This window comes from Thermodesulfovibrionales bacterium, from assembly GCA_035686305.1.
Taxonomy (GTDB): domain Bacteria; phylum Nitrospirota; class Thermodesulfovibrionia; order Thermodesulfovibrionales; family UBA9159; genus DASRZP01.
Genome location: DASRZP010000124.1, coordinates 1 through 46,993, shown reverse-complemented (window position 1 = coordinate 46,993; position 46,993 = coordinate 1). Strand labels below are relative to the sequence as shown.

Sequence of the window (46,993 nt, the reverse complement as noted above, 5' to 3'; positions counted from 1 at the left end):
GCAGGTATCCGGGATTTCCGCTTTCACGATCTTAGGCATACCTTTGCCAGTCAATCCGTAATGGCCGGGGTTGACCTAATATCCGTAAGCAGACTGTTAGGTCACAAGGATATCAAAATGACTCTCCGCTATGCTCACCTTGCCCCCAGTCATCAGGTCAAGGCTATCGACATCCTTGACCGGGCACTAAACGGAACCGCCGTTTCTCCCTCCGAGGAAAAGCCCTCCATTCGTCAACTGACACAAAAAGTGCACAATTTCCAAAATCAAGGGGTTGCCGTAAATGCCTAACCCCTTGATTTTTAATGGTAGGCGGAACAGGGATCGAACCTGTGACCCATGCCTTGTAAGGGCATTGCTCTCCCAGCTGAGCTATCCGCCCGGACGAGAAGTCTTATTAAACACCAGGAAAAGCCCTTTTGTCAATTACGTGAGCTGGAAGGGAACCAGTTATAACGAGTATAATAAAGAGAATCCGGCGCGATGCATACAGAACTCATAACAATCAATTACCCCGTAACGCCTTACGTCAGAGCAAACCATGATGCCCTCCAGCTTTCGAGGATCGACCAGGACGGGATTGTCGGTTATAAGAAGGCAGACACTTTCCCTCAAGCCACGGAAAATGAGAGTCCCTTCCGAAGAGGAGTCGCATTTTGGGACGCAGCCTCTGAGCGAAGAACGACGCAGATCCTGATAGAGAGAGTAAGAACCTCCTCAGCAGCGGAGGAGGCGATAAATGCATACCAGCGGGTGCAGGAGAGTGAACTGCGGTTCAAATCGAGGCTTGTTGACCTCTACGCGTGAGCAAGGGAGATAGCAGGGGTGTGTGAATTCTGCACGAAACATGGGGACGGAAAGATCTGGTATAAGAACGCTGCCAATTATGCCGATGACCTTGTCTCCGATCTCAGACGACGGAAGTACATCGAAGAATTTCTTGAGACCACCATCCAGGATGGATTCAATACGCTCGGACGTCTCGAAGCCCTTTACAGGAAAAAAGGCCGTCTGAAGGATTCGCTGAGAGAAGGCATGGTGAGCAGGGCCAAGAGAGAACATTTCGGCCAGGTCCTTCCGATCGAAGATGTCCGCGATCTCGTCATGAAGGCAGAGACAGTAGTCCGCATGCCATGCGCCTGTCGCTGGACTATGGAAAAGAAAGAAGAGAGGTGCTGCTACGGGATCAGTTACGGCCCCAATGCCTGGTACGACAATATCGACATGGGTTATTTCGGCAAGGCGCCGGCAGAGGGTCTTGAATCACTGGACCGGGAAGAGGCTGTGAAGCAGATGGCCGGGCTCGAAGAGAGCGGGACGATCCATACGATCTGGACCATGGTTACGCCCTTTATCGGCGTTGTTTGCAATTGTTCGGCCCAGGATTGCATTGCGCTGAGGACGAGGTCGGGCATTGGCGTGGAGATCATGGCAAGAGGAGAGTATGCGGCGACCGTCAACGAAGGGCTCTGCGAAGGGTGCGGTCTCTGTGAGACGCGCTGTCAGTTCGATGCCATAGGGAGCGTACGGGAAAGCGGCAGGACCGTGGCTCGCATTGATCCGAAAAAATGTTTTGGCTGCGGACTGTGCCGTAACGTCTGTATGCCTTCTGCCATTTCCCTCGTTTCCCGCTGAATGCCAACCTGAGTCAGAAGCAAGCCTCCCGATGCAGGGCACTTAGTTTGGAATCCGCTCCAAAAGCCATTGAGCGACCCGCCGGTAATCATAGGCCCCATTGGAGTTCGGAAAATAGAGCACAACGGGCAGCCCTCTGCCCGGCGCCTCGGCGAGGGAGACGTTCTCGCGGACGGAGGGGCTAATTCCACCCGGAAGAACTTTTTCCATCATCGCAAGGAACTCTTCGTGTATGCGCCGGCGTGCTTGGGCTCTGCACGGTATTATCGCACGGACGGTGAGGACAGGATTATCCGAGCGGAACGAATTTACGGCTTGCATCATCTGGGTCAACCCGAGGTAGGAAAGATGATTTGCCTCCACAGGGATGAGGACATGAGCGCTCGCCTTTAAGGCGTTCATTGTGAAGATGCCTAAACTGGGGGGGCAGTCGGCGATGACAAAGTCCCATTCTCCCTCGGTGTATCTGAGGCACCTCATCAAGAGTTCGCTGGCGGCAGTTCCAACAAATCTCTGTCTCGCTTCCGCAAGCCTATGCCCTGCCGGTACGAGGTCTACGCCCTGCGCCTTGGTTGACACAACGGGCAAGGCTGCTGTCTGCTGCAAGGCATTAAGGAGTGCGGTCCCGTCGTCTGTGATTCCGAAGGATACCGTTGCGCTTCCTTGGGGGTCGAGATCAATGACAAGGACCCTTTTCCCGATCTCACCCCAGCAAGCAGCGATGTTCACCGTCGAGGTAGTCTTCCCAACGCCGCCCTTATGATTTACGATTGCCACAACCTGTTGCATGTCCCCTCCCTGAATGAGTTCTTATGGATTGACGGATATTCTCGAAGCCACATCGCAATGGTGCCATGAGGTCCCCAGACTCACAAATGAGTGAAGGCATTATAGCCGATTCACGGAGACAAATGCTACGTGGAGGACACTGCCCAAATCCGGCGATAGAATTTGGCATATCCTCCATCTGAGGCCTACGAATGCGCTTTTTAAACCGGCGCAATCTTTAAAAAGCGCATTCGGACCCCTTCGTCGATCCCTTTATCACGCAAGGTGTGATTTGCCTCTCGAAAACCCCTTTCCAGGACAAACCTCTCCTCTCAAGAAGCCAAATTCAAGTCTCGCAGTGGGCGGTTACGCAAAGACCATACATCGTTTACGCGTCTGATGATATACATTCAACTTCTCCCACGTTCTGGCAAGCAAAAGTCACAGCCTCCTCCCGTGCCGCACCACCTTTCCCGCGATCCCTATCAATGACCACCTGGCTACCCGCACGAGTACGGCTTCTATTATCGATTCAGGGCACATTAACGAGAACGGTTCGGGCAAGGTCCTGCTGCGAACCTCTTGCCCGAATCATAGCAAGGACTCGAAAAAGACGGCCTAAGCCTTCTTGATCAGACGCAACAGAAACAACAAAATCACGGCGCCGATGGTCGCAACGATCAAACTGCCGAGCAGCCCGCCTCCGGGGAAAATGCCCAGAGTACGAAAAAGAAAACCACCGAGGAGCGCACCGATTACCCCGACAATGATGTCTCCGATGACGCCAAACCCGCCGCCCCTCATCAATTGTCCCGCTAACCATCCGGCAGCCAAACCAATCAGGATAAACCAGAGAAATTCCATATGACCGCTCCTCCTTTCGAACCTTTGGTCAACAGACTGCGAAACCTGATGCAGAGAGGACAACATTCGAGCCTTGCAGCCCCTGTGCATTTTTCGGTCTTCGTCTTTCTCCTTTCGCCTTATGCCGTTGGTCCTGATTTCAGTATCGCAGAAAAAGAACAGCTGTCAATCCCCGGTGGCTTCATAGTCATCCGAAAGGGTGTTTCGGTGGCGGACTCTGCCGCAATGTCCGGATTCCACCAGAGATTTCGCTCGACCTCTTGATGCTCCTCATCTTGCACGATCTCAATTTTCTGCGATAATGAAGAGAGCAATCTTGAGAAACCTCGTGAAAGGTTTAACGGTGAAACAATTATAGAGGGGGCTTGACGAGTATGGGGTATAAAGTGTTAGTTACCGATCAGATTGAAGAGATGGCGGTGACAATTTTACAGGACGTGAGTGAGGTTGACTATAGACCTCTTCTGTCCGCTGAGGAGCTGAAGGCAGTCATCAAAGATTACGATGCTCTCATGATCAGAAGCTCTTCGAAAATCACGAAGGATGTACTTTCTGTTACAGACAGACTGAAGATCATCGGCAGGGCGGGTGTCGGTGTGGATAATGTCGATATCGAAGCTGCCACAGAAAAAGGGATCGTTGTGACCAACTCTCCTGAAGGCAATACAGTAGCAGCCTCGGAACACACCATAGCCTTAATGCTCTCCATGGTGAGACATATCCCCTCTGCCGATAGTTCCATGAAGGAAGGCAAATGGGAAAGGTCGAGGCTGAGAGGCAAGGAGGTATTTAACAAGAATGTAGGCGTTATCGGGTTTGGCAAGGTGGGAAGCAGAGTGGCATCGATCGTGAAGGCGATGGGTATGAAAGTGTTCGTGTATGATCCCTTTGTCGGCAGAGATCGGATAGAAGAACAGGGCGTAAACTATGCTGCGTCACTTGATGAGGTGTGGAAGTTGGCGGATTTCATTACCCTCCATATCCCGAAAAACAAGGACACCCTCAACCTGATTAATAGAGACTCGATTCTGAAAATGAAGAAAGGCGTGAAGATAATCAATTGTGCCAGAGGCGGAATAATAAACGAGGCCGATCTTGCTGAAGCGATACAAAAGGGCTGGGTTGAAATGGCTGCTATAGACGTTTTTGACAAAGAACCTGTCGAGGATTCCCCGCTTTTGAGCCTTGGCAGTAAAGTTGTTCTTACCCCGCACCTGGGGGCAAGCACAGAAGAGGCACAGATCAACGTCGCTGTTGATGTCGCCGAGCAAATTCGCGATTTCTTTCTGGGGGTGCCCGCGAGAAGCGCCGTGAATATCCCGGCGTTCAGACCTGAGACACTCGAGCCCGTGAAGCACTATATGGCCCTCGCTGAAAACCTCGGAGCTCTCGTGAGGCAAATTACGAACGGCACAGCACGGGAAGTGGAAGTTGTTGCGTGCGGCGACCTCGCTCAATTCGACCTCGCTCCCCTGGCAGTGGCGGTCACGAAGGGGATACTCTGTTGCAGCAGTGAGGGAGTGAATTATGTGAACGCCCTCAGGTCAGCGGAGAGAAGGGGGATAGGCATTAAGAAATCGACGTCGACTGATTCAGAAAGCTATGTAAGCCTCTTGAAAGTGGTTCTGACTACTGATAAGGAAGCGAATAAAACTGCAGGGACCATGCTTGAGAAGGACATTCCGAGGATTCTGAGATTGAACGGATATCACACGAGTATCGAGCCTGCAGAGCATATGCTCGTTTTGCCGCATAAAGACAAACCGGGTATGGTTGCGCAGGTTGCAGCGGTACTGAGCAAGGAAAATATTAATATATCTATGATGCAGGTAGGAAGAAAAGATCGTGCGCAGATAGGCGGTGAATCCGTAATGATTCTGAATGTTGATGAACCCGTCAACGATAGTGTTTTGAAGCAACTACAGAAGATAGACGGCATCTATAGCGCAAAGTATGTCAATTTGACGGCCAAATAATGGTACATGCGCTGTTCCGTCGCAAATGCGATCGCAGAATATAATTTGAAGACGTTCCAGTAAGAGAGATCGAAGGGTAATAATTCAGTATATTAAAGACGGTCTCACAGGGGATGGTGTCGACAGCGAAGACAGACGGATGATTTTCGATTGACACATGCGTGTCGTTCAATCGCTGACAGATTGCAGTCTTTGCAAAGTCCTGTCAAGTTTCTTTGGGAAAGCAACGTTTCTTCTTCTGCTATCCGCTGTCGTTAACACCGACAAGTCGACTCTGGCAATCTTTTGACGGGAGCAAGATTTCCGATAATACCCTTCACTTTTCGGAGGCATGCACGTTTGCGGAGTACATGTGGAACTGTGGAGCCAGCCTCTTTCAAGACCTTTGTGGATTTTCCCATATTTTACCCAAACCGCCTTTTGTCCGTAATAACACAAAATACCCAAACTGATTAAACAATACAGCTCGATTTAAACCAACCTTTTTCTTTTTTATGGAAACAAAATGTGCCAATATCAACCCATGATTGGGGAAAACACCTACCGTGTATCACTCTTGGCCAAAATAGATTTATGAGTTGAGCCCTGATTTGGTATAACAGTTCTGGGAAGAACAAAAAACCAAAGGAGGGCTCAACATGAGTGTATTTTGTAGCATATTCAGCCAATTGTTGCAATGGTTTCCGCGGAAGGAGTTTCAGTTGGTGGCAAAGAAGCATCAGGCGGAGCGGCATGCGAAGGGATTCAGCAGTTGGGGGCAGTTTGTGAGTATGCTGTTTTGTCAGTTGGGGAAGGCTCAATCGCTGAGGGAGATCGTTAACGGCCTGATGAGCTGTGAAGGAAAGCTGAAGCATTTGGGCATCGAAGCTCCGAAACGGACAACGCTTGCGTATGCCAATGCGCACCGTCCGTGGGAAATGTACCAGGATCTGTTCTTGGCCCTCCTCGGTCGGTGCAAAGGAGCCGTGACGGGGAAGAAGAAGTTTCGGTTCAAAAACAAGCTGATGAGTCTTGATTCCTCCCCCATTGACTTGTGCTTGAGTCTCTATGATTGGGCGAAGTTTCGCAGGAGAAAAGGAGCGGTGAAGCTTCATCTTGTGCTCGATCACGATGGTTACTTACCCTCTTTTGCCGTAATTACCGAAGGGAAGATTTCCGATGTAAGGGTTGCTCATACGATTCAATTCGATCCCGGAACCATAGTGGTGGATGACCGGGGATATAACGATTACGTCCTCTTCGGCAAATGGACGGCCCAGGGAATATACTTTGTAACCAGAATGAAAGACAACGCCGTGTATGACGTCGTCGAGACCAGAGAAGTTCCTCAAAACCGTCATATTCTTAAAGATGAGATTATCCGTCTGACAGGAGTAAAGGCAGAGGAAAAGTGTCCGTATCTTTTGCGTCGAGTGGATGTGTATGATCCTGAAGCTGACAGGGTGTTTGCGTTTCTGACGAATCATCTGCAGCTTGGTGCCTCTACGGTCAGCGCAGTATATAAAGACCGGTGGCAGGTGGAGTTGTTTTTCAAGGCACTGAAACAAAACCTCAAGATCAAGACGTTTGTGGGAACAAGCGCCAATGCGGTGAAGATACAGATTTGGACAGCACTGATAGCAATGCTCATCTTGAAATATCTTCAATTGAAATCACAATACAACTGGTCGTTATCGAACTTGGTCTCTCCGGTGCGGATGAATCTCTTCACCCATCGGAATTTGTGGGCTTGGCTGGACAGTCCCTTTGAAACATTACCAGTGACTTACGATCCCGACCAGATGAGGTTCTTTTTCGCGTGATTTGGACAGCACAGATGAGAGAACCTCATTTTCAGATCGTCAAAATCCGTCTAAAAAGTCGTATGTTTCAAAGAGGTCTTATATAGGCCACAGTTATCTTGGACAGCAATGTCTTGATATATTAAAATAGATCATAAAGGAGACATGATGCCAAGTCGGAAGCGGTAATTACTCGCTGCGGGATTGTTCATATTGTTGATGGGATTCATATCATGGAGATGAATAATGGCAAGAATTATACTTAAACTTTACATTTCGGGGAGGACTCCGCGAACTGAGCGTGCAGTTGCCAATCTAAGCCGCATACTTGACGCCCTTCCGGCTGCTGATTATGAGTTCAGTGTCTGCGACGTGGTGGATCAACCCCAGGCGGCCGAAGAAGATAAAATTCTTGCGACTCCTACACTTATCCTTATTTCTCCTCCCCCGGCCAGACGTATAGTCGGCGATTTCTCCGAAACTGAAAAAGTTTTCTCTTACCTCGGGTTGCCACTTCAGCCTCCATTAAAGCGAGAGGAGCCGGCATGATCAGATCTACGCCGGTGTAACAGACGCATGGAAAAATCTGATTCCATATTGCGCATACTTCTGCAGTCTGCGGCAGAGTGCATCATTATCGTGAACAGACAGGGACGGATTGTCTTTGCAAATAATAGGACATTGGATCTCTTCGGCTATCGGTCAGAAGAGTTGATCGGTAAGGTAGTGGAAGTCCTGGTGCCGGACCGGGTGCGCGAGATCCATGTAGCTCGCAGAAACGGGTATCTGACCAATCCCCGTAACCGTCCTATAGGGCTGGGGCTCGATCTTTCAGCGAGGAAAAAGGACGGCAGCGAATTTCCAGTCGAAATTTCTCTAAGCCACGCAGGAGAAGGGGCTGACCTGATGGTTATGGCATCTATAAGCGACATTACCGAACGCAAACTGTTGGAGGAAGCGAGGGCCCAGCTTATGGAACGAAGGATCGCTGAACTTGAGACGACGCTCCGTGCTTTCGAAGAGATTTCGCAGCCTCCGGCAGCCTCGGTGACGGCGCGCATGATGGGAGTGATGCCTCTTAGAGACTCCGCCCCTGCCGTTTTTGAGGACATGGTCGAAGGGTATGGCAGGATTATGGAGGAATCTATTGAGCGACGGATTTTCAAAATCGAAGGGAATCTTTCAAATGCGATCGATGATCTTGGAAACCGACTGGGTTTTCTTAAGGCGACCGCGCGCGATGTGGTAGATCTTCATAGTGCGGTATTGAAGAATAAAGGCAGGAACGCTTCCCCGGCTCGGATGAGAGGCTATATTGAAGAGGGACACTTCCTCCTAATTGAACTTCTCGGTCGTGTAACGACTTATTACCGAAATCGGGCATTCGGAGGCGGGGAGGTGAAGACTCAAAATAAGATCGGGCTGCCTAAAGGAGAAGAAAATGCCACATAGATATCATCTTAAGCTCTATATTGCTGGCAGGACTCAAAGGTCGGAGCAGTGCATCGTCAACCTGCATTCTATTTGTGAAATGGAACTGCGTGGCGAATACGAGTTGAGTGTCATCGATGTCCTTGAGAACCCGCAACTGGCTGAAGATGACAAGATTCTGGCAACGCCGACCCTGATCAAAAAATTGCCTCCTCCTATGAGGAGACTCATCGGTGATCTTTCAGAAAAGGAAAAGGTACTTATCGGGATGGACCTGAAGGACCTATAAACATATGCCTACAACAGGAGGATAAATAGATGGAAGGACATCAGGACATCGAGAAGCTTGCAACACATATCCCGGGTTTTGACCTGATAGCCGCCGGGGGCCTTCCAAAAGGGAGGACAACCCTGCTTGCTGGGTCATCCGGCAGCGCAAAGACGGTATTCGCGGCCCAGTTTTTGGCGGCTGGGATCCGTATTGATGAAAATGGCGTTTTCGTCACCTTCGAGGAACCTAAAGAGGATATCCGGAGCAATGTGAAAGGATTCGGCTGGGACATCAAATCATGGGAAAAGGAAGGCAAGTGGGCCTTTGTCGACGCCTCGCCCGAACCGAACCAGGAGGCGACGGTTGTTGGCGAATACGACTTCGGAGCGCTGCTGGCCCGTGTCGAGTATGCTGTAAAAAAAACAGGGGCGACGAGATTGTCCATGGACTCTGTAGGCGCCATTTTTACACGTTTCAGCAATCAGGGCGTTGTCCGGCGCGAGCTCTTCCGGATTGTCGCTGCCCTAAAGGAAATGGGGGTGACGGCACTCCTTACGGTGGAGAGGATCGAGGAGTATGGAGAAATCTCTCGCATCGGTGTTGAAGAGTTCGTGGCGGATAACGTTATTATCCTGCGAAACGCTCTTGATGAGGAGAAACGGCGGCGGACGATAGAGATCCTTAAGTTCCGCGGGGCATACCACCAAAAAGGTGAATGGCCATTCACAGTTTCTTCCGGTGAGGGCGTTGTGGTATTGCCGCTTTCGGCCATCGAACTCACCCAGAAATCTTCGGATCAGCGAGTCTTCTCCGGAAATGAGGAGCTGGACGGTATGTGCGGCGGCGGTTTTTTCAGGGATTCTGTAATCCTCGTCTCAGGGGCTACCGGAACCGGCAAGACCTTATTAGCCACCAAATTCCTGGCAGGCGGTGCATCACAGGGAGAGAAATGCCTCATGCTTGCCTTTGAGGAAAGCCGCGAGCAGCTTATCCGAAACGCACGCGGATGGAGCGAGGACTTCGTAGGTATGGAGGAGGCTGGTCAACTTAAGATCATCTGTTCTTACCCTGAAATAGCCAGTCTTGAGGAGCACCTTATCGAGATCAAGGATGCTATAGAGGAGTTTCGGCCTAATCGGCTTGCAGTCGACAGCCTATCGGCTCTTGAGCGTGTGGCAACTGTAAAGGGGTACAGGGAATTCATCGTAGGGCTGACTTCCTTTGTTAAACATAGGGAGATCGCAGGTCTCTTCACAGTTACCGCACCCACTCTTCTGGGGGGTACATCGATAACTGAATCTCACATATCGACTATTACCGACACCATAATTCTGCTTCGCTATGTAGAAGTATACGGCGATATCAGGCGCGGAGTGGTAGTGCTGAAGATGAGGGGATCGAAACATGAGAAAGAGATCCGTCAATTTACGATTGACGCCAAGGGCATGCATATCGGCAGACCTTTCAGGGGAATTTCCGGCATACTGTCGGGAAACCCGGTCCAGGCCGGCGCCGACGAAATCGAGCGTTTGAATGAGCTCTTCAAGACTGAGTGAACAGGCGGCAAGCGGAAGAGGAGCCTTATGGCAGAAGATGAGGAAAAATTAAGGGCCCAACTGGAAGAGCTGAGGACTGCGCTCAAGGCCTCTGAAGCGCTCTTTTGTAATGTCATCAACAAAAGCGCCGATGGTATCCTTATTATGGACAAGAAAGGCCGCATTCTTTTTGTGAATCCCACAGCTGAGCAGATGTTCGGACGAAAGGCGGGCGATCTGCTGGGGGAGGAATTCGGATATCCAGTCTTGGCCAATGAGAAGACAGAAATAGAAATTTTGCTCAGAGGGAAACAGCGGGTAGTAGTAGAGATGCGGATAACGGAAACCGAATGGGAAGGTGAAGATGCTTCTCTGGCTGCCCTCCGGGATATCACCGAACGCAAGATGATGGAGGAACATCTGACCCGTTTGACAGGGGAACTGGCCAGTTCTAACAAGGATCTCGAACAGTTTGCTAATATCGTTTCTCACGACATACGGGCTCCCCTTCGATCGATAAAAAGCTTCTCCGAGATCCTGGCGAATGATTATAGGGGCATTATGGACGAAGACGCCGGGAAGATGCTGGACCGCATCATACGCGGCGCGGTGCGGATGGAACAAATGGTGAACGCCATTTTGTCGTTCTGCAAAGTCGGAAAAAGTATTGAGACGGTCGACCTCGATTTTGAGTCGATCCTTGTTCAAGCGATGGAGAACCTTCAGGTTGTCATTGAAGAAAAGAGGGCGATCATAACTCACGATCCCCTCCCCCGGGTCATGGCGGACCAAACACAAATGATTTTGTTGCTCCAGAACCTTCTTGGCAATGCAGTCAAATTTTCTAAAGGCACTCCGCAAGTGCACGTATCTGCCGTTCGTCATGGAAGTGAGTGGATCTTCTCTGTAAAAGACAATGGCATAGGAATAGACCGGAAGCAATTTGACAGGCTATTTGTATTGTTCCAGCGCCTTCATACCGAAGAGGAATATCCCGGCACCGGCCTGGGTCTTGCCATGTGCAAGAAGATAGTTGAGGGTCACGGGGGAAGGATCTGGGTGGAATCAGAGCCCGGAAAGGGGTCGCAGTTCTATTTTACGATTCCCTTTTATTGAACTGGTATGATGCAAAGCTGTCATCATCGGCCCAAAGGGCACTAACTGGTAATGTGATGGAAGAAAAAGAAAAGATAAGAATCCTTCTCATAGAAGACAATCCTGACGATGCGATGCTCGTTGAAATGTTGCTAAAGACGGACCGGGGGATATTTGATGTCGAGCTGGCAGACACTCTTGCAAAGGGGCTGAAACGCATTAAAGAAGGGCAAATCGATGTTATCCTTCTGGACCTAATGCTTCCCGACAGCGTCGGCTTTACTACCTTTTCCAAAATGCAGTCCGAGGCTACATCCATCCCTATAATTATAATGGCAAGTCTGAATAATGAATCAATGGCTACCAGAGCCATTAGGAAAGGAGCCCAGGACTATTTTGTAAAAAGTCAAATTGGTCGCAACAACCTTGAACGAGCAATAATGTATGCGGTGGTACGGCATGCAGGCGAAGGGAGAAAGATCACCGTAGAGCAACTGAAGGGTTTTGACGGGCAGGAAGGCAGGCGCGCATACATCGCATACAAAGGAAAGGTCTTTGACGTATCGGATAGCAAACTTTGGAAGAACGGGCTGCACGGCGCGCTGCACTCTCCTGGCAAAGATCTGACCGAAGAATTCAAGAGCGCTCCTCATGGTGAAGAGGTGCTGTCAAGAGTGACGTCTGTAGGAGAGTTTATCAAAGAAGAATATTTTGCACAAAGATTTCTAACAGTGCTCGAGCGGCTGCATCCACATTCTATAACAGTCCATTTCGCTATCGCTTATTCCATTGCAGTGTCCGCTTTTTCGCTTCTTTATCTCTTCAGCGGAAACAGCTCCTTTGAGAGGGCTTCATTTTATATGCTCGTCGGTGGGTTCTTAGCTGTGATGGTTGCCGGAATTTCGGGGGTTCTCTCCTGGAAGATTGCTTACGAGGGGAAAATGACTCCGATTTTTAGAAGAAAGATAATATTTACCGTAATATTGGCGATTGTCGTCACGGCGGCATTAATGCTTCGGGTAGTAAACCCGGTTATTCTTGTTGAGGAAACGGTGCTTAAATATGCCTATTTGACGATGCTCCTGATTCTGACACCAATCGTTATTGTGCTGGGCCACGCAGGCGGAAAGATTGTTCACCCCTGACGCACGATTAATTTATAATACTATTAGGAGCGCGATATATGGTAACAAAGAAGGTTCTTCTCATAGAGGATAGCCTCGCCGATGCCGAGCTCGTCAGGATAATGTTGAAAAAGGCCGATGGTCAGATTCAACTGAGTAACGCCAATAGTCTTTCAGTTGCCTCTTCTCTTCTGGATGCGGATTCTTTCGATGCCGTACTTGTCGATCTTAACCTTCCCGATAGCGCGGGTCTTGACACCCTTCGGAGTATCCTGGGTAAGACCATACATTCAGCCGTTGTGGTTCTGACCGGCATTGACGACGATATGAGCGGGGAAAGTGCAATCGAGCAGGGGGCGCAGGATTATGTTGTAAAGGGCCATTTCACGGCAGACGTGCTCCGTCGAGTTCTGCATTTCGCGATAAACCGTAAACATGTTCAATTGCGTCTTCAGAAAATAGAGGAACTCAGCGAGGCTCGCAATAGGATTACAGATCTTATTATGTCGACGCGGGACATCGAAGAAATTATGAACCGCTGCGTCAGCGAGGCAGCCAAATCTATTGGCGAGGCGGCCCTGATAGGCCGATATGAAGAAAGAGGTTTTGTCGTCAGATATAGCTACGGACTTCTCGATGAATTAAGGGACTTCGTACTGCCGAGGAAAGAGTTCAGGGCCTTTGGCTCCCTGGAAAAGGACGGAATACCGATCATATCGGTCGACGCCCAGACAGATGACCGTCTTAATCCACAGGCTGCAAAGAGGTTCGGTGTTCATGCAGCGATGTTTTTCCCTCTTTATGTGGACCGTTCCGTCGCGGGGGCGCTCGCATTCTTCAATTTTTCGGACCGCATCTTCGACGACATTGAGATCGATTCAGCACGCAAGATATCTACCTCCATCTCCCTTTCCCTTGAAAATGCGGAGCTCTATGAGGAATGCAGGATAGCTGCGGATAATCTTAGAAGGAAATCATCCGAACTTGAACTGAGCAATAGAGACCTCGAACAATTCGCCTCAGTTGCATCCCATGATCTTCAGGAGCCGCTTGTCTCCCTTGCGAGTGCTATCAAACTCAGCCTTAAGCGATTGAAAACAGGGGTTAACGACGAGGCGATTGAGATTCTCTCTGATGCAATGGGCAACGCTGAGAATCTGCAAAAAATGGTTCAGAGCCTTCTTTCGTATTCCAGAGTAGGCAGGCAGCCGTCTTTTGTGAATTCGGATATAACAAAAATTCTGGAAATTGCCGTTAAGAATCTCAACTCCATGATCGAAAAATCATCAGCTTCTGTCACCCATGGTTCGCTTCCGGAACTCTTCGTTGACCCAGTGCTTATATCTCTTCTCTTGCAGAACCTTATCGGTAATGCGATAAAATACCGCTCAGAAATGCGCCCCGAGATCCATATAGCGGTTGAATTGCAAGCAGACGAACATACCTTTTGTATAAGTGATAACGGGATCGGCATCCCAACGGAATATGCTGGGGCGGTATTTCAGATGTTCAAGAGAATACCGGGGATGAAACGAACGCCCGGCAGCGGAATAGGGCTGGCCACATGCAAAAAAATCGTCGAACTGCATGGCGGAAGGATATGGGTGGAATCGGAGAAGGGAAAGGGTTCACGGTTCTACTTTACGTTGCCTGTGAAGAGGACATAGAGAGCCATGTCTTTTGGACGAATCCTCCTTCATTTTGCCAGGTACAGTTTTTTAACTTACAAAAAATAGGCGTTCTTGGCGGAGGACGGCAGCGAAGATAAGTGGATGAATTATTCGGGGGGCGGGAACGAGAAATATGCAGAGTTTCGCCGAAAGCCTTGCGTCAACGAAAACCTGATTGGTGCGTCTTAGAGGTGTACATCTCACCTTCAAAGAATCTCTTCGACATAAAATTCCAAAAGAATCTCACACCAATGTCGGAAGACTGACAATCTCAGATTCAGGAAGGACAGGAAATCAGTGAGAGTGCACAAACCTATCGAGGTTTCTTTCGGAAGTGGGTAGAATTGGCGAGATCTCCCAGGCGAGAAGTATTCGCACGTAAGAGTTGCGGGATAATCAGCCATTGTCTGTAAGACTAACCCCTAACAACTACATAATCATATCCGGCGTTATCATCCATTGCAGGCGCCAGTGTGATCTTTCGTCTCTTTCGAGACAGAGCACAGAAGACGGCCTGAACGCAACGATATCCTTTTCTCCATCTCCGCAGAGGAGCAGGGATGCAAGCTTCCCGAGATGCGGCATATGTCCGACGAGCATGAGGTCGTCCGTCAGGTACTTCAGACGGTCATCCCACGTTCCAGGATCATCGAGCGGAGATAATCCATCGGTTTCTGTAAATTCTTTGTAACTTGCCGCGGTAAGATGTTCTGCGATTATTTCGGCTGTCTGTTTCGCCCTCAATTTCTTACTGTGGAGAATCTGATTTACCCTTATCTTCATCCGGGACAAGTGGGAGGCAGTTGCCTTCGTGGCAGAGATTCCCTGTTCAGAGAGAGGCCTTGCCGGATCCCCCTTCTCCTCCTCGGCTTCACCGTGGCGAACGAGATAAAGAAGCATTGAGCACCTCTTGTTCAAAGAATCACATGAGTATTACAAGGGTGGTCCGGATCATTAGCCCTCTTGCTTCCCTTCAAGAGAAGTATATCTGACTCCTAACGAATGTCAAGTTCTGACGATAAGGTTGACCCAATCGAAATTCACGCTGCACATGGAAGAGAACAGGGCGCTCTTGCCCTTGCGATTGTCACGCATAAGCAGCAGGGTTATGAAGCTCCTCTCCCTGCTGACTACTCTGAAGGCAATAAATAATGCTTAGGCCTCTATTTGGTCAGGGAAAATGTGATGTCAGAGCGTGACGTCAAACTCCCGCTCCTGCTCGCCGAAGATGAATCGTCTCCTCAGAACTTTGACCTTAATCGTCTCTCCTGTCTTCTTGTAGAAAAGGAATATCTGGATGTCATCGACGCTGGTGATCTTCTTCCCGTCGAGGGAAAGGATGGTATCACCACTCCTCAGCCCTGCCTTTTCAGAAACGCTCTTTTCAGGGAAGGCCGTGATCTTCACCCTTGTGTCTTCCTCCTTCAGGAGTGCCATGAGCTTGGGGGCATGAACAATGTCGAGGCTCTTCGGGAAGAGGACAAAATCAGCGATCCCCGGCTCTCCCGAGGTATCATTGAGAGTTAATGCGTAATCGAGGCCGTTTCTCCTGAAGGTCCTCCTGGGAATGCCGGAGCCGAAGGCAAGATGTCCTCCGCCCGCAATGACCACGATCTGACGGTCAGGGTTCTTCTTTAGATAGTCATCGATGGACTGTGACATGATCTCATCCCAGATCACCTGGGACTGGTAAAAATTGTCAAAGTTCTTGCTTTCTGCGCCCTCATGCCTCTCAAAGATCGCCCTCAGTCTCTCTCTGTATGCCTCATCGGTCATGTCCATGGCATCGGGCAGTTCCTTCTTCTCGTCTTCAGTGAGGGAATCTATCCCGCTCCTCGACACCTTGCTCACGATCTCTTGTCTGATATTCAGGGCTATCACCGGTATCTTCTCGTCCCTCGCAAACCTCAGGATGTTCTTGTAATGGTTGTAATCAAACCCCCACCGCTTGAAATACTCTGAAGACTTCAGGAACTCAGGCTCTTCGATGCTCCCCTCGATATAGTCATCGAGGGCCTTCTGGAAGGGTCTCTGAAACATCTCCATGCCGATGGCGATCCTTGGATTCTTTTTGAAAAGACCCCTGATCAGTTCAAGCTCTGCCATATGATCTTCATACCTGTCGTGCTCTTCTCCGACATAGACGATCCTCTTTCCGGAGACCTTCTCGATAATGTCATTGAGGGTCAACGCCGTTGCGACCTGAAAGCCGGTAACGTTCTCCTTCAGCGGAATACTCCAGCCCCTGTCACTCTCTGCGATCTTCTTTTCACTGTTCCTCCCTTCTCTAAAGAGGAGCAGGCTGTATTTCCCAAAGTGAGTGATCTTCCCCAGCGAGGCCTCGACTTCATCACGGGAATCGGTGTCGACGATCGCGATCACCTTGGAGGTGTTAAGAGGGTTCTTTCGGACAGTGATCGACAGTCCGTTGGAAGGAGCGTCTGTTTTTCCGAACAACCGTTTGAGAAGAGGATTCTCGTGATCGAGGACAACGACGGAAGCTGTCTTTATGTCCTCATCCTTGATCTCCTTCAACCTTTTTGCCGCATAGCCTCTTCCCTTGAAGAATTCCACAGCTCCTCTGTAGAGATCATCCTTTCCCTCAACGGGGAGCGCAAGGAGCCCTTCTTGTTCACTGAGGATCTTTGCGATGACTGGAGGAGTCTCGTCTTTCGAGAGGCTCCTGAAGAGGTCATAATTCTCATCGATTGCCAGTCTCTCGGGATTCCCGTCAACAGAGATTTCAAAACTCTGTCTTGTGTCCCTGACCTTCAGGATCTGTCCCGTCTCTCCCCTCTCTGCCTTGACTGAGACGGGGACGTCAAGGGAGTACTTCTGCCCTTTCTGGATGATGTCGAAGGAGACGAGGGAGTGAAGGCCCTTCGGGCCTCTTGTCGTATCCATGACCTCGAAGAGCGGTGATCCCTTTCCGTCAACCCATTGCTTGAAAAACCAGCCGAGCTCCATGCCGGCGATCTTCTCAAAGGCAGTCTCTATGTCTCCCCAGGAGGCCTCCTGGAATTGTTTCGTCTCGACAAGCTCCCTCAATGACCGGTAAAAGAGATCCTCTCCGACGAGTCCCCTGAGCATGTGGAAGACCATGGCTCCTTTTCCATAGCCGACGGCCCGCGATGCAAAGTCCGTTCTCGTCCTGAAGTCCCTGAGGGTGATCTCCTCTTCCGGACTGACGTAGCTATCGTAATCGGTCATGATCTGTTTTCTGTATTGCCATCCCCTGCCTTCCTGTTCTTCGTAGAGATGGTCGGAGAGATAGGTGGTGAGCCCTTCAGCCCAGTTGCCTTTTTCGTAATCGATATAGACAAGGTTTCCGAACCATTGATGGAGTATTTCGTGGCCGAGGGAAGTCTTGACGATAAACGGAAGTCGAACAACATCCTGTCCGAGGAGTGTGTATGTCGGCATCGAATATCCTGTCTGGAGGAAGTTCTCGACAACGGAGAACCTCTTGAAGGGGAACTTGCCGATCATCCCCTCATAGAGCGACAGATACTTTTTTGTGTATTCGATGTAGGTATCAGCGAGACCGATGTCCTCGGGAAAAAAGTAAGCATACAATTCGATGCCGTTATGGATGTCTGTCCTGACGGCGTACCTGCCTGCGATAAAATTTACGCCATTCACAGGATGAGGAAAGAAAAAGGAGAAGAGCTTCCCCTCAGGTCTCTCGTCTACCACGATCGTTTCAGCCTCCGAAAGGGCCGTAAAATCTTTGGGGACGAGGGCACTGAGCCGATGGGTGAAGAGTCCTTCAGGAGATGGATACCAGGTATTCGTGAGAAACATGCCCCGTTCATTTATTACGCAGGGGCCGTCCTTGTCTGAGGCACACTGAAACTCAATCTCTATGGCGCTCCCCCGTGTCGTTTTCACTTTCAGCGTTCCGTCTTTTATTACAGGCTCAAGAAAGCTCCCGTTCAGCCTCAGGGAGCGTATCTGCAGCAACCCTGTATGAATCACGGTCTCGCCGTCGCGATGTACGCTAATCACCGTAGAGCCCTTCATCAACGCTCCCCCGGAATCAAAGGATATGGACGTCGTAACATCGGGGAGATCCGCGGAGAATGAGGGCAGAGCACTCATGAGAAGGAGCGGACAGACGAGTGCCGAGACTGCCGGGAATGACCGTAGTGATCTCTGAAAAAGGCCTTTCATAATGACACTATAGCAAAAATTCCTCTCCATGAGAATCTGATGTGGATTCACCGGCTACACAGCTATGAAACATCGACCAGCGTTGATAAAAACCCGGTTCCGGCAGGACGACTCACGAATCGGGTGACGACTAAAGTTTTCCCGAAAAAGACCGATAGAATAGCTGTAATCTCCCGTTAAGGCTGTTCAGGTTAGTGAGGGAGAAGGGCCTCGGGGGGCCGGTTTCGGGTGGTCTACTTCTATGGCCACTCGAAACCGTTTTCTCACCACTCCGAGCTGATGTCCGGCTGTCGTTAGGGCTCGTCCGCTGCTTATCGGCAGAACCTCCCTATGGTGATCCTCACGGGGGAAATGACTCATACCGGATCGATATCACAAAATATGCCGTTGTTCCGTTCGGTCTCGACACCACGATTTCGTCACCCTCTTCCCTGCGCAGCAACGCCTTTGCCATGGGTGAGTCAATGCTGATAGACTTTCTTTCAGAATCGATCTCATCAGGACCGACAATACGATACTGGCATACGTTTCCGTCACTGTCCTCAAGTTTCACCCATGCGCCAAAGAATATCCTTGACCTGTCGTCAGGCACCCTGTCTACAACGACCAGCTCGTTCAGTCTCCGTGCAAGGAAACGTATACGCGAATCGATCTGTCGCAACTGTTTTTTGCCATAAATATACTCTGCGTTTTCAGAACGGTCCCCCATTGCGGCTGCTTCAGCAACAGCCTGAGTAACCTGGGGCCGTTTAATCTGCCAGAGATAGGACAGTTCCTCATGCAAACGCCTCTGTCCTTGAGGTGTGATATATGCTGAAGCTCGTGTTTTTCTCTGGTGAGGTCCTGTCGTCATTCCTCTATCCTGCGCCTTTTGCTCGATCGTCATGAAAGACAACGGGTGAACGGAGCCTCTTCTTTTTGGATATGGCCCTCTTTTCAGCCAACATCTTTTCCTTTGCCCTCTTCGATCGTTTCCTCTTCTGACGCCTGATCTTCTCTATCCTCAGTCTCTCCGCGCTCTCCTCACCCTTGATCAATTCCTCAATCTTTCTCGCGAGGATTACTCTTGCCCTGTAGCGGTTCAGGGCCTGCGAGCGTTCTTCCTGGCACTTCACCTCGATACCGGTGGGAACATGCTTCAGATAGACACAGGTCGAGGCCTTGTTCACCTTCTGGCCGCCCTTGCCCCCTGAACGCACAAAGGACTCCTCGATTTCCTCCTCACGGATGTTCAGGGTATCCATCTTCGCCTTCAGATCCCTTTCCTTAGACCGGCTCACCGAAAATAGGCTCATGGACTACATTGTACCACTTTTTTTCACTTCTCTCCTCACCATCCCCTTTTTTGTCGAGTTCTCTTCTGCTATGATGTATCTATCAGACACCATGCGGGTGAGGTGTTGACAAATGATATCAGGAAGGGAAAGGAGGGAAGAAGATGAAAAGGTATGTAAGTTTCTTCATGGCGACCATTCTCTGCCTGTCTGTTTTTGCGTTTGGCCTGGCTGAAGCTGAAGGGGCGGACTGGAAAGTCCTCCGGCAAGACACCTATGGAAATTCCTTCTCCTATGATACTGCGAGTGTGAAGAAGGGTGAGACGAATACGGTCAAAGTTTGGGCCAAAAGCGACGGCGCAAAATATCTGTACGAGATCGATTGTAAGGGAAAAAAAGCTCGGCTTCTCGAAGGGACGGGTTCCGCCGGGTCAGAATGGTTTGCTGTTAAGGGGGGATCAGGAGATGAGATGCTTTTTCAAGAGGTCTGTCCGTAATTGAGCATCTGACACTCTCTTGAGCTTGCTTTTTATGGTTCAAGTGGTTTAGACTGATTCTATCATAGAGATAAACCAGTCCTGGATCTCCTGACAAAACCCAACCCGAACGGTTCAGAAAGCAGATGGACCAACCTCATTGAGGATATATACAGCGACAGCCGAGTTAACGTTCTGCTCCATGGGTGCAGTTCAGGCTGTCACGCAGGATGTGTGCAGGAGAAAGAGTCAGCTCCTGCCGACGTCTGAGGAGGTGTTTATGGTGAAGAAGAATGTGAAAGGCTTTGCGGTGATGGTCTTCAGGAAGATATTGCTGGTGACCCTTGTCCTTTCATGTCTCATCGTGATCCCGGGGTTTGCGCTGGTATTTGCAGCGAGAGACCTGGCCAAACCGCTCCATGCTGTTTATCAGGCAGGAAAGATGAACCCTGTCATCCTGGAATGGATGAGGAACAACTCCGGGATGCCCGAGGAAATCCTCTCGGAAGTTTACCGTGCTGCGGTGCGCAATGGTAACGCTGATCTGATACTGGCCATCTGCATGGTAGAGTCCAACTTCAACCCGAAGGCGAAGAGCAAACAAGGCGCCATAGGCCTTATGGGTATATCACCATGGGCCTGGCTTGACGAACTGAAGGCTCAGGGAATCGTGCGCGAGAAACAAGACCTTTACCAGATATCCGAGAATATAGCCTCAGGTGCGTATGTGCTGCAGAAGTATCTGTCGAGGGGCAAGACCCTTGAGAAGGCCTTAATAGATTATGTTGGAGGGGATCCCGAATATGCGCGCAAGGTCATGAAAGCCCTTGGCGAACTGTATCTGGCAAAGTGGGCAATGCCTGATTCAGCCTAAGTTCCGGGGACAGTTATTCTGTCGGTTCGATGGTTGAGAAGTGTAACAGGTTTCATTCTGCGGAGAGATGACCGCCTTCATCCGTAATGCCGGGAGAATTTCAATCTCTTGTCCACCTGCAAGGGGCTGTATAATGAGATTGTGAGGAGGCAGCACTTCCCTTTCGAAGAACAGCTATGAAGAAACGGATAGTCATTATTGGTGGCGGTTTCGGTGGGCTGGAGAGCGCCCTCTCCCTTTGGGAGATCCTGGAGTCGCAGGCTGACATCACGCTTATTGACCGAAACGCCTGCCATTCCTTTATCCCTTCGATCCACGAGATCATTTCCGGCAAGGTCGGTGCACGGGATATCCAAATTCCTCTTTCCGTTGTGCTCAGTCCTACAACCGTCACGTTTCTTCAGGACGAGGTTGTTTCCATAGATCCTTGGAATCGGCAGGTGATAACGCCTTCACGGGTCATGGAGTTCGACTATCTCGTTCTGAGCAGTGGTGCAGAGGACAACTTCTTTGGCGTACCTGGAGCTGCAGAGTTCTCCCATCCCTTCCGCAGTCCTGAGAGCGCTGAACGAATCTCTGCAACCGTAAAGGGGCTTTTGAAGAATGAAAAGAGACCATGCCGACTCATTGTAGCGGGAGGGGGCACGGAAGGGGTAGAGGTGGCCGGGGAACTCTTAGATCTGGTCAGGGAGACAGGCTCGGAACACGATATGGCTTCGGGCAGAATTACGGTGGCCTTGATCGATAGAAGCAGGCTCCTCAATACTTTTCCTGTGAAGGCCCAGGACTTCGTGGAGGAATATCTCTCGCAGCGCGGGGTGAAGATCTTCGCGGGGAGCAGGATCACGGAGGTTCGCAAGAGGGAGGTCGTCCTTGATCCTGGAGCGCGTTACGGCATGTCCGTCCTGATATGGACAGGCGGCCTTCAGCCTTCAAAATTGCTCAGGGGACTGCCGCTATCGAAAGATGACCAAGGGTGGCTTCGGGTGACGGAGAGTCTTCAGTCGCCGGATACTGATCGCATCTATGGCGTTGGAGATGCAATCAGCATGTATAATGAGCGAGGTGCCGTCGCCTTGTCACGTCTCGCCTATCATGCACTCGATCAGGCGCGTGTGGCGGGCCGCAATATTGCAAATCATATCAGGGGACGCAGGACAATTGCATACTCGCCGAAGACGAAACCGCAATTGCTCTCTTTGGGAAAGGACATGGGGATTTTCGTCAGGGGAGAGTACGTCTTTTCAGGTCAATCTGTCGTCCTTCTGAAAAAAATGGTTCAGATAAGGCATATCATGACGTACCTGACAAGACCGAGCGTTTCGGCTCTTTCGGCGAAGCTCCGGGAACCGAAGCTCCGTTATCTCATGCGATGGCTTCTGCCGATATAGGACTTCGCCAAAGGTATACGTGCCTGACGGAAAGGGCGTCGACCATGAAAAGCGTTATCAGGACGATCGGGACAGAGAAGATATTTGAGGCTTTGCATCCCCTAAGGAATGATCACGATATCCTCTATCCAGTAAAGTCTGCATCTCTTGTCGCCCCTGTACTCAACAATCGCCTTTATACGTTTTCCCGATAAGGCTGCCGGCGCTTCTCCGGTAAAGAACGACAGGGACCGGTCTTTTTTGTCCCTGAGGAAGTTCTCGTAGTTGGCCACATCTTCTACCTCCTCAACATATACCATGATCAGATACAGGACTCCCTTCGACCCTGAACAGGTGAGGCCTGACGGAGCAACCCTGCTTTCGAGGACGGTGCCCTTTATGACTGACCTGCTGAATACCGGCGATGTCCCGCCAGCGGTGCCATCGTCCTTTTTGGGAGACCCTGATGGTTTGGCCTCCCTCGTTTCCCGGGGCCGAGGTTCCTTCAGGTCAGCCGGCAGGCCTTCGCCGTATATATCAATGATGTTTGCATCCTTTATAGGGACCTTAAGGATGACAGCTCCCGGCAGCTGCGGCCTGAGTCTATTGAGCAGCGACAATGCCGATTCCTTGTCGTTGAACCTGCCGAGCCTCACGGAAAAAAGGTCGCCGATCTTCTCTACCCTGAGGTAAGCAAGGTCATCGTCCGGTAGTCTCTTTTTGAGGATTCTGAACTGTCTTTGCGCCGACTCAAGAGTACCGTGGCTTGCTATCTGAATGGAGTAGTATTCATCTTCAGCGTCTGGGGAGCGGGCGGAGATGAGGAATATCCCGCCGACGAGCACAAAGAGTATCAGACAACTCCTCATCCTCATATTAGAACCCTTCAATCATTGTTCCTCAATAATCGGGCAACAGACAGGATTTGTCAAGGGAGGGTCAATCTTTCCGCCGTGGTCCTGGTATCCTCTGCTCCCTCGCAAAATCAGTAATGGGGGAAGAGGCCATGTTTGCAACGGCGCTGCTCGTAACGAAACTTCATGAGGTTCTTCCCCTGTTCAGCCTTGCAAAAAAGGGGTTTTCTATGCTAAGCTTTTACCCTGTAAAAAACACACGCCATGGAATATCCCTTTTCAGTGGTCCCTTGAGGGGGTGGATGGGGCAATGGCGGAGGAAAAAAACCAGAGGAGGAGAAGATGGTAGCAACGATGAAGGAATTACTTGAGGCCGGTGTCCATTTCGGCCACCAGGTAAAGCGGTGGAACCCGAAGATGAAGCGTTATATCTTCGGTGAGAGAAACGGCATCTATATTATTGACCTCCAGAAGACGCTCAAGGGTCTTGAGGAGGCCTTTCGTTTTGTCCGTAATGTCGCCGAGGCAGGTGAACCGATACTCTTTGTGGGCACGAAAAAACAGGCACAGGACGCCATCCAGGACGAATCCCAGAGGGCGGGTGCCTTCTCCGTAAACCAGAGGTGGCTCGGCGGAATGCTGACCAACTTCGCCACGATCAAGAAGAGCATCGAGCGACTCAAGAGCATCGAAAAGATGAAAGAAGACGGCACCTATGAGGCCCTCTCAAAGAAAGAGGTTGCCGGTCTCGAGAAGGAGAGGCTGAAGCTCGAAAGGAATCTGAGCGGCATAAAAGAGATGCCGGAACTGCCCGGTGCGGTATTTGTCATCGATCCCAAGAAGGAGAAGATCGCGATTGCAGAGGCAAGGAAGCTTTCGATTCCGATCGTCGCCGTGGTCGATACCAACTGTGACCCTGACGAGGTTGATTACGTAATACCAGGCAACGACGATGCGATACGGGCGATAAAGCTCATAACGTCGAAGATGGCGGAAGCTATTCTCCGGGGAAAAGAGGCCGCAGCTAAAGCGGCTTCCCTCGAGGCGGAGAAGGCTGTGATTCAGGAGAAGGCGGAGCAGGAAGAGGCTGCCGCGCTTGCCGAGGGTTCTCCTCCGCAGAATGCACCGGCCTTTGCGGCAAGCACAGGGGAGGTTTAAGCATGGCAACGATTACGGCGGATATGGTCAAGGAACTGAGGGAGAAGACGGGCGTCGGCATGATGGAATGCAAGAAAGCCCTTACCGAGACGGGCGGAGATTTTGACAAGGCCGTCTTGGTCCTCAGGCAGAAAGGTCTGGCAACAGCATCGAAGAAGGCTGGGAGGAGCGCCTCGGAAGGTTCCATCGGCTCCTATATCCATATGGAGAGGATCGGCGTCCTTGTGGAAGTCAACTGCGAGACCGATTTTGTTGCCAGGACCGATGATTTCAAGGCCCTCGTGAAGGACATCGCTATGCACATAGCTGCGGCGAACCCGACGTACGTGTCGCGGGAGGACGTTCCCCGGGATGTTGTCGAAAACGAGAAGGCCATTTACCGCGCCCAGGTCACAGGCAAAGCTGCTCAGGTCGTTGAAAAGATTGTTGAGGGAAAGCTCGAAAAGTTCTTTGCCGATACCTGCCTTCTCGAGCAGGTCTTTATCAAGGACCCTGAGCAGAAGCTCAAGATCAAGGACCTCGTGACTGAAAAGATCGCAAAACTCGGAGAGAACATCGTCGTGAGGCGTTTTGTGAGATTCCAGGTGGGCGAACGGTCATAGAACAGCAAGGATGAAAAAGGATTCGGCTTTCGTGAATTCTACCCCTTTTTTTTCGTCCCTCATCCCTCATCCTTTTTTTTGTCCTTCATCCATACACTCTCATGTCAATGCAGAAGACTCTTCGCTATAGGCGGATTCTCTTGAAGCTCAGCGGTGAAGCCCTCATGGGCGATAAGGGGTACGGCATCGATTCTGCCACCGTCCACTACATGGCATCCGAGATCAAGGGGGTAGCGAGGATGGGAGTCGAGATCGCCGTCGTGATTGGAGGAGGGAATATCTTCAGAGGGGTCGAAGCGAGTGTCAAGGGTATGGAGAGGGCGTCGGCAGATTATATGGGAATGCTCGCGACGGTGATCAATGCCCTTGCCCTTCAGAACGCCCTCGAGAAGATCGGCGTTCATACACGGGTCCAATCGGCGATAGGGATGCAGGAACTGGCAGAGCCCTATATCAGGCGCAGGGCGATGAGGCATCTCGAAAAAGGCAGGGTTGTCATCTTTGCTGCGGGAACAGGGAACCCCTATTTCACCACGGACACGGCTGCTGCCCTGCGGGCGATGGAGATAGGGGCCGAAATCATCCTGAAGGCAACAAAGGTCGACGGCGTCTATTCCTCTGACCCGATGAAGGACCCGACTGCCAAGAGATTCGTCACCATCAGCTACATTGACGTTCTCAGAAAGGGTCTATCCGTCATGGACTCGACGGCCATATCACTCTGTATGGACAACAACCTGCCCATTACGGTATTCAACCTGCGAGGGAAGGGCAATATCAAAAGGATTGTTCAGGGGAAAAGAGTAGGAACCCTGGTAGGGGGTTATGATGCAGAAGGAACTCAGAAAAAAGACCACTGACAGGATGGACGGTGCTCTTGAAGCACTGAAGAAGGACTTCGCCTCAATACGGACAGGAAGGGCTTCCCTGGCGCTCCTCGACGGCATTATGGTCGATTATTACGGGACGGCCACGCCTCTCCAGCAGGTTGCGAGCCTCAGCGTGCCTGACCCGCGCCAGATAGCGATCCAGCCGTGGGAGCAACGGATCATCCCCGAGATAGAGAAGGCGGTCATGAAGTCGGACCTCGGTCTTACACCTTCGAATGACGGACGGATGATACGCATCATGATCCCGCCCCTCACGGAGGAGCGAAGGAAACAGCTTGTGAAGGTCGTAAAGAAACGGGCCGAGGAGGCGAAGATCGCGGTCAGGAGCATCAGAAGAGATACGAACGAAGAACTCAAGAGGCTCGAAAAAGATCAGCACCTGAGTGAAGATGATGTCAAGAAGTTTCACGATGAGATCCAGCGGATGACAGACTCTTTTATCGTTAAAGTTGATGAAGTACTCAAGCATAAAGAAAATGAGATCATGGAGGTATAGGATGAATATTAATTACATGGTGAAGGTGAAGGATGCAAAGCTTATGGACGTTCAGAAGGCCCTTCAGCAGGCCGGCATCCAGGTGAGGAGCATCCTCGAGATTTTTAAGGAAGAGGGCGAGGTTCAGGCGGCGGCTCCCAAGGACTGATCTGCGCAGTATCACGAGAACCCCATTGCGGACATGCTGAGACCATAGAGATAACCTATCAATAAAGAGGTACCAATGGCAAAGAAACCGGTAAAGCCAGTTAAGAAAAGCGAGACAGGGAAGAAAAGAGCTTCAGCGAAACCGAAACGGAAAGAGGCTGAGAAGAAGGCATCGAAAACAGAAAGAAAGACGACAGGTCCCGTGGCAATGGGAAAGACGGAAAGAGGAAGACCCGCGAAGGCAGTGACAACAAGAGCAAAGACGGCCGTTAAAATGGACGTACCAAAACCTGTCGGCCCTGCCCGGAAGAAATCTGCCGCAGGCAGCAGGGAGGAGATCTTGCGGAAGCACTTGATCCGTTCCAGAGAGGAGATTGTGCGGGAAGCGAAGAGCGAGATAGGGAAATACATTAAGGGTGAGACCAGACAGCTTGTCGAGTCCGTCTTGGACGACGGCGACTGGTCTGTCATCGACCTTTCCGAAGACATCAATCTGAGAAGGCTTGCAAAGCACCGCGAGGTTCTCCTCAAGATCGACGAGGCCTTGAGGAAGATGAAGGAAGGTACGTATGGTACCTGTGAAGATTGCGGGGAAGAGATAAATACAGCGCGCCTCGAGGTCCTGCCTTTCGCCATTTATTGCAGGGACTGCCAGGAGAAGAGGGAAGAACTCGAAAAGATGGAGGAAGAAGAGCTATAAGGGGTAGATGACCCTGTCGAGGAAGAGCCCCTTTGCCGGTGCAGTTGGACCGGCACATTTCCTGTCCCTTGCTTCCAATATTCCCCTGATGTCTTGCGGCGTCAGTTTCCCCCTCCCGACCTCAACGAGTGTCCCGACGATATTTCTTACCATGTGTCTCAGGAAGGCGTCAGCCTCAATCGCAATCTTCAGGAACGTGCCGCTAAAGCGTGCGCAAAGAAAGTGTATCTCGTCAAACCCCTGTACGTCGATAGCATAGACCTCGCGAACCGGACTTCTTGCGCCGCATCCTGTTCCCCTGAAGGATGAAAAGTCATGGCGGCCACAGAGATAGTCGGCAGCACGCTTCATCTCTGCCGCTCTGAGAGGAACGCTAATTTGCCACACATAGCGCTTGAGAAAGACGGGAACACTTCCTATCTCCATGTTCGCGATGAGATAAACGTATCGTTTGCGGAGCGCGCTGTATCTTGGATGGAAGTCGGTTTGAACGTCCTCAACGGCGAAGACCCTCACGTCCTCAGGAAGCACCGCATTGAGGGCCCTCTTCAGGACAGTCGTATCAAGCTTTGTTGCGGAATCGAAGGACGCGACCTGTTCTACTGCATGGACACCGGCATCGGTCCTGCCAGCGCCGATGAGCGATACCGTATCACCGGTGATCTTCTGTATGCTCTTCTCGAGTGTCCTCTGGATTGTTGTCCCCGATGGCTGGGCCTGCCAGCCGTTATATGCGGTGCCGTCATATTGGACCGCCAACCGTATCCGTCTCAATGGTTTCCTTTTGACTCCCTTATCGAGGGGTTCGAGTCTTGTGCGCGTCACCTTCGTCCTCGGGATTCAGCTTCATGACGGTCTCAAGAGGGCCTTTATCAAAAAATAGCATAAAATAAAGGCAGGTGCATTTTCAATCTCTCTGCTCTCTTCAGATGCTCGCATAGATGGGACATCTCCGAAAATCATTATGAATACAATTTAATCCATTTTCTCGACGTGGCAGGTGTAATCTATATGCGATGGAGAAGCACAGACTTCCTGACGGCAGCCAAAGCGGCTCGTCGTGCAATTTTTTTTCATCTGGTTTACAATAATGAAAATTCAGACCCCGACAGAGGAGAGATATGCAGGATACAGCGATTCAATTGATTCTTCAGGCAGGCTATGTCGTAAAGGCGATCCTCCTGATCCTCTTGTTTTTTTCCGTCTTTTCGTGGGCGATAATCATTTATAAACAACGGTACTTCTTAAAGGCCTCGAAGGAGTCCGAATTCTTCCTGAGGGCATTCAGGGCCGGCCGTGAGACGAGGGGACTTTTCAGCACGGCAAAGAACCTTACCCTCAGCCCACTCGCCAACGTATTCAAGTCGGTATATACTGAAGAGGGCCGTATCAACAGGGATGAGATCAAGAGGCTCCTCCGGAGGTACGAGGCCCTCGAGATCGCAAAACTCGAACAATATCTCAATTTCCTTGCGACGACCGGTTCAACGACGCCTTTCATAGGCCTCTTCGGTACGGTTTGGGGTATCATGAACGCCTTTAGGGGGATCGGCGCTGCAGGCTCTGCATCGCTGGCTGTCGTGGCTCCGGGAATTGCCGAGGCCCTGATAACAACGGCAGCGGGACTCGCGGCAGCTATTCCTGCTGTTGTCGCATACAACTACTATCTCAGCCGTGCGAGGAAGATGATCATAGAAATGGAAGACTTCTCAGAAGAACTCCTTGATTTCTTTTCCAGGGAGACGCTGTGAAGGCAGAGCGCGGCAGGTCGGCGATGTCCGAAATAAACGTGACGCCTCTCGTGGATGTCATGCTCGTCCTTCTCATCATCTTTATGGTCACCGCACCCCTTCTTCAACAGGGGGTTGATGTGAACCTGCCGAAGGCGAAGGGCAAGGAACTGCCTCCTGAAGAGAGAATAACCTTAATCATAAAAAAAGACGGCAGTATCTATATGAACGACAATCCGGTATCCATGGGAGAGATGAAGAAGAAACTCGAATCGGTATCGAAGCTGAACCCCAACGTGTTTCTCAAGGCTGATAAGTCCGTGCCCTATGGTCTTGTCGTTGAGCTCATGGGTGAGGTTAAGGATGCCGGGATAGAGAAACTCGGCATGATAACAGAGCCGGCGATACAGATGAAATGAGCGCGGCATCACTGCAGCGCTCGGCGGCCATCTCTTTCCTCCTCCATCTTACGCTTTTCGGCGCAGCACTCTGGGCAGCCAGGCATTCGAACCACTTTGTCATGCCGTCGCCCTATGTTGTAAATCTCGTCTCTCCAGCGTCCGTAACGAGCACTCAGGGAGGCGCGGTGAGCGAGGTCAGGACGCCTGAAAAGCCTGTGTCTGAGAAGTCTGCATCTGAGAAACCTGCGGCCCATAAGAGCAGGCCCGAGAGTATGTCTGCCCAGGAGCGTCCAAAGGCCCTGAGGAGAAACAGGGAAGAGTATCTTTCGGAGAGGATCGCTGAGATCGAGGCGAAGGAAAAGATCAAGAAGCGGGTGTGGCTGAGGGATGTGGTCTCTCTGAAGGCAGGAAAGGGCGGGGGCGGGTCTGTCCCGTCCACAGCAAAGGGCGAGGGAGGATCCGTCACAGGGACGGCCAGGCAGGGGAGGGGATCGAATATAGAGAACTACGCTGCCCGGGTTGGCGAAGAGATCCGGCAGCACTGGGCCTATCCTGAAACAGGCGAACAGGACATTGAGGCGATCATCTCGATACGGATACAGAAGAACGGTTCCCTGCAGATACTCGGGGTTGAGAAGAGCTCCGGAAATCCGCTCTTTGACCGGTCGGCTTTAAGGGCAATAACAAAGGCGAGTCCCGTTACCCCGCCTTCCCAGGAGATGGAGATCGGCGTGAGGTTTTATCCGTGAGGAGGAACTTCGCGATGACACGGCCGGGTCTTATCGCACAGGCACTTTTTACCGTCTTCGTCCTTCTTGTTTCTCGTGCCGGTGCGAAGATCTATATCGACGTGACATCACCTGCTTTCAAGAAACTCCCTATCGCGATCGCCGAGTTTTCTGGACAGTCCGGCAGGGAGATATCCGATATTATCAGGGATGACCTTGATTTCAGCGGCCTCTTTCAACCCCTCGACAGAAGCGCCTTTATCGAAGGCCCTTCCCAACCCTTTCAAGTCAGGAACTGGTCGGTCCTCGGAGCCGAGATTGTTGTAAAAGGCATCGTGACCGGGGACAAAGAGAAGACGACCATCGTATCGCTCTACGATGTGATGGAAGGCCAGGAGATATTCAGGAAGGCATACCAGACCGATGCCTCACTGACGCGTCCCCTCGCCCATACGATAGCAAATGACATCTACCGGCAGATAACCGGTCAGCCCGGGATCTTCAGGTCAAGGATTGCCTATGTTACGAGATACGGTTCTCACGACGAACTTACCATCGCCGACTGGGACGGACAAAGGGCATACAGGCCTGGGGTTAAGGGTACGGTTTTGCTCAGTCCCCGCTGGACGAGAGACGCTTCAAGACTTGTGTACTCCTCCGAGAGAAACAGGCAATGGGAGATATACCTCCTCGATTTCAGAAAGCGCTCGGAGCGGGTTCTTTTTTCTGCCAAAGGGACCAATCTGGCCGGAGATTTCTTGCCTGACGGTGATCAGTTTCTCCTCTCCTCATCAACAGGAGGAACTCCGGACATCTATAAATACCGGATCTCGGAGTCGAAGCTGACACGACTAACTTCATCGCGGTCCGTGGATGTTTCGCCCGCTGCTTCACCTGACGGAAGTCTTATTGCCTTTGTTTCTGACAGACAGGGAAGCCCGCAGATATTTATCATGGGCACAGACGGTTACGACATCAGGAGGCTCACCTTCAGTGGTTCCTATAACACCTCGCCTTCCTGGTCTCCCAAGGGAGACAGGATCGTCTTTTCGGGAAGGCAGGGAGGCAAGAACCAGATATTCACGATCAGCCCCGATTCGTCACACCTGACACAGCTTACCGACCGGGGGAATAATGAAGACCCTTCCTTTTCTCCCGATGGAAGGTTTATAGTATTTACGTCGGACAGGGATGGAGACAGGGCTGTTTATGTTATGAGGGCCAACGGAGAGGCTCAAAAGAGAATAACACCCAAAGGGGTCAGGGCCTTCGGCCCGCGATGGTCACCGAATTACTAAATTACAGAGGAGGAGTTCTGGCGATGAGGAGATTCCTGGTCTTGGCAGTAATCCTAGGGATGATCGGTAGTGGTTGTGCTCAGAGAAAGGTCGTAACGCCTTCTGAGGCGCCGCAGGAGGCGACTGAGCAGAAGGCGGCAAAGGAAGCGCAAGAAGCAAAAAAGGGTCCTGAGAAGATAACCGAACAGAAGATGGAAAAGGTTGAATCAAAGGAAGTCGCGACGAAGGTCGAGGAAGTCTCCGGGATCTTCGATGACATCCATTTCGATTATGACAAATATGACATCAAAGAGAATGCAAAAGCTGTGCTGAAATCTGTCGCGGATCATCTCATCAAAAGCGCTTCGGAGAAGATCCTCGTTGAAGGGCATTGCGACGAAAGAGGGACGTCTGAATATAACCTCGGTCTCGGCGACAGAAGGGCGAAGGCTACCAAAGACTATCTCATTTCACTCGGAGTCCCTGCCAACCGCATAGAGACGATAAGTTACGGCAAGGAAAAACCCCTCTGTAACGAACATACGGAGGATTGCTGGGCCAAGAACAGAAGGGCACATTTTGTCGTTATGAAGGGGAAGAAGTAGAATGTCGAAGGGGATTTCAGGTTTCCGATTTCGGATCTCAGGGATCCAACCGACAATCTGCAGTCAACGATCTGCAATCATCCTCGCTTCCCTTTCTCTCCTCTTCTTTTCGGGATGTGCGTCAACGTCGGATCTCGACGCGATGAGGGGTGATGTCAATCAGTTAAAGAGGGATACCTTCGAGATGAAGAAGGAGGTGTCGGAGCTTCGTAAGGACATGAGCACGGTAAAACAGCTCGTTGCGGGAGCTGCAAAGGAGGAGTCCTTCGGCGCCATCAGGGAGAGCCAGACTTCGCTCTATTCCCAGGTCTCCGACATGTCGAAGGACGTCCAGGTCCTTCGCGGCAGGTTTGATGAATACAAGTTTTTTGTTGATAAGTCCCTGAAGGAGAGCGCTACGGAAAAAGAGTTGCTCCGATCTCAAGTTAATAATCTCGAGACACGCGTGAAGGAGTTGAATGAGAAGATCGCCAAACTGACCGGTTCGGCTGCGGAAGATAAGGGGGCGACAGAACCGCAGGGGACAAAGGAAGAAGGGGAAAAGAACAGGGAAGAAACGGGAAGAGGTGCCAAGACCGGAGGGAGCGAGATCTCCGAGGGCGGCTCCCTAAAGACATACGAAGCGGCCCTTAATCTCTTCAAAGAGAAGAAATACAGGGAGTCCCGGGAAAAGTTCAACACTTTCATAAAAAAGTTCCCGAACGATGAACGCGCCGATAACGCACAGTTCTGGATAGGAGAGACCTACTACGCCGAGAAGGACTTTGAGGGTGCGATCCTGGCGTATGAGAGTCTCATCAAGGCCTATCCCAACAGCAAGAAGATGCCCGGCGCCCTTCTCAAACAGGGGATGTCTTTTCTTGAGCTCGGAGACAAGAAGACGGCAAAGGTAATATTCCAGAAACTCCTGGACAAATACCCGGATTCAAAGGAAGCCGAGACGGCAAAGAAGAAAATGAGTGAGGCGGATAAGAAACCGGCCAAGGCAAAACCGAAGTACTGATCCGGCGGTCAGCAAGGAATGGAAAGCATGGAACTCAAGGACCGTTTCGACCGGACCATCGACTACCTCCGTATATCCATCACCGACAGGTGCAACCTGAGATGCGTCTACTGTATGCCGCAGAGCGGGGTGAGGCTCCTTGAGCACAAAGATATCCTGACCTACGAAGAGATCGTAAGGGTCGTCGGTATTGCTGCAACCCTCGGCGTGAGGAAGATACGGATCACCGGTGGAGAGCCTCTCACAAGGAAGAATGTCACTCACCTTGTCTCATCCCTGAGGGCTGTCGGCGGGATTGAGGATATGAGTCTGACCACAAACGGGATCCTCCTTGAGACGTACGCTCGGGAGCTTGCCGATGCCGGCCTCAGCAGGGTGAATGTGAGCCTTGATACCTTTCATCCTGACCGGTACCGCGAAATGACGGGGGGCGGAGAGATCGTCCAGGTCATGAGGGGCATAGAAGCTGCCGAGAGATCGGGGCTGATGCCGCTCAAGATCAATATGGTCCCCGTCAGGGGCCTCAATGACGACGAAGTAGAGGATTTTGCCACCCTTACCCTCAGGATGCCGTACCAGGTGAGGTTCATCGAATTCATGCCCATCGGATCGAGGGATTTATGGAACCCTGAGAGATACGTCTCAACATCCGAGATAAAGGCCATTGTCGGAAGGATAGGTCCTCTTTTCCCGGTGAAGGTGCGAAAGACGGGGCCGGCACGGTATTTCCGCTTCGAAGGGGCACCCGGGGTCATCGGCTTCATCAGCGCTTTGACCCATCATTTTTGCGCTGAATGCAACCGGCTTCGTATTACTGCCGACGGAAAGCTGAGACCCTGCCTCTTTTCTGAGACCGAAATAGACCTGAAACCGGCTCTCAGGATCTCGCCGTCTGACAGGGAGATCGAACGCCTCCTCAGGCTCGCCATGGAAATCAAGCCCGAAGGTCACAATATCCCTGTCCGCAATGATTTCGGATCATTGAAAAACATGTCGAGGATAGGAGGATGAAGATGCTCTCCCATCTTGATGACAAAGGGAAGGCCAGGATGGTGGATGTCTCAGAAAAAGCCGTTACGCAGAGAGAGGCTGTTGCACGAGGTTCCGTCTTCATGATGCCCGACACCCTGCGGCTGATCGCGGACAAGGCCGCCCCGAAGGGAGATGTGATCGGAACGGCAAGGATTGCCGGCATGATGGCTGCAAAGAAGACTGCCGAGCTTATCCCGATGTGTCATCCCCTCAGTATCACCTCTGTTGCTGTTGAGATAGCCATTGACGAAAAAAGGCATGCGGTAGATATCGAGTCGACGGTGAGGACCGTCGGCAGGACAGGGGTTGAGATGGAGGCACTAACAGCAGTATCTGTTGCTGCCCTAACGGTATACGATATGTGCAAGGCTGTTGATAGGGAGATGAAGATATCCGATATCATGCTCATCGAGAAACGCGGCGGAAAGAGCGGTGAGTATAAGAGAAGCTGACAACAAGAAGCGACGGACCCCTTTCAGGGGTGCATACTGGAGGGTTCTCCCTTGAGGAGCAGATTACATTGTCTCCCCATGCCATCATTCAGTAAACAGGGATGTTGCAAGGGGAGAGGGCATTATGCCTGAAGCAGACGAGAGGAACCGGAGGCAATACTTCAGAATAGATGTCTACGTTCCTCTAGCAGTCCGCATCCTGCCCGAGCGCCACAAGGGGTGCCTCGGATGCCATACTCATCTTCGCACACAGAGACATGGGATGGTTGAAGCGTTGAAGGAAGTGAGGGTGAATATCAGCGAAGGCGGCATACAGTTTGTCTGGAACAGGCCTTTCCAGCCTAGCGACTATGTGGAGGTTACGATGCGCTTCCGTGACATACAGGACGACCTCGTCGTTCTCTGCGGCGAAGTCGTGAGGACGCAGCACGTCAGGGGCAATCTCTACAGTGTTGCCCTGAAATTCCCGTGCAGAGCCCGTGCCATGAAGAGGATCATCAGCATGTTCGTGATGCACAAGGAACGGGAATACCGGGCAAGAAAGATCGTAGGCAATCTCTGATCTTCCCCCTGGGCTGTCAGATATGTTTTAAATCATATCGCTATTTCCCCGCTGGTATTATCCTGTCCTTATGAAATCTTCTATTCCCGAGACGGGCAGAGTGATCACCTTAGAGGGGAACATGGCGATCGTCATGCTCCAGGGAGGAGAATCCTGCCGGGGATGCGGTGCCGGACGGATCGGGCTTTGCGGAGGAGCAGGTCATATGTCCCTGCTGACCGCGAAGAATACGGCCGGCGCGGCCATCGGAGACGTGGTGACCGTCGGCATCTCTCAGGAGACCCAGGTCAAGGGCTTTCTCTTTGCCTTCATAATCCCCTTTGTCTCTCTCCTCGCAGGTTCAGCCATCGGATATGTGATAGGGAGAGGACATTCTCTCGAGGTGATTACAGGCTTTGCTTCCCTTCTCGTCTCGTCGTGGTTCTTCCTGAAGAAGCTGAGAAACCTGGATCGCTCTCAAACCATGGTTGTCAAGGAGATCGTGTCAGAGTACCGATTCACTCCGGAGTGGAAAACGGAAGAAGAGCAGCGCTTTGAAGGGTTCGAGGCAAAGGGCTGTTGACCGAAGTTCACAAATTATGTCTGGGGTATCTTTACGTTCCTCAAGAACTCCTATCACATGCAAAGAAAAGAGGACTATGGATGGGTCAGGTTATCGACGACAGGAACAAGACTCAGGAGTTCTTCCGGCGAGACCGACGAGTGCCAGTGCCCCGTTACGTGTGACAGGAGGATAAGACCGAAGAAGACGGCCACAACGAGGGCGGCATATACTGAGGGGTGGACGGTCCTCCCCCCGATCACGGTCTCATCCAACGCTCCCTTTGCGGGGCAATAGCTCACGCAGGTGAGACATCCGGTGCATTCGGGCGAGCGGATCGTCTCCTTCCTGTCGACGGGAAGAAGGGCAGGACAGTTCTTTGCGCAGAGGCCGCAGTGGATGCAGGCCTTCTCGTCCCGCCGTATCTTGACAGGGCTCAGCACGCTCATCAGGCCGAGAAATCCCCCGTAGGGACAGAGATATCTGCACCAGAAGTTCTTGTAGAAGAGTGACAGCGCAGAGAGCGAAAGAAGCGTCACCTGGGTCGTAAGCGACATCTCGGTGAAGAACTTCAGAAGCTTGATGTCAGAGACTTTCCAGTATGGAGTATCCAGGAAGCCCCTGATATCCGATGGAGACATTTTCACTACGATGATGTAAACAAAGAAGGCCGTCAGGAGGTACTTGACCGATCTGAGGGGATAGTCGATATACCGGGGAACGATAACATTCTTCCCGAAGAGCTTTGCCCCGCCTTTCCAGACAGCCTCGGAGAGTGCTCCCACAGGACATATCCAGCTGCAGAAGGACTTTTTCAGGATCACGGCGAGGAGGATCGCACCGATGAAGATCGTCAGTGCCGCAGGGTGCACGGGATCGAAGATACCTTCTGCGAGCCAGAGCTTGAGCGACATAAGAGCGCCGATGGGCATAAAGCCCTCAACAGAAGAGGGACGGCTTACTGACGGCAGCATCCCATTACCCAGATCCCTTGCAAAAAAAAGAAAACGGCATCCGGCATAGGTGACCATGAAGAACGTGGCCCACTGAATTGCGTATCTCATTTTCCTGACGTAGGACCTATTGATCTTCATGCTTCATGATACCGCTTGTCTGATGGGAGAGGATATGATTTATATCAGAACGAAGATAAGCGGACTGCAGTTCGCTGCTGATTCTGACGATCTCACCCAACACCGCGGTCAGTTTCCGGAAGGTCTTCGGCGTTCCCTCTCCCATCGCCTTCAGGAGAGGCTCGCAGAAGAACCAGGTGCAGCGAAGGGGCCTCAACCATCGTGGTTTGACGCAGCCTTTCTTTCCGAGGAACTGACATGGTCCGTCATCGGGCCTGCTCACGTCACAAGTGGGAATCCCGGCGCCGAGGATCTTGAGAAAGAGGAGGTCCTTTTCATCGGGGAAGGCGAATCTCTGTCTGCAACAGACCTCCCTGCATTGAGGACAGACCGCACTCGTATACTGCTCGATGAGGGGCTCGATCTCCGAGTACAGGTCTCTCAAATGTTCTGCGAGAGAGGCAGGTCCATCCATGGCGCTGTCGCTCGCCATCTTGTTTTGTATGCTACTCAAACCGGCCCGTTGGTCCCTTCCTCTGACCTTCTTCTTTGCCCCCGAATCACTCTTCATTTTCTCTCTTCAGCATCTCCAGTAGCTTCCTGAGAACGCGAAATCAGGAGGAGTTTCTTTCAAAGGTCCTAGCGAGCGGAAGTCTGTAGAACGTGACGTTCAGCTCAACTGTTTTCAAAACCGTGCAGTAATAGTCCAGCCACTTTCTTTGAGGCAGATCGGACGGATAGAAATTCCCCTTCCAGTCGCCGTAATGAAACCCGTTGCAGCCGATATATGTTTCAGACATGTATAGATCTTATCACAACAAGAATTCGAGGATAAGAATTGCTTAGCGGAAGATCAGGCGGGCATCTCTTTCATCAGGTTGTGATTGTAATCATATTTTGATTATTCCTGGAGTGATACTGTATATTGTACGCATATGGTCATATGATTTAGGCTGAGCAAAACGGAATGCAATGATTGAACTATCACGGCTTTTTGTAGAGCGGATAACGAGACTTCCTACTGTGCCTTATATCGCACAGGAAATACTCAACCGCATGAGCGATGACATGATCGCTATTGACAGGCTTGAGGAGATCATCGAACATGACCCCTCGATTTCTGCAAAGGTCCTGAGCGTTGCAAATTCGGCCTTTTTCCGATCGGCAAACCTTGTTACCACAATAAGTGACGCCATATTCAGGCTAGGGACCCGCAATACGAGCAGCATTGCACTGGGGATCGCCTTGCTGACGGCATTCGAGAGCAAAAATCAGGATAAACCGCTCAAGACCCAGCGTGTATACAGCCACTCTATTGCTGTAGGAATACTCGCCAGACTGCTGTCAAGGGATTTTCATTTCGAATATGGCGATGAGATATTTGCATGCGGCATATTGCATGATCTCGGCTTCCTGGTACTGAATACCTATTTTGCGGATGAATACAGGAAGGTGATGGACCGGTTTACCGAGGGGGGATCGCTCCTCGAGGCCGAAACAGAGGTACTCGGGCATACACATCCGGTAATCGGGGCATGGCTTGCGGACAACTGGGACCTTCCGGATGTTGTGCTGGAGGCGATAACCTATCATCATACCCCTTCTCTTTCCAGCACAAGGATCACCTCGCTCATCCATATTGCCGATTACCTCGTAAGCAAGCACTCCCTCAGAGTTATGGATAAAGACCCGAACTACCCCCTTGACCCTGAAGCCCTTATCAGGCTTGATATAACAGAAGCCGACCTGCTTGATATAGAAGCAAATATCGACAGAGAGATATTTACGGGAGGCATTTTCAGTCTGGCATAAGCCTGCCTTTGTGGGAAAGACATAGTCGACAGGATGAAAGCATTAAAAGAAACTCGAGCGTCCCCGAAGGATACTATATCATAATGTCTATATAATTCCCCTTTATCCTTTGCTCCTGAGGAAATGTCTCATATTTTTGATAAGCCGAGATTCCATACGCAGGGCTCCGCTCATATTCCTTCTCCTCGGTCAGGGCACCCCTATGGAGATTGATTTCAACGAAAAGCCTGAAAATGATATCAATGGGCTGTCTTCCTTGGGAATGGACAGACTCGGGCGGTATATACTCACCCTCCAAGGGAGGCTTTTCCCGCGGAAGGCTTTCGGGCCCGCGGGCATACGCGATTTGCGGACCCAAAAACGGGCTTCGTACCGTTGTGAGAGCGTTCTCCATCCGTCTCACCCCCTGTCAGCTGAAGGAAGCTGCCGACCTGCCCCCCCTGAGTTCGTTGGAAAAAGGAAGGGAATCTTCTTCTGTCCTGCCAGAGACAGAATCTCACGGATCAGGTCACAACTAAAGCATACCGCAGAATCCTGCAAATGGCAACCGGCGGAAGAAGTGCGGGCGCTGATCGCACCAAATTCGGGAACTATGAGGGCAGAGTCGCTCTAGCGAAAAATGGGCCTCTGCTAGGAACCGATCTTTATGATCCCCCTTTGGATGGCGAACTTGATCAACCCTGCGCGGGCGTGGATATCGAGCTTTTCACTGAGATTTGTCTGATGGGCTATCACGGTTTTCACGCTGATGTTCAACAGATCGGCGATCTCCTTGTGGGTATATCCCTCGGCAACGAGCTTCAACACCTGCTTTTCCCTGTCAGTCAGTCTTTCATAGGGGTCTTCAACGCAGTGGCTCCCGTCTTTTTTCAGAAAACCCGCAACCACTTCCGACGCGACCGAGGGGTGCAGATACGTCTCCCCTTTACTTACCGCCCTCAATGCGGTAATCAGGTCGCTTCCTACGGCTTTCTTGAGGAGATACCCCGAAACCCCGGCGTTTAGGAACCGTGATATGTACTCCTTATCGTCATACTGCGTGAGCACGAGGATCTTCGTTTCCGGGCTCATCCTCTTCACTTCGAGCGTCGCCTCCAGTCCTCCGAATCTCGGCATATTGATGTCCATAATGATCACATCGGGTCTGAGCTTGCCCGTTTTCTCGACTGCCTCGAGACCATCAGCCGCCTCCCCCACAACTTCAATATCATCGCAAAGACGGAGGAATGCCACGATCCCCTCCCTCACCATTGCGTGGTCGTCTGCGATCAGGACCCGTGTCTTAGGCATCTTCTGTTCCTGTGAATTCCAGGGGAAATTTCACCGTTATTCTCGTCCCTTTCCCCGGTGAAGAACAGATCTTGATGTCGCCTCCGATAAGGGAGACCCTTTCCATCATGCCCAGGAGACCGAGTCCCCTTCTGTCTTTCGTGTTATGCATGGTCTGATGGAATAGGGACTCAAAATCAAAACCTGCACCGTCGTCCTCTATGTCCACATGAACGTTAGTGTTATTCATTCTGAAGATAACAAAGACATGCTCCGCCTTCGAGTGTTTTGCTATGTTCATGATTGCCTCTTGGATGATCCTGAAAAGCGTTATTTCGACTTCCGGCCGGAAGCGCATATCTTCGGCCCCAATTACGTTGAAGAAATACTCCACACCCTTCTCTTTCAGGTGATTGTCAAGAAGCCATCTGATTGCGGACTTCATGCCGAGATCGTCGAGGAGGGACGGTCTCAGGTTCTGGATGATCTTGACTACTCCGTCAAGGGACTTCATGGTTATGTTCCGCATCTCGTCGACCTTTTCGCTGCTGATCTGATCAGGGCGGAGCTTGCACATGTCGATCTTCATGAGAATGACCGACAGGTCCTGGAGAGTCATGTCATGGAGTTCCCGGGCGATCCTCTTTCGTTCGTCTTCCTGCGTTGTGATGACCTGCTCCAGCAGATTCTTAACCCTGTCCTGGCTTTTCTCGATCTGTATCGTCCTCTCTCTCACTCTGCTCTCGAGCTCGAGATTATGTTTTCTGATGCTTTCGAGAGATTCGAGGAGTTTTGTCCTCATACTCTCAAAGCTCTGACTCAGAACACCGATCTCGTCATTGCCGTGGACCTTTACGGAGTGCGACATGTCTCCCTTGGATATCTGGTCGGCAGCTAAGGCAAGTTCATTGATAGGGTTGACAATACTGCGGGTGATCCCGATGGTCAATGCCAATGCGGTCCCGAGAAAGAGGATGCCGAACGCTATGAACGTTTTCCTTAACTTAAGGGCAGGGGCAAAGACTTCATCCTCAGACTCCTGAATCGACACACCCCAGGGAGCTGTTTCGAGGGGTACAAAGAGCAGCACATTGTTCGTCTTTTCCCTTCTCTTCCCTGAATCGTGGCAATGATGACATCTCCTCACGACCTCCCTTTTTTCAGCCATGATTGAGCTGAGGACGCGGTTATGGTCAATCTGGGTGAGAGTCCGGGAAGCCTTCGAAGAGGCAATGATCATTCCGTTTGAATCAATGATGTCGATAAACCCCTTTTCTCCTAAATCGACGAGGTTGAGCATCTGTGTCAGGAGAGGATCTGTGGGGTCGATCTCACCGCCTGCAGTCCCGGCAAATTCACCGTTTCGATCCCTCAGGGGGACAAGTACAAAGAGGACTTTTCTTCCCGATGGATTGAGGGTATAGAGATTCGATACAACAGGCTTTCCCATGGAGACTGTCCTGCCTATCGGCTCAACTCCCAGTACGTTCACCGCCCTCTCCCCTATACGGTCGGGATAATTCAGGACGATATTCCCTCCACGGTCGAGAAGAAAGACGCCGTCCCTGAATATTGAGTATCGGTAAGCAATTCGGACGGCCCTCCTTTCAGGTTCTATATTCTTATCGGTAAAATCCACCGATCCAGAGAGAGAAATATCATAAAGACGGTTGATGTTCTCTTGAACGACGGTGTCAATACGGTTCCGTATGAGACGGGCCATTGCGAGCTTATGTTCCTGCGATTTTGCAATGGTCGTGTTCACAATGTAAGTGCTTACTGCGGCATAGCTGAGCAGGATGAAGGACATGCCGAAAAGTATTGCCAAGGCTATCCTTTTCCGCAGGCTCCCTTTCTTCTCCCCCATGAAAATATTATATCATAATCATATCACACCCTTTCCCGCTGAATGTCTATCGCCTCCACAGCATCCTCCTCTTTATGACGACTCTCCCCCGACAGATCGCCCGCAGCTCTGCCTTCGAGGCGGGCAAGTTCGAGAGGATGCTCGCTTTCCATCCTCTCCCTCGAGATATATCCCGTGATAATGCTCGTGTCGAGGGGAAAGATGTCGGGGCTGAATATGGCGTTATAGATATGCCAGACGGTTACAAGGAGAACGATGAGCATCGCCTCATTCGTATGGAGGGCTTTTGCGGCAGGGATGATCTCACCGGGGAGGTATTTTGTGACGATGATCGGAAACCAGAGGACGAATCCCGAGAGCATCATGATGATCGCCCCGGTAAGGATCCCCCAGTACTCAAATTTCTGCTTGTAATTATAGCGATCGCAAAGAGCAGGCTGGTCTGTGACGCCAAGATAGTATTTCATGTTTTCGACCGCATCAACAAAATCCTTTTTTTCGATTATCATGGAAGGTCTCCATTTCCTGAAAAGCACGCCGAAGAATGCCACGACGGCATGCTGAAAGAAGATCAGGAAGAGGACCAGGCCGGCGGCCCGATGGAGAAGCCTCACCGCATCTATCCCGCCAAGGGTAAGAACAATCCATTGCGAAAGCCCGGCACCATGAAACCTCTGGGACAAGCCAGTGGCCACGAGGACCGCAAAGGTCAGTGCGCTCACCCAGTGTTCGATGATGCGATAGGGGCTGAAGCGTCTCATGTTTTCACTCTTCTCCTGGGGTTTTTCCATCTCTGTCCTCCGTTACCGGTTTCTCGCATAACGCCAGACGTGGAGCGCGATCTGGAGAAAAAGTCCTGTGATCATGAAGGGCATAAAGATCTCATAGACGAGGTTGACGAAAAAGACGAGAGGCGCCTTTTTCATGCTCGGCTCATAGTGGGAGAGCCATGCGTCAGGAAAATTCTTGCTTGCCTCCTTATGGCACTCCTGGCATCTCTTCCTGAGGTTTGCCTTCACCACAGCCGAGTCTGTGTCCCTCGTGCTGATGATATTATGGGTGCCGTGACAATCCGTACAGACCGCAATGGGTCTGGCCGGCTTGTCCAAAGTCTCCCGCTGTTTCTGATAAAACCTCAAGGTAATGCCGTGAAAATCGGCGAGATAGGACTTCACAACATCCGTCGAAAGGCCGTATCGCTCTGCTATTACCTTGTTGGCATGGCAATTGCCGCACATCTCGGGTATCCTCTGATGGTATGCTGCGGAGAGGGGATTCCCGATATCATGGGCTTTATGGCAGTCTGTACAGACCGGCACATCACTATTCCTCTCGGTCGAAAGGGCCATTCCGTGGACGCTCTTTGCGTAGATTTCATATACGTCGGGATGGCATTTCCGGCATCTCTGAGGTATCAATGTTCGCTCTTTTTCAAACCCCGATATGGAGTGGGAGCCGTGGCAGTCCGTGCATGTCGGCGCCTTGAGATTCCCCTGGCTCAATATGGTGTAATGGGTGCTCTCGAGGGTCTTCGTATACTTGTCATAATGGCACCGCCTGCAAGTTTCCGACAGGGCAAGGGAGTACTCCCTTCTCGACCGAAAGTTCCTCATGGGATGTTCCTCATGGGAAAACCCGAAGTGGCAATCTGAGCAGCTCAGTTTTCCATGGACCGATCCCCGCAAGTCTTCAGCGTCTGTCTTCACTGACAGCGTCTCACCGTCTCTGAAGAGAATCTTTGCATCATGGACATGACAGCCCATGCAGTACTGCTCTTCGCTAATAAACCGCCTGGTTCCGGCCACGCGCGCAACTGAATGCGGACTGTGGCAGTTTGTGCATGCGTGGATCTTGCCGTCAGCATACTGCAGACCTGCGTGTGCCGGCGTTGTACTTATCTCCTTTTCCTTGTGGCAGCGCAGGCAAAGTCTTGCTGATTTCGTCCTGTACTGCTCCTTGTCCCTGAACCTGCGGTTCGGATGTTTCCCCTGCGAGAATTCGTCGTGGCAGTCGGAGCATGAGAGAGACCGGTGGACGGAGGCGTCAAATGCCGTGGCGTCAACATACGCCGATATCTTCTCACCGCTCTCGAAGGTCTTGATAATCCCCTTCTTGCCGTGGCATTCCAGGCAATTCCGGGTCTCAGGGGAGAAGACGCGGTCCTCGGAACGGGTAGGCGGGACAGTGAGCAACAATATCGCGGCACAGCATAACGCCGGGAAGATTGTTCTTGCTGCCCACTTCATGTCTGCCCCCTTTCATTCGACCGCGTATCAAGCTCGTGCATCTCTGTCTCGCACACGGGATGGGGGAGGGACACTGTGGTCAGGTGTCCCTCCCTGATAGAACTTTCACAACGCCATGTTCTAATGATCTTCATAACCCGGTTCATCTCTGAGAACGGGCATGCGATTGAGGATCCAGCGGAAGATCAGGATGTGTATCGTGACTATCGTAAGCACAACGGTTGCTTCCCTCCATGGAGGGATAATGTGATGGAGGTGTTCCGGCAGGTCCCAGTTCAAGGCGATGATCGAGACGTTGATCCTGTTCATGATAATCCCCGCAACCGCCCAGAAAGCCGCCAGGCGGACTATCGTCGGATTATTGGTCTTAACCCCCAAGGTGTATACGAGAGCGGGCAGGAGAACGAAGGCGAGGACCTCGACGAGGAACCAGTAACCATAGGGGGTGTTGAGATAGTGCCAGTTGTTATCGTGCATGACGCTGATTATCTTGAGAGCGAAGTAGACGAACATTGCGACGCAGCCGGCCTTGCCGAGTCCTACAGTTAGCCTGTCGATGTTCTGGAGGAAGCTCGGTCCGCACCTCTCCCTCAGAAAGCGCTTCGAAAGGGCACTCACAATGATGACCATCGAGAATGCTGCATAGATGCTTGAACTGAGGAACAAGATGTGGATGTACGATGAGTACCACAGGGGATGGAGCTTGCCTGGCGCAAGGAGGTACATCGCCCCGAGCGCAGACTGGTGGAGCGTAGAGAGGACAATGCCGGCGATCGTCAGGCCGATGGTCATCATCTCTAACCATTTCCTGACCCTCCTCGACCTCAACCATTCGAGAATGGCGGGGCTGAATTCAAGGATCTGCACCGTCAGGTACAATGCGACGTGCCAGGCCACGAGGAACAGGACAGAGGCTGTACCAAAGCCTATGATCATCGGGTAGTAGATCCTCCAGGGCCTCCCGAGATCGATGAGGAGGTAGATGACGGCGAAGAGGTAACCGAGGAAGCCCGCCAAGAGCGCGAGTCTCACCACGGGGCGGTACGCCTTGAACCCGAAGATGTAATAGGCCGTGCCCATGACAAAACCGGTGGCTGAGAGAGGGACCCCGCCGAAGAGCCCCCAGCCGAGGTACAGTCCCCACGGGTAAACGTCGGAGGCATGCGTCACAAAGGCGAGGCCGTAAACGAACCGCATCACGATAAGGGGAATTCCGACGCTCAGGATGATCGCGGCTATCGTGTTGAAGGGAGTCACAAGGCTCCTGGCGTATTCGGGCCAGGTCATCCCCATGAGCAGCTTGTCCATGAACCATGATCTGAAATTGTCTGATTTTACTGCGTAACCGTCAGCCATTTTTTGCATCCTCCTTTCCCTTATGTGATTCCTCCTCGTTCTCTGCTCCCGTCCTGTGGCGCAGGGCGGTATAGCACATACCGAAGAGGGCAGGCCAGACAGTGAGCACCACTGGGACCGACGAGAGGAAGCCCTTTGTCTGTTCAACGAGGGGCGTTGTCGGAAGGTTCGTAGGAAATCCGAGCTGCTCAAAGGGCACGCCCGAGATGTACATCCAGTTTGTCCCTCCGACCTCATGTTCTCCATAGATATGGTCGATGTACCTGTCCGGGTTCTTCTTGATCCTCTCCCTGGCAATGGTGATCAGGTCGGTCCTCTTGCCGAAGGTTATGGCGCCCGCAGGACAAGCCTCTGCGCAGGCCGTCATCTTGCCGGCCTTGATCCTGTCTAAGCACATAGTGCACTTTACGATCTTCGGTTCCAGGGCGCTCCAGTAATCGAAGGCAGGCACATAGAACGGACAGGCTGTCATGCAGTACCTGCACCCGAAACAGAGGTTTTCATCATAGAAGACCGCGCCTTCGGGCGTCTTGGAATAGGCATGGATCGGGCAGGCAGTTGCGCATGCCGGTTCCTTGCAGTGGTTGCACTGCATCTTCCTGAAGACAAAGCTGTTCTTATCCTTGGGGTTCTCGTAACGGTTTACAACGGTATAGGCCTGGTAATTCGGCCTTCTCTGCTCTTCGAACACCGACTTGTCGTCAAAGGGTAGCTTCGGCGCTGGTAAATGGTTTGCTTCGTTGCAGGCCTTCTCGCAGCTCCTGCAGCCGACGCAGCGAGTCAGGTCTGTCAGACATCCCTTGCTGTTCGGCCAGCCGGTGAACTCCTGGTAGCCGAGGACCTTTTTCGGGCCAGCGAGCATGGCTGCTCCACCCGCACCAGCCACGCTCCCCAGAAAGGCCCTCCTGCTGATTGACCGGCCTTTGCCGGTCTTCTCTTGATGATTGTCTTCTTTCCGTCTGTTTGCCATGGCTCCTCCTTCAAGCAGGTTCGTTATTTTTTAGTTATTTTCTGTTCCTTTTTCGCGTGGCAGATCTCCGTGCAGCCCTTCGGATCAGCACCAATATTTCCCATGCCCCTGTGGCACTGGAAGCATGTCTGGTGGAGAGCGACCTTAAGACCCGGAACAGCAGGGGTATCGGGCGAGGCACTGCCGTGGCAATTCCTGCAAGCCGTGAAATTCTTCGTCAGCGAGCTTTCAAAAGCTGAAGACGGCAGGGAATGGCAGTCCTTGCATGGCAGGCTCTTGATGCTCTGGTGCTCATGATGACACACCGAGCAGTCACCTGCCAAAGAGACGTGCCGCTCATGGGTGAAGAATACCGGCTCGTACGTGGTGCTTATGCTGTCAAGTGTGACCATATCAGGGGCCTTTGCCGCCTGGTTTGCTGCGAAAAGGGATGCGCCAAAGAAAAGGGATATCCCTATGACTACTACAAGTACTGAGATCTTCTTCATAGATCCAGCCTCCTTTTGAGCTACCCCGGTCAGTTCAGGGACTCCCGGGGATTGCGGGTTCTCCACTTCTTAATCAGGCCTCCAGCCTATTTCTCCTCCTTCTTTTCATGCTCTTTGTTCTCTTCCTTCCTCCTCTTCCTGCCCGTCAGATAGGCTTCAACGGGTCTCCAGCCAAAGGACGCCTCCTTCCCTGCCAGACTCAGAAGTCCGTTCACTGCCGCAACACCAAGGGCGAACAGAAAGGCCGCGGGAAGGGCTGCGATATAGGCCAATCCAACAAAGGGTGCCGTCGCTATCTTCCGGATCGTCTTCATCGTGCTGCCCTGTCCCAGTTCCCTCCGGTACTCCCTATCCTCCTTTGCCGTGGTCACCATGGACTTGAAGGGCTTCGGCTTCAGGGCCTCCCAGTAGATCATA

At 51.5% G+C, this 46,993-nt stretch carries 52 protein-coding genes and 1 tRNA gene; 33 read left to right on the top strand and 20 right to left on the bottom strand.

Annotated features, from left to right (window positions below; translation table 11 throughout):
* On the top strand, positions 1–291 hold a 291-nt coding region (locus VFG09_14115; protein HET6516291.1), incomplete at its 5' end, for a tyrosine-type recombinase/integrase.
* Between the two features lie 15 nt (positions 292–306).
* Here the strand turns inward: VFG09_14115 and VFG09_14110 are convergent.
* Positions 307–382 (bottom strand) — tRNA-Val (locus tag VFG09_14110).
* 101 nt (positions 383–483) lie between these two features.
* Between VFG09_14110 and VFG09_14105 the strand changes: the two genes are divergently transcribed.
* Both VFG09_14105 and VFG09_14100 read left to right on the top strand, forming a co-directional pair.
* Entirely contained in the window at positions 484–807 is a 324-nt protein-coding gene (locus VFG09_14105; protein ID HET6516290.1) for a hypothetical protein, read from the top strand.
* A gap of 18 nt (positions 808–825) precedes the next feature.
* Entirely contained in the window at positions 826–1,635 is an 810-nt protein-coding gene (locus tag VFG09_14100) for a 4Fe-4S binding protein (protein HET6516289.1), read from the top strand.
* A 42-nt stretch (positions 1,636–1,677) separates the two neighbouring features.
* On the opposite strand, the gene VFG09_14095 is transcribed toward VFG09_14100, so the two are convergent.
* A complete protein-coding gene (locus VFG09_14095) occupies positions 1,678–2,424 on the bottom strand; it encodes a ParA family protein (GenBank protein ID HET6516288.1) in 747 nt (248 codons plus the stop codon).
* Between the two features lie 597 nt (positions 2,425–3,021).
* Positions 3,022–3,267, bottom strand: a complete 246-nt coding sequence (locus VFG09_14090) for a GlsB/YeaQ/YmgE family stress response membrane protein (protein ID HET6516287.1) — start codon at positions 3,265–3,267, stop codon at positions 3,022–3,024.
* Positions 3,268–3,641: 374 nt separating this feature from the next.
* Between VFG09_14090 and serA the strand changes: the two genes are divergently transcribed.
* The 9 genes from serA (at position 3,642) to VFG09_14045 (ending at position 14,147) form a co-directional block, all read left to right on the top strand.
* Complete coding sequence (gene serA, locus VFG09_14085; GenBank protein HET6516286.1) at positions 3,642–5,243, top strand: phosphoglycerate dehydrogenase; 1,602 nt, start codon at positions 3,642–3,644, stop codon at positions 5,241–5,243.
* A gap of 638 nt (positions 5,244–5,881) precedes the next feature.
* A complete protein-coding gene (locus tag VFG09_14080) occupies positions 5,882–7,045 on the top strand; it encodes an IS4 family transposase (protein HET6516285.1) in 1,164 nt (387 codons plus the stop codon).
* Positions 7,046–7,270: 225 nt separating this feature from the next.
* The gene (locus VFG09_14075) at positions 7,271–7,573 is read left to right on the top strand and encodes a circadian clock KaiB family protein (protein HET6516284.1); all 303 of its coding nucleotides are present in this window, start codon (positions 7,271–7,273) and stop codon (positions 7,571–7,573) included.
* A 27-nt stretch (positions 7,574–7,600) separates the two neighbouring features.
* Positions 7,601–8,476: a PAS domain S-box protein gene (locus VFG09_14070; protein ID HET6516283.1), complete on the top strand. Its 876-nt coding sequence runs from the start codon at positions 7,601–7,603 to the stop codon at positions 8,474–8,476.
* Positions 8,466–8,744: a circadian clock protein KaiB gene (kaiB, locus tag VFG09_14065; GenBank protein HET6516282.1), complete on the top strand. Its 279-nt coding sequence runs from the start codon at positions 8,466–8,468 to the stop codon at positions 8,742–8,744. The genes VFG09_14070 and kaiB overlap by 11 nt, the downstream gene beginning before the upstream one ends.
* A 29-nt stretch (positions 8,745–8,773) precedes the next feature.
* The gene (gene kaiC / locus VFG09_14060) at positions 8,774–10,282 is read left to right on the top strand and encodes a circadian clock protein KaiC (protein HET6516281.1); all 1,509 of its coding nucleotides are present in this window, start codon (positions 8,774–8,776) and stop codon (positions 10,280–10,282) included.
* Between the two features lie 27 nt (positions 10,283–10,309).
* Positions 10,310–11,377 carry an ATP-binding protein gene (locus VFG09_14055; protein ID HET6516280.1) on the top strand — a complete coding sequence of 356 codons (1,068 nt, stop codon included), beginning with the start codon at positions 10,310–10,312 and terminating at the stop codon, positions 11,375–11,377.
* 56 nt (positions 11,378–11,433) lie between these two features.
* Positions 11,434–12,501 carry a response regulator gene (locus tag VFG09_14050; protein HET6516279.1) on the top strand — a complete coding sequence of 356 codons (1,068 nt, stop codon included), beginning with the start codon at positions 11,434–11,436 and terminating at the stop codon, positions 12,499–12,501.
* A gap of 38 nt (positions 12,502–12,539) precedes the next feature.
* The gene (locus VFG09_14045) at positions 12,540–14,147 is read left to right on the top strand and encodes an ATP-binding protein (GenBank protein HET6516278.1); all 1,608 of its coding nucleotides are present in this window, start codon (positions 12,540–12,542) and stop codon (positions 14,145–14,147) included.
* Positions 14,148–14,579: 432 nt separating this feature from the next.
* On the opposite strand, the gene sixA is transcribed toward VFG09_14045, so the two are convergent.
* The 4 genes from sixA to VFG09_14025 all read right to left on the bottom strand — a co-directional run bounded on the left by sixA (position 14,580) and on the right by VFG09_14025 (position 19,603).
* On the bottom strand, positions 14,580–15,050 hold the full coding sequence (gene sixA, locus VFG09_14040) for a phosphohistidine phosphatase SixA (GenBank protein ID HET6516277.1): 471 nt from the start codon (positions 15,048–15,050) through the stop codon (positions 14,580–14,582).
* A gap of 288 nt (positions 15,051–15,338) precedes the next feature.
* Positions 15,339–18,353, bottom strand: coding sequence for a ChaN family lipoprotein (locus VFG09_14035; protein ID HET6516276.1), 3,015 nt, complete (start codon positions 18,351–18,353; stop codon positions 15,339–15,341).
* A gap of 310 nt (positions 18,354–18,663) precedes the next feature.
* Positions 18,664–19,176: a transcription elongation factor GreB gene (greB, locus tag VFG09_14030; GenBank protein ID HET6516275.1), complete on the bottom strand. Its 513-nt coding sequence runs from the start codon at positions 19,174–19,176 to the stop codon at positions 18,664–18,666.
* A 4-nt stretch (positions 19,177–19,180) separates the two neighbouring features.
* Positions 19,181–19,603, bottom strand: coding sequence for a peptide chain release factor-like protein (locus VFG09_14025; protein HET6516274.1), 423 nt, complete (start codon positions 19,601–19,603; stop codon positions 19,181–19,183).
* 158 nt (positions 19,604–19,761) lie between these two features.
* On the opposite strand from VFG09_14025, the gene VFG09_14020 reads away from it, so the two are divergent.
* From VFG09_14020 to VFG09_14010, 3 genes are all read left to right on the top strand, one after another.
* Positions 19,762–20,094, top strand: coding sequence for a hypothetical protein (locus VFG09_14020; protein ID HET6516273.1), 333 nt, complete (start codon positions 19,762–19,764; stop codon positions 20,092–20,094).
* Positions 20,095–20,353: 259 nt separating this feature from the next.
* Complete coding sequence (locus tag VFG09_14015) at positions 20,354–20,947, top strand: transglycosylase SLT domain-containing protein (protein HET6516272.1); 594 nt, start codon at positions 20,354–20,356, stop codon at positions 20,945–20,947.
* A 176-nt stretch (positions 20,948–21,123) separates the two neighbouring features.
* The gene (locus tag VFG09_14010) at positions 21,124–22,338 is read left to right on the top strand and encodes an FAD-dependent oxidoreductase (protein ID HET6516271.1); all 1,215 of its coding nucleotides are present in this window, start codon (positions 21,124–21,126) and stop codon (positions 22,336–22,338) included.
* 101 nt (positions 22,339–22,439) lie between these two features.
* Here the strand turns inward: VFG09_14010 and VFG09_14005 are convergent, their stop codons facing one another.
* Positions 22,440–23,192 (bottom strand): SPOR domain-containing protein, encoded by a 753-nt coding sequence (locus tag VFG09_14005; GenBank protein ID HET6516270.1) that lies wholly within the window; start codon positions 23,190–23,192, stop codon positions 22,440–22,442.
* 131 nt (positions 23,193–23,323) lie between these two features.
* Between VFG09_14005 and VFG09_14000 the strand changes: the two genes are divergently transcribed.
* The 7 genes from VFG09_14000 to VFG09_13970 all read left to right on the top strand — a co-directional run bounded on the left by VFG09_14000 (position 23,324) and on the right by VFG09_13970 (position 27,164).
* On the top strand, positions 23,324–23,542 hold the full coding sequence (locus tag VFG09_14000) for a hypothetical protein (GenBank protein ID HET6516269.1): 219 nt from the start codon (positions 23,324–23,326) through the stop codon (positions 23,540–23,542).
* Entirely contained in the window at positions 23,514–24,329 is an 816-nt protein-coding gene (gene rpsB / locus VFG09_13995; protein ID HET6516268.1) for a 30S ribosomal protein S2, read from the top strand. Before VFG09_14000 ends, rpsB begins: the two co-directional genes overlap by 29 nt.
* Positions 24,330–24,331: 2 nt before the next feature.
* Positions 24,332–24,931: a translation elongation factor Ts gene (tsf, locus tag VFG09_13990; GenBank protein HET6516267.1), complete on the top strand. Its 600-nt coding sequence runs from the start codon at positions 24,332–24,334 to the stop codon at positions 24,929–24,931.
* Positions 24,932–25,032: 101 nt separating this feature from the next.
* Positions 25,033–25,791 carry a UMP kinase gene (gene pyrH, locus VFG09_13985; GenBank protein HET6516266.1) on the top strand — a complete coding sequence of 253 codons (759 nt, stop codon included), beginning with the start codon at positions 25,033–25,035 and terminating at the stop codon, positions 25,789–25,791.
* Entirely contained in the window at positions 25,757–26,317 is a 561-nt protein-coding gene (gene frr / locus VFG09_13980) for a ribosome recycling factor (protein HET6516265.1), read from the top strand. Before pyrH ends, frr begins: the two co-directional genes overlap by 35 nt.
* 1 nt (position 26,318) lies before the next feature.
* Positions 26,319–26,465, top strand: a complete 147-nt coding sequence (locus tag VFG09_13975; protein ID HET6516264.1) for a hypothetical protein — start codon at positions 26,319–26,321, stop codon at positions 26,463–26,465.
* Positions 26,466–26,540: 75 nt separating this feature from the next.
* On the top strand, positions 26,541–27,164 hold the full coding sequence (locus VFG09_13970) for a TraR/DksA family transcriptional regulator (GenBank protein ID HET6516263.1): 624 nt from the start codon (positions 26,541–26,543) through the stop codon (positions 27,162–27,164).
* On the opposite strand, the gene truA is transcribed toward VFG09_13970, so the two are convergent.
* Positions 27,159–27,989, bottom strand: coding sequence for a tRNA pseudouridine(38-40) synthase TruA (gene truA / locus VFG09_13965; protein ID HET6516262.1), 831 nt, complete (start codon positions 27,987–27,989; stop codon positions 27,159–27,161). The genes VFG09_13970 and truA overlap by 6 nt on opposite strands.
* A gap of 296 nt (positions 27,990–28,285) precedes the next feature.
* On the opposite strand from truA, the gene tolQ reads away from it, so the two are divergent.
* From tolQ to VFG09_13915, 10 genes are all read left to right on the top strand, one after another.
* Positions 28,286–28,915 (top strand): protein TolQ, encoded by a 630-nt coding sequence (tolQ, locus tag VFG09_13960; GenBank protein HET6516261.1) that lies wholly within the window; start codon positions 28,286–28,288, stop codon positions 28,913–28,915.
* Positions 28,912–29,313: a protein TolR gene (gene tolR / locus VFG09_13955; protein ID HET6516260.1), complete on the top strand. Its 402-nt coding sequence runs from the start codon at positions 28,912–28,914 to the stop codon at positions 29,311–29,313. The genes tolQ and tolR overlap by 4 nt, the downstream gene beginning before the upstream one ends.
* Entirely contained in the window at positions 29,310–30,044 is a 735-nt protein-coding gene (locus tag VFG09_13950) for a TonB family protein (protein ID HET6516259.1), read from the top strand. Before tolR ends, VFG09_13950 begins: the two co-directional genes overlap by 4 nt.
* A 14-nt stretch (positions 30,045–30,058) precedes the next feature.
* Positions 30,059–31,321 (top strand): Tol-Pal system beta propeller repeat protein TolB, encoded by a 1,263-nt coding sequence (gene tolB, locus VFG09_13945; protein HET6516258.1) that lies wholly within the window; start codon positions 30,059–30,061, stop codon positions 31,319–31,321.
* A 23-nt stretch (positions 31,322–31,344) separates the two neighbouring features.
* Entirely contained in the window at positions 31,345–31,905 is a 561-nt protein-coding gene (pal, locus tag VFG09_13940) for a peptidoglycan-associated lipoprotein Pal (GenBank protein ID HET6516257.1), read from the top strand.
* A gap of 1 nt (position 31,906) precedes the next feature.
* Complete coding sequence (gene ybgF, locus VFG09_13935; protein ID HET6516256.1) at positions 31,907–32,908, top strand: tol-pal system protein YbgF; 1,002 nt, start codon at positions 31,907–31,909, stop codon at positions 32,906–32,908.
* A 27-nt stretch (positions 32,909–32,935) separates the two neighbouring features.
* Positions 32,936–33,919, top strand: a complete 984-nt coding sequence (moaA, locus tag VFG09_13930; protein HET6516255.1) for a GTP 3',8-cyclase MoaA — start codon at positions 32,936–32,938, stop codon at positions 33,917–33,919.
* Positions 33,916–34,392 carry a cyclic pyranopterin monophosphate synthase MoaC gene (gene moaC / locus VFG09_13925; protein HET6516254.1) on the top strand — a complete coding sequence of 159 codons (477 nt, stop codon included), beginning with the start codon at positions 33,916–33,918 and terminating at the stop codon, positions 34,390–34,392. The genes moaA and moaC overlap by 4 nt, the downstream gene beginning before the upstream one ends.
* 124 nt (positions 34,393–34,516) lie before the next feature.
* Positions 34,517–34,954 carry a PilZ domain-containing protein gene (locus VFG09_13920; GenBank protein ID HET6516253.1) on the top strand — a complete coding sequence of 146 codons (438 nt, stop codon included), beginning with the start codon at positions 34,517–34,519 and terminating at the stop codon, positions 34,952–34,954.
* 70 nt (positions 34,955–35,024) lie between these two features.
* Positions 35,025–35,516, top strand: a complete 492-nt coding sequence (locus VFG09_13915) for a SoxR reducing system RseC family protein (protein HET6516252.1) — start codon at positions 35,025–35,027, stop codon at positions 35,514–35,516.
* 74 nt (positions 35,517–35,590) lie between these two features.
* Here the strand turns inward: VFG09_13915 and VFG09_13910 are convergent, their stop codons facing one another.
* From VFG09_13910 to VFG09_13900, 3 genes are read right to left on the bottom strand one after another with little or no spacing between them, the layout of a single operon-like run.
* Positions 35,591–36,589, bottom strand: coding sequence for a 4Fe-4S binding protein (locus VFG09_13910; GenBank protein ID HET6516251.1), 999 nt, complete (start codon positions 36,587–36,589; stop codon positions 35,591–35,593).
* Positions 36,576–37,139: a hypothetical protein gene (locus VFG09_13905; protein HET6516250.1), complete on the bottom strand. Its 564-nt coding sequence runs from the start codon at positions 37,137–37,139 to the stop codon at positions 36,576–36,578. The genes VFG09_13910 and VFG09_13905 overlap by 14 nt, the downstream gene beginning before the upstream one ends.
* A gap of 43 nt (positions 37,140–37,182) precedes the next feature.
* Entirely contained in the window at positions 37,183–37,368 is a 186-nt protein-coding gene (locus tag VFG09_13900) for a DUF72 domain-containing protein (protein ID HET6516249.1), read from the bottom strand.
* Between the two features lie 172 nt (positions 37,369–37,540).
* Between VFG09_13900 and VFG09_13895 the strand changes: the two genes are divergently transcribed.
* Positions 37,541–38,380 (top strand): HDOD domain-containing protein, encoded by an 840-nt coding sequence (locus VFG09_13895; protein HET6516248.1) that lies wholly within the window; start codon positions 37,541–37,543, stop codon positions 38,378–38,380.
* Between the two features lie 630 nt (positions 38,381–39,010).
* On the opposite strand, the gene VFG09_13890 is transcribed toward VFG09_13895, so the two are convergent.
* The 8 genes from VFG09_13890 to VFG09_13855 all read right to left on the bottom strand — a co-directional run.
* A complete protein-coding gene (locus tag VFG09_13890; protein ID HET6516247.1) occupies positions 39,011–39,670 on the bottom strand; it encodes a response regulator transcription factor in 660 nt (219 codons plus the stop codon).
* Positions 39,663–41,516, bottom strand: coding sequence for a cache domain-containing protein (locus VFG09_13885; GenBank protein HET6516246.1), 1,854 nt, complete (start codon positions 41,514–41,516; stop codon positions 39,663–39,665). Before VFG09_13885 ends, VFG09_13890 begins: the two co-directional genes overlap by 8 nt.
* 23 nt (positions 41,517–41,539) lie before the next feature.
* A complete protein-coding gene (locus VFG09_13880; GenBank protein HET6516245.1) occupies positions 41,540–42,307 on the bottom strand; it encodes a cytochrome b/b6 domain-containing protein in 768 nt (255 codons plus the stop codon).
* A gap of 12 nt (positions 42,308–42,319) precedes the next feature.
* Positions 42,320–43,762, bottom strand: a complete 1,443-nt coding sequence (locus VFG09_13875; protein ID HET6516244.1) for a cytochrome c3 family protein — start codon at positions 43,760–43,762, stop codon at positions 42,320–42,322.
* Between the two features lie 120 nt (positions 43,763–43,882).
* Positions 43,883–45,118: an NrfD/PsrC family molybdoenzyme membrane anchor subunit gene (gene nrfD, locus VFG09_13870; protein ID HET6516243.1), complete on the bottom strand. Its 1,236-nt coding sequence runs from the start codon at positions 45,116–45,118 to the stop codon at positions 43,883–43,885.
* Entirely contained in the window at positions 45,111–46,088 is a 978-nt protein-coding gene (locus VFG09_13865) for a 4Fe-4S dicluster domain-containing protein (protein HET6516242.1), read from the bottom strand. Before VFG09_13865 ends, nrfD begins: the two co-directional genes overlap by 8 nt.
* 23 nt (positions 46,089–46,111) lie before the next feature.
* The gene (locus tag VFG09_13860) at positions 46,112–46,576 is read right to left on the bottom strand and encodes a cytochrome c3 family protein (GenBank protein ID HET6516241.1); all 465 of its coding nucleotides are present in this window, start codon (positions 46,574–46,576) and stop codon (positions 46,112–46,114) included.
* Positions 46,577–46,662: 86 nt separating this feature from the next.
* Positions 46,663–46,993: hypothetical protein (locus VFG09_13855; GenBank protein HET6516240.1), on the bottom strand; the 331-nt coding region annotated here is incomplete at its 5' end.

Excerpts from the sequence above, each read along its gene's own strand:
- VFG09_13865 (HET6516242.1), bottom strand. The coding sequence starts at position 46,088 with ATGGCAAACAGACGGAAAGAAGACAATCATCAAGAGAAGACCGGCAAA.
- VFG09_13915 (HET6516252.1), top strand. The coding sequence starts at position 35,025 with ATGAAATCTTCTATTCCCGAGACGGGCAGAGTGATCACCTTAGAGGGG.
- moaC (HET6516254.1), top strand. The coding sequence starts at position 33,916 with ATGAAGATGCTCTCCCATCTTGATGACAAAGGGAAGGCCAGGATGGTG.
- ybgF (HET6516256.1), top strand. The coding sequence starts at position 31,907 with ATGTCGAAGGGGATTTCAGGTTTCCGATTTCGGATCTCAGGGATCCAA.
- VFG09_13880 (HET6516245.1), bottom strand. The coding sequence starts at position 42,307 with ATGGAAAAACCCCAGGAGAAGAGTGAAAACATGAGACGCTTCAGCCCC.
- moaA (HET6516255.1), top strand. The coding sequence starts at position 32,936 with ATGGAACTCAAGGACCGTTTCGACCGGACCATCGACTACCTCCGTATA.
- VFG09_13975 (HET6516264.1), top strand. The coding sequence starts at position 26,319 with ATGAATATTAATTACATGGTGAAGGTGAAGGATGCAAAGCTTATGGAC.
- pal (HET6516257.1), top strand. The coding sequence starts at position 31,345 with ATGAGGAGATTCCTGGTCTTGGCAGTAATCCTAGGGATGATCGGTAGT.
- serA (HET6516286.1), top strand. The coding sequence starts at position 3,642 with ATGGGGTATAAAGTGTTAGTTACCGATCAGATTGAAGAGATGGCGGTG.
- VFG09_13890 (HET6516247.1), bottom strand. The coding sequence starts at position 39,670 with ATGCCTAAGACACGGGTCCTGATCGCAGACGACCACGCAATGGTGAGG.
- VFG09_13905 (HET6516250.1), bottom strand. The coding sequence starts at position 37,139 with ATGAAGAGTGATTCGGGGGCAAAGAAGAAGGTCAGAGGAAGGGACCAA.
- VFG09_14080 (HET6516285.1), top strand. The coding sequence starts at position 5,882 with ATGAGTGTATTTTGTAGCATATTCAGCCAATTGTTGCAATGGTTTCCG.
- kaiC (HET6516281.1), top strand. The coding sequence starts at position 8,774 with ATGGAAGGACATCAGGACATCGAGAAGCTTGCAACACATATCCCGGGT.
- VFG09_14000 (HET6516269.1), top strand. The coding sequence starts at position 23,324 with ATGTTTGCAACGGCGCTGCTCGTAACGAAACTTCATGAGGTTCTTCCC.
- VFG09_13970 (HET6516263.1), top strand. The coding sequence starts at position 26,541 with ATGGCAAAGAAACCGGTAAAGCCAGTTAAGAAAAGCGAGACAGGGAAG.
- VFG09_13910 (HET6516251.1), bottom strand. The coding sequence starts at position 36,589 with ATGAAGATCAATAGGTCCTACGTCAGGAAAATGAGATACGCAATTCAG.
- VFG09_13900 (HET6516249.1), bottom strand. The coding sequence starts at position 37,368 with ATGTCTGAAACATATATCGGCTGCAACGGGTTTCATTACGGCGACTGG.
- VFG09_14055 (HET6516280.1), top strand. The coding sequence starts at position 10,310 with ATGGCAGAAGATGAGGAAAAATTAAGGGCCCAACTGGAAGAGCTGAGG.
- VFG09_14010 (HET6516271.1), top strand. The coding sequence starts at position 21,124 with ATGAAGAAACGGATAGTCATTATTGGTGGCGGTTTCGGTGGGCTGGAG.
- greB (HET6516275.1), bottom strand. The coding sequence starts at position 19,176 with ATGACGACAGGACCTCACCAGAGAAAAACACGAGCTTCAGCATATATC.
- VFG09_14050 (HET6516279.1), top strand. The coding sequence starts at position 11,434 with ATGGAAGAAAAAGAAAAGATAAGAATCCTTCTCATAGAAGACAATCCT.
- tsf (HET6516267.1), top strand. The coding sequence starts at position 24,332 with ATGGCAACGATTACGGCGGATATGGTCAAGGAACTGAGGGAGAAGACG.
- VFG09_14070 (HET6516283.1), top strand. The coding sequence starts at position 7,601 with ATGGAAAAATCTGATTCCATATTGCGCATACTTCTGCAGTCTGCGGCA.
- sixA (HET6516277.1), bottom strand. The coding sequence starts at position 15,050 with ATGCTTCTTTATCTCGTTCGCCACGGTGAAGCCGAGGAGGAGAAGGGG.
- VFG09_14005 (HET6516270.1), bottom strand. The coding sequence starts at position 23,192 with ATGAGGATGAGGAGTTGTCTGATACTCTTTGTGCTCGTCGGCGGGATA.
- VFG09_13860 (HET6516241.1), bottom strand. The coding sequence starts at position 46,576 with ATGAAGAAGATCTCAGTACTTGTAGTAGTCATAGGGATATCCCTTTTC.
- VFG09_14095 (HET6516288.1), bottom strand. The coding sequence starts at position 2,424 with ATGCAACAGGTTGTGGCAATCGTAAATCATAAGGGCGGCGTTGGGAAG.
- VFG09_13885 (HET6516246.1), bottom strand. The coding sequence starts at position 41,516 with ATGGGGGAGAAGAAAGGGAGCCTGCGGAAAAGGATAGCCTTGGCAATA.
- rpsB (HET6516268.1), top strand. The coding sequence starts at position 23,514 with ATGGTAGCAACGATGAAGGAATTACTTGAGGCCGGTGTCCATTTCGGC.
- VFG09_14090 (HET6516287.1), bottom strand. The coding sequence starts at position 3,267 with ATGGAATTTCTCTGGTTTATCCTGATTGGTTTGGCTGCCGGATGGTTA.
- frr (HET6516265.1), top strand. The coding sequence starts at position 25,757 with ATGATGCAGAAGGAACTCAGAAAAAAGACCACTGACAGGATGGACGGT.
- VFG09_14075 (HET6516284.1), top strand. The coding sequence starts at position 7,271 with ATGGCAAGAATTATACTTAAACTTTACATTTCGGGGAGGACTCCGCGA.
- VFG09_14105 (HET6516290.1), top strand. The coding sequence starts at position 484 with ATGCATACAGAACTCATAACAATCAATTACCCCGTAACGCCTTACGTC.
- VFG09_14015 (HET6516272.1), top strand. The coding sequence starts at position 20,354 with ATGGTGAAGAAGAATGTGAAAGGCTTTGCGGTGATGGTCTTCAGGAAG.
- kaiB (HET6516282.1), top strand. The coding sequence starts at position 8,466 with ATGCCACATAGATATCATCTTAAGCTCTATATTGCTGGCAGGACTCAA.
- VFG09_14035 (HET6516276.1), bottom strand. The coding sequence starts at position 18,353 with ATGGAGAGGAATTTTTGCTATAGTGTCATTATGAAAGGCCTTTTTCAG.
- VFG09_14045 (HET6516278.1), top strand. The coding sequence starts at position 12,540 with ATGGTAACAAAGAAGGTTCTTCTCATAGAGGATAGCCTCGCCGATGCC.
- VFG09_13950 (HET6516259.1), top strand. The coding sequence starts at position 29,310 with ATGAGCGCGGCATCACTGCAGCGCTCGGCGGCCATCTCTTTCCTCCTC.
- VFG09_13875 (HET6516244.1), bottom strand. The coding sequence starts at position 43,762 with ATGAAGTGGGCAGCAAGAACAATCTTCCCGGCGTTATGCTGTGCCGCG.
- nrfD (HET6516243.1), bottom strand. The coding sequence starts at position 45,118 with ATGGCTGACGGTTACGCAGTAAAATCAGACAATTTCAGATCATGGTTC.
- tolB (HET6516258.1), top strand. The coding sequence starts at position 30,059 with ATGACACGGCCGGGTCTTATCGCACAGGCACTTTTTACCGTCTTCGTC.
- tolQ (HET6516261.1), top strand. The coding sequence starts at position 28,286 with ATGCAGGATACAGCGATTCAATTGATTCTTCAGGCAGGCTATGTCGTA.
- pyrH (HET6516266.1), top strand. The coding sequence starts at position 25,033 with ATGTCAATGCAGAAGACTCTTCGCTATAGGCGGATTCTCTTGAAGCTC.
- VFG09_14020 (HET6516273.1), top strand. The coding sequence starts at position 19,762 with ATGAAAAGGTATGTAAGTTTCTTCATGGCGACCATTCTCTGCCTGTCT.
- VFG09_13895 (HET6516248.1), top strand. The coding sequence starts at position 37,541 with ATGATTGAACTATCACGGCTTTTTGTAGAGCGGATAACGAGACTTCCT.
- VFG09_13920 (HET6516253.1), top strand. The coding sequence starts at position 34,517 with ATGCCTGAAGCAGACGAGAGGAACCGGAGGCAATACTTCAGAATAGAT.